Genomic DNA, 57,671 nt, shown 5'->3' with positions numbered 1-57,671 from the left:
GCTCTGCGCGGGGGCGGCAAAATCGGCCATCGGCGCGGCTGGGGCAGCCAACGAGCGCGCAACTGACGACGGTGCTTGCGCTGCCTCTTTTTTGGCAACCGGGGCAGATGCTTTGGGGGCGAAGTCGTAACTCGGTACTTGCTCCGGTGTGCGTTGCACCAGCGCCAGCATCAGCGCGACACCGACAAGGCTGGCAAATGCGACCTGCCAACGGGGTTTCTGGCAAGCCTGAACCCAGCGCTGCCACAGACTCGGTTTCGGCGCGGGGACTTCACGCTGTGCGGCGGCCAGGATGAACGCATCAAGATGGCTCGGCGGTTCGGCGGTCGAATGCTCGCGGAAATGCTGAAGCATTTCATCGTCTGGTGTTTTGCGGGCGTCAGTCATGTCAGTACCTCCTCGGCCAGCAGCCGACGCAGTTTTTGCTGGGCGTAGCGCAAGCGGCTCTTGACGGTTTCCAGCGGTGTTTCGGTGAGGGTGGCGATCTGCGGCAGGTCGAGATCGCCGTGGGCGCGCAGCAGGAACACTTCGCGCTGGTCGGTGGGCAAGGTTTGCAGGGCGGATTCGAGGCGCTGGTTATCGCGGCTCAGGCTCAGCAGTTGTTCGGGATCGGCGGCGTCATCGGCCAGGGCGTGGGTTTGCTCGTCATAGCTGTCGTGCAAGGGGTTGTGGATTCCGTGTTTGCGCCAGTGATCGATCAGGCGATTGCGGGCGATCTGGTAAAGCCAGGTACGAAAATTCGCCCGACCTTGTGGCTGACTGGTGCTGCGGATCAGGCTCAGCCAGGTTTCCTGGTAGACCTCTTCGGCGAGTTCGGATTTGCCGCTGAGGCCTAGCAGGAAACGATAAAGACCTTGCCGGTGACGGGCGTACAGAATCTCGAACGCCGGCCCGTCGCCTTTGCGGTAACGGGCCAGCAGTGATTCGTCGCTCGGTTCAAGAGCAGACATGTCAGTTGTAGCCTCCTTTAACCGGTTCGCTGTTGGATGCGGTGGTGGTTCGCAGGCTCTGCGCCAGTTCCACCAATTGCACGAACTCAGAACGCAGACCGAATGGATCATCACCCCGCGCACCGCGAGCCAACGCCTGCGTGTCCTTCAAGCTGAAATCGCCGGTATAACGCCCGTCCTTGAGCTGTTGGGAAAACGCCGCCACGGCCGCCGCAAATCTAAGGTCGTCACTGGCCTTGCCTTCCGAACCAGCGGCAATCGGCCGCTCAATCAAGCGACTGTTCCCACCTTCCGGCAGCTGATAACGCACACGCAGCATCGCCAATTCTCCAGACTTTGCCGAAGTGGCTGACTCAGCGCTGCCATACCGCAATGGTTCCAACCAGCCCATCTCACCCTTCGGAACAATTTCGTACAACGCCGTGACCGTATGCCCTGCACCGATTTCACCGGCATCGACCTTGTCGTTGCTGAAATCCTCACGCTTCAACGCGCGATTCTCATAGCCCAGCAACCGATACTCGCTGACCTGCGCCGGGTTGAACTCCACTTGCAGTTTCACGTTCTTCGCCACCACCGCGAGGGTCGAACCGAGCTGATCCACCAGCACTTTGCGCGCCTCGCGCAGGTTGTCGATGTACGCATAGTTGCCATCGCCGGCATCGGCCAGTTGTTCCATCAGGTGTTCATTGTAGTTATCCACACCAAAACCCAGGGTGGTCAGGGAAACGCCGGTCTTGCGTTTATCCACAGCCATTTGCTTGAGGCTGTCGAAGTCGCTGATGCCGACGTTGAAGTCGCCGTCGGTGGCCAGCAGGATGCGGTTGATGCCTTTGGGGATGAACGCTTGCTGCGCCATTTGATAGGCCAGCTCGATGCCCGACGCCCCGGCGGTGGAGCCGCCCGCCGTCAATTGATCGATGGCTGTGCGAATTTTCGCTTTTTCCCGTCCGGAAGTTGGCTCCAGCACCACACGCGAATCGCCGGCGTAGACCACCAGCGACACCCGATCCTGCACGCGCAATTGATCGACCAGCAATTTCAGCGTGCTTTTGACCAGCGGCAGCCCCTCGCGACGGTCCATCGAACCGGACACATCCACCAGAAACACCAGATTCGCCGGGGCCAGTTCAGCCACCGCACGGTCCGATGCCTTGATGCCAATGCGCAACAAGCGGGTGTGCGGGTTCCACGGTGACGGCGCCAGTTCCGTGGTCACACCAAACGGCGAGCCATCGGTGGGCAACGCGTAGTCGTAGGGGAAGTAATTGACCATCTCCTCCAGGCGCACCGCACCTTCTGGTGGCAGTCGGCCTTGATTGAGCAGGCGGCGGACATTGGCATAAGCGCCGGTGTCGACGTCGGCGCTGAAGGTCGAGACCGGCGCCTCGGCGACGCTGTGAATCGGGTTATCCGCCAGCGCCTGATACTGCTCGCGCTGCTCATCCTGATAACCCGGCGGCGCAGATTCAGGCGCGAAACTCGCCATCGGTGCCGGACTCACGCTGCGTTTGGCCAAGGTCGCATCGGCCATGATCGCCTCACTGCGCACCAGCTCATGTTGTGCAGGAGACGCAACTGAAGGGGATTCAGGCTTGGACGAAACACCACAACCGGCAACGGCCAGCAGCAACCCGACGCTGAAACCCTGGGCGGCCGGGCGGAGGAAATGCAGAGGGAGGGACATGGGGGCTGACCTCAGGAGGAAATTGATCCATTCATCCTCTGAGACGGGCAGCCTCACCAGTTCGGGTTAAACCCGCTGAAAAAAAACATCAGCGGTGATAACGCCGCACCACGCTGCTGTTTTTCAGCACATGACCTTTGATTTTTTCCAGCAACTGCGCGCGGGTCAGACCGGCCGGTAAGGCGTCCGGAGCAAGGTCCAGGGCGTAGAGCTGGATGATGTAGTGGTGGGAGCTGTCGCCGACCGGCGGGCAAGGACCGATGTAACCGATGGTGCCTTTGCTGTTGCTGCCGCCCACGCCTTCAAACGCAGACTTGGCGCCAACACCGGCCGGAATCTGGCGGGTCGCGGATTTGATGCCGTAATGAATCCAGTGGTCGGAACCCAACCCTTTCTGACCGTCCGGGTCGTGCATGACGATGGCGTAACTCTGGGTGCCCGCAGGGCCTGCGGTCCAGCTCAGGGCCGGGGACTGGTTCTTGCCGCCACAACCGGCCGCATCGCTGGCCGCCGCCGAAGTGAACAGGCGGTTGTCGGTGACACCGGGAATGCTGACGGTGAAGCGTTCTGCGGCCTGCGCCGGAAACTGCACGCAAAGGGCGACGGCAACAGCCGCCAGCCAAGGGTTCAGAGAGGTCAATCGGGTCATACCGGAGCACCTTGTGCGGGTGGGGCCGTGGTCGGCGTGCAAACTATAGCCGGACCGTTCGCGCGGTGGCAGCAGGAATTGGCTGAACCTCGGGATAAGCGCCAAACTCTTAAGTGAAACGCTTGCCTGGAGAACGATCATGGCACTGCACCGCGTCGCCCGTTTTGCCGATGTGTCCGAAAACCGAGGCCTGGAAGTCCGGATTGGCGACACCAAGATCGTCTTGCTGCGGGCCGGCGCCCAATTGCGCGCCTATCAGGGCGAATGCCCGCATGCCGGGGCGCCTCTGGCCGAAGGTGCGCTGTGTCATGGGCGTCTGATTTGCCCGTGGCACAAGGCCGCTTACCGGATCGAGGACGGCGCGCTGTGTGAACCGCCGTCGCTGGACAGCCTCAAGCGCTATCCCCTGGAGGTGCGCGACGACGAAGTCTGGGTCGACGATCAGCCGCTGGACGATGCTCACACCCCGCCGGCCGATGACGAACGTACGTTTGTGATCATCGGTGCCGGCGCCGCTGGCACGGCGGGGGCGGCGGCGCTGCGCGAAAAGGGTTTCGGCGGCCGTGTGCTGCTGATCGACCGCGAGCCTGGCGCCGGTTACGACCGTACGGTGTTGAGCAAATTCGTGATCGCCGGGGAAATGCCGCCGGAAGAAGTCCCGCCACTGCGCGATGAAAACTTCTATCGCGAGCAACGCATCGATCGCATAAACGGTGAAGTGGCGAGCCTGGATGCACAAAACCGGACGGTGCAGCTCAAGGACGGCCAGACATTGACCTATGACGCCGCGCTGATTGCCACGGGCGGCACACCGAACGCTCTCGACATTCCCGGCGCCGACCTGCCGCAGGTGTTCTTGCTGCGCTCGAAAGACCAGGCACAACGGATTCTGAACGCCGCCAAACCCGGCCAGCGGGCAGTGATCATCGGTGACAGCTTTATCGCGATGGAGTCCGCTGCGGCGCTACGCGAATACGGTCTGGACGTCACCGTCCTGGCCCGCCACCCGGTGCCCTTCGCCAAACAGTTCGGCGAAACGGTCGGCAAAGCGATTCTTGCCCACCATGTGGCCCACGGCGTGGTGTTTCATACGGAGGGTGAAGCCGCGCAGATCGAAGGCACGAACAAGGTCGAAGCGGTGCGCCTGGATAACGGTCAGCGCTTTCCGGCAGATTTGGTATTGGTCGGCATTGGCGTCAGCCCGGCCACCGGGCCGTTCAAGGATTTGCCAACGGAAAAGGATCAGTCACTGAAGGTCGACGGCGGGATGCGCGTGACCGAAGGGCTTTGGGCGGCTGGTGATATCGCGACCTTCCCGCTCAATGGCCAACCGCAACGAATCGAGCATTGGCGCCTGGCGCAACAACAGGCGCGGATCGCCGCGACGAACATGCTGGGCGGTGATGAGCATTACCTGGATGTGCCGTACTTCTGGACCTGGCACTTCGGCAAGAACTACGACTACCTCGGTCACGCCGAAGCCTGGGACGAAGTCGAGTTCAAGGGTGATCCGTACCATCCACCCTTTATCGGCCTGTTCGGCAAGAATGGTGTGGTAACCGCCGCCATCGCCTGCGATGAAGAGCGGGCGATGGCAATGCTGGCCGAGCAGATGAAGCAGCCGCTGCCGGTTGACGAGGCATGGCGGCTGATTCGGGACGTCTAGGCGTTACTGAACAACGCCTGCCCCACCGAGTTTGCTCATCACAAAGCCGATAAACTCTTCGAGGGTCATTTTCTGGCCGTTGAACTCCACCTGGTTGTTGGCGTAGTGCAGTTTGCTGACGATGTTAGTGCCGTCCAGCGTGGCGAACTGCGTACCGACCGCCATGGCGCCGAACATGTCGGCGGTGGCCGTGGCTTGATCGGCAACGACCTTGACGTCGGCCTGGCCGTCGATCTGGCTCTGGACGCTGAGCAAATCAACCAGCATCGGTTTGGACACCTGGATATTGACGTCCAGCAGGGCAATCAACTGTTTGATCAGTTGATCCGGCGTCAGGTCCAAAGATTGTGGCTTGGTCAGGTCGAGTACCAGGTTGGCGCGACTTTCACCGTTGGTGGTGGTGAACGACAGGTTTTCCAGAGCCACTTGCGGGCCGGCTGCCAGCAGTTTCTCCAGACCGGTTTTCACCTGGGCCTCTTCTTCCGGGGTCAAGACCAGTTCGGGGGCAGGTTCGCCAGCTGCAACCGCTTCGGCGGCGGCCTTCTCGTACGGTTGCAGTTTGGTCTGGTAGATCTGCATCAACGACATCGTGGATGGAATGTCGAGGTTCTTCAGGCTCATGGCCATCTGTGCGGAGCCGACCGTCTTGCCGTTCAGGGACACTTCACCGATCTTGTAATCGGCACGCCCGGAAGCGCTGGTGCCCGACTCTTCGGTCTGGTTCTTCATTTCAAATTTCTTGATGCCCAACACCGACTGCTGAGCGCCAAAGGTGGTCTTGCTGTCGGTCAGCTCGACGGTGTTCTCGCCGGTGTAAAAGCCGTAGGTACTTTTGACGAGATTGCTGGCCAGGGTCAGGCCGCTCAATTCGACTTTCACCGGTGTCTGGTCTTCAGCCACGGTGGTCAGTGTGAAGTTGTCCATGTAGCCGTTGGCTTTGACTTTCTGCGCCTGGGCGTTGGCGGCGACCTCGAGGTTCAGGCCGGAAAATTTCAGGTGGGACTTGTCGTCCAGCGCAACATCCAGCGGCAGCAGTTCGAGGGTGCCGTTGGTGGCGTTGTCATAGCCGATGTTGACCACGCCGGTGAGCGGCGATTTGTCCTTGGCAGCGGCGAACCACTTCTCGGTGACCGGGGTCTTTTCCAGTTCGTAGTGACTGGTGGCCATGACCGGCAGCAATTTCAGCGACATCAGGCGCGAGAGCGGCAGCGGACCGTGTTCGATGCGGTCGGCGAAAAGCAGTTCGACCGGAGCCTCGCCGAACATCTCGCCCTCGCCCTTGAGGCGGTAGTGCGCGGTGCTGCTGAATACGTGGCGCTCAAGCGATACCAGTTCCAGCGACGCGGTGCCGTTGGAACCGACCAGCGCGGCTTGCAGCTCTTTGTTGGCGTCGGCGATCGAGGTGTTCAGCACCCCTTCGAGTTTGGTGCCGGTGAACCAGGCACCGCCGGCGCTGATTGCACCGATGGCCACGACGATTCCAAGAAGCACGCCTGCTGATTTATTCATGAATGACCCGTTCAATGTCCGTTGTTTGAGGTGTGGTCGTCTTCCCTGAACCCATTTCGGGTTGCGGTCACGACTGCGCGAAAAGTGCGAAGGAGATTAGCATCAGGCGTACCGGGCGGCCCAATGTTTAAAGGTTAAAGAGTGTCTATGGACCGCGCGGAGGGTTTGAGGGTTTCGGTGGAAATGAAAACGCCTTCGCGGGCAAGCCTCGCTCCTACAAGGTTTGCGTCGAACACGATATGTGTGAACGACGCAAAACCTGTAGGAGCGAGGCTTGCCCGCGAAGGCGTCAGAACTGACGAAACTGATTCAGGAATACTGCACTTCCATCTCATCCAGCTGATGATCAAAGCTTTTCAGCCGCGCAGTCCACGTATAAACCAGCACTTCAAAATCCCGATTGATCACCGCCCCGCCCGTCACGTCCGCGCGCGGGTCGCAGAAATCCAGCTGATAGCGTTCGCGGGCCATGGCGGCGGCGACATCGGAGAGTTCACGGGCATTATTCAGCCAGTGCCAGTCGTCCTCGGACACTTGTTTGTCGAGGGCCAGGCATTGCTTCTTCAAGGTTTCGAGGCTTTTTTCCAGCGGTGTGCCGGTGAGTTCGCCCATGACTTCCTGGAACGTGCGCCCCGGTTGCCAGTAACTGCCCCAGAAGTAACGATCGAACACCGTTTCGACCCGGCGCAAAGCGACCTTGGTGTCCCAGATCAGCACCAGGGTCTTGCCTTGTTCGAGTTGTCTTTTTTTGATGCGCTGACCCTGGAACGAAGCCCAGGCCACCACCACGATCGCCATCACCGCGATCAGCGCCGCAGCGCTATCGAGAAACACCAGCGCCTTGTCGATCTGGTGGGCCAGCATGATGCCGTAGAAATAGGTGGCCGACAGCAATACCAACGCCGCAATAGCGCACCAGAAGCCGGGAGCATAAGGGTTTTTCATTGTTGGAATCCCCATGACCAACGCGAGCCTTGATTGATGAGTTCGACGCGCGACCTCATCAAGTCAAAGCATAGCAACGGCCTCAGGGTTTGCCGGTATTCGAGCCTTGCGTTCGTCCGCTTTCCCAGCCGCCACCCAGCGCCAGGAACAGATCGATCTGGCTCAACGCAACCTGAGTGTTGGCGGCGGCCAGTTGTGCCGTGACGTCGGTGTAGGTGCGGGTCGCCTGCAGGTCGGCCAGGAACGACTCGCGGCCGGCCTGGAAGAAACGGTGCGTCTGGTCGGCAGCCAGCTTCGCCGATTGTTCGGCGTCCGCCAGGGCTTCTCGACGCTGCAGCAACGCCGAGTACTGCGCCAGGCTGGTCTGGGTTTCACGTATGGCGTTGAGAACGACACCATCAAAGTGCGCCAGCGTCGCCTGGGTCACGGCTTCAGCTTCGCGGATTCGCGCCCGGGCTCCGTTGGTCGGCACGCTCCAGCGCAGCGATGGGCCGAAGCCCCAGCGATTGGTGGAGGGTTCGCCGAGGTTTTCCAGAATGCCGACGGTGCCGATGGTCGCGCCGATGCGGATGTCCGGGTACAGCTCACCGGTGGCGACACCGATACCGGCCGTCGCAGCGGCCAGCCGACGCTCAGCCTGGCGGATATCGGGGCGACGTTTGAGCAGTGAGGCGCCATCGCCCACCGGCACCAATTGCGCGATTTTCGGCAGCTGCGCGCAACTGGCGGTGCCGGCCGGCAATTGATCGACCGGTTTGGCCAGCAGCATCGACAGGCGGAACAGCCCGGCCTGACGCGCAGCCTCGTAGCGCGGCATCTCGGCGCGCAGGGACTTGAATTGGGTTTGCGAACGGGTGACCTGGGTTTCATCACCTCGACCGGCGTCGCGCAGGCGCTGGATCAATGTGGTGCTCTGCGATTGCAGGTCGAGGGAGTGCTGGGCAATTTCCCGTTCTTCATTAGCCGCACACACCTGGGTGTAGGCGCGCACCACATCGGCCACCAACGTGATACGTGCGGTATCGGCGGCGGCCTGGGTCGCATCGGCATTGGCCTTGGCGGCTTCGATGCCGCGCTTGAGCGTGCCGAACAGATCAAACTGGTATGAAGCGCTGATGCCGATATCACCGATGTTGGCCACCGGCACTTTCTCAGGCAACAGGAACGCTTCGCCGGACTCCTGCAAACGCTCGGCGCCCATTTTTATGCCACCGCTCCAGCCACCGGCGGCCTCGGCTTCCTCGACCTGCGCGCGAGCTCGCAGCAGGCTGGCTGCCGCCACACGCAGATCGGTGTTGGACGCCAACGCTTGCTGGACCAGTTGATTGAGCCGTGGATCCTGATACAGCCGCCACCAATCGGCCGGCACCGGCGCCGAAACCACCGGTTTGCCGTCCACGGCCAGTTCGCCCTGAAAATCTTCGCGGTGAACGGCCGCCTCTTCCGGCAGTTGATAATCCGGCCCGACCGTCTGGCACGCCGACAGCAGCAAACTCAATCCGGCAATCACCAAACCCGAAGCCCTGCTCATTTGGCCGGCTCCTGCTGCTGGTCGCCGATGATCGACACCGTCGCGGTGCGCCCGGCAATCATGCGGAAATCCGCCGGCACGTCATCGAAGGCGATCCGCACCGGAATCCGCTGCGCCAGCCGCACCCAGCTGAACGCCGGGTTGACGTTAGGCAGCAGGTTGCTGCCGCTGCTGCGGTCACGGTCTTCGATGCCCGCGACGATGCTTTCCACATGGCCGCGCAGGCGAGCGCGGTCGCCGATCACGCGAATGTCGACGCTCTGGCCAACGTGAATGCCGTCCAGTTTGGTTTCTTCGAAATAGCCGTCGATGTGAAAGGAATTGCTGTCCACCACCGACAACACCGGACGCCCGGCGGTGACGAATTCCTGCGCACGCGGCGCACGGTCGTTGACGTAGCCATCCACCGGGCTGCGGATGGTCGAGCGGTCGAGGTTGAGCTGGGCGCTATCCACTGCCACTTGCGCTTCCATCAGCGCCACTTCGGCGCGGGCGACTCGTGATTGGCTCTCTTCCAGTTGCTCGCCCGGCACCAGATTGCCGAGGCCACGGTTACGCTTGGCTTCGCGTTGCGCTTGCGCCAGGGTTTCCTGACGGTCGGCGACCGCTGCTTTGGCTTGGCGCAGGGCGAGTTTGAAACGGTCCTGATCGATGCTGAACAGCACCTGGCCGCGTTTCACCAATTGGTTGTCGCGCACGTCCACTTGCTGAATCAGCCCGGACACGTCCGGGGCGATCTGCACGATGTCGGCGCGAATGTGTCCGTCACGGGTCCACGGGGCGAACATGTAATACATCACCATGCGCCAGACCACGACAACGGCGAAGGTCACGATCAGCAGGGTCAGGACCACACGACCGAGGGTCAGAAAAGGTTTTTTCATGTCATCAGGTATCGACTGAGTGAGTCCACGGCGCCGAGCAGCAAAGCGTAGAGAGCCACGTTGAACAATGCCCGGTGCCAGACCAGACGGTAAAAGTGCAGGCGCGTCAGCAACCCGTGCACCAGCAGGTAAATCACATAGGTAATGCCCATCAGCACCAGCAGCGTGGGCAGGAACACCCCGCTGATATCCAGATCACCGATCATAAAGGCGCTCCATCGATGCCATGGGGAAGCGGTTCTTCGAGGTCACCGGTGCCGAGGAATTCCACACCGGGCAGCAAGGCCAGACGCAAGCCGCTCAAGGCGTGTAGCAGGTGCAGGCGGGCGCCGTCATCGCATTCGCGGTTCAGGGCACGGCGCGCGCGGTCCATGGTCATCAACAACGCACTGGGCGCCGGCAAACGTTCGCCAGCCTTGAGGCAGGCTTTGAAATACTCGCCGACCTCAGCCACCACTTGGTGCAGCAATGTTTGCGGTACGCCGAACACTCGCGGCGTGTAGGCCAGCAAGTCGAGCAAGTTGAGCGCCACGCGCACTTCGCGCAATGCGATGCCGGTGTCCTGGCCGGTCATGGCCAGCCGCGGCAAATGCTGCATCAAACGGTCAAGCACCTGCACACCCAAGCGGCGATGCTCGGCCAGGGAGGCCGGCTCGGTGAGGCTGACGATGTCGTGCCAGCTGAAACGGGTCAGGCGCTTGGCCGCCAGTTCTGCGCCGAACGGCCGGGCGATCAGGGTCCAGACAAACGCAAACAGCAAACCGACCGGGCCGGCCAGGTTGGAATTGGCGAAGCTCAGGAAATCCGCGTCGTAAGCGCCCTGAATGCTGATGAAAGACGAGGTGTTGACCAGCGTCAGCAGCATGCCCAGGTAAAACTGCGGCTTGACCGTCAGGGTGCCGATGCAAATGAATGGCACGGCGAACGCCAGCACCAGCATCGGGAAGTCATGCAGGTTAGGCAGCACCAGGAACAGGTAAAGACTGGCGAACAGCACCGACATCGCCGTCCAGAAAAAGAACCGGTAAATCTGCGGCGCCGGGTCGTCCATCGACGCGAAGAAGCTGCACGCCACCGCCGCCAGAATCACCGCGCTGCCGCCGTCGGTCCAGCCGAGCAGAATCCACAACACCGAGGCGACAATGATCGCGGTGACCGTGGACGCCGCCGAATAAAACATCAGCCCACGGTCGAGAAACGGCGACAGGCGACCGAGGCGCCAATGCCGGTACACCGCGCGCCAACTGTCCTGGCTTTCGCACTGTATGGCGTATTGCAGGCTGCGGCAGTCCTGCCACAAATCGACCCATTCGCCGAGACGGTACAGCGCGTTGGAGAACAGCAGTTGCTTGCGATCATCCAGCGCTTCGGCAGTGGGTTGCAGCGCTTCGAGTTGATCTTTCAGCGCTTGCCAGCGACCGAGGTCGGCATCCTTGTGGTTGAGCCATTCGGTGGTAGCAGCCAACAACGGCGCGAACTTATCCACAAGCTCCGGCGTGCGCCGCTCAAGGGCGTAAAGCGCGTCATCGAGCGCGTCGATCACCGGCAGCAGATGAATCATTCGGCCGCGCAGTTCCTTGGTATTGCGCACGGTTTGCGGGCGCGCGCCTTCGTGGGGCAACTGGCCGATCATCAACTCCAGAGTGTTGAAGGTCGCGACCATCGACGAGCGCAGCGCGCTGACTTCGTCCGGCTGCACGTTGCGGCTGAGGAATCGCAGGCTGTAGGTCGAGGCATCGGCAAACCATTTGTTCACCGAATCGTTGAACACCGGCGCCAGCCGCCGCGGCCAGAACATCGCGCCGACCACCGCCGCGACGGCGATGCCGAGGAAGATCTCTTCAGTCCGCGCTTCAGCGACATCCCACACCGCCAACGGGTTATCCACCACCGGCAAGGCGATCAGCGGCAGGGTGTAACCGGCAAGCATCAACGCGTAGCTGTTGGCGGTGCGCAAGTGCAACGACAGGAACAGCAGAATCCCGGTCCACAGCGCGATAACGATTACCAACACATAGGGGCTCTGAACAAACATCGGCACGAAAAAGACTGCCGCCGCCGCACCCAGAAACGTACCGACCGCGCGGTACAACGCCTTGGAACTGGTGGGGCCGACAAACGGACTGGAAACGATGTAAACCGTGGCCATCGCCCAATACGGACGCGGCATTTGCATGAGCATGGCGATGTACAGCGCAATCATCGACGCCGCGAAAGTGCGCACGCCGTAGAACCAGTCCCGCGCCGGGGGAACGCCGGTAAAAAATCCGCTCAAGGGTTCACCACCGACGGAGCGTTGGCCGCTTCAAACGCTTTCAATACCCGCAAAGCTGCCTCCAGATCACTCGGGGCGATGCCTTCCAGCACTTCATTACGCAAGCGCACCAACTCGATTTCGACGGCCTGCACCAACTCCCGACCGGTGTCGGTCAGGCTCAGGCATTTGGCGCGGCGGTCATGGGCATCTTCGGTGCGACGAACGTAGCCGGCATGACACAACTGATCGAGCAGCCGCACCAGCGAAGGGCTCTCCATCCCGGCCGCCTGCGCCACCGTCACCTGCCGCACACCCTCGCCCAACCGCCCGATCATCAACAACGGAACGGCGCAGGCTTCGGAGATTCCATAGTTGACTAGCGTGGTCTGGCAGATCTTGCGCCAATGCCGGGCGGCCACCACCATGGAGCTGCTGATGTTCATCTGGAGAGCGTCGAGGTTTTTTGGCACGAGCGGAAAGACACACTGTTAGTTTGCTAACTATCAATATGTCATTTGAGGGGAAAGTTGGTCAAGTTTTGAAACAATTTAGTGGCCATCCGTCGTGAGAGGCATCACCGAAAGAAGTGTGCGTACTGAAGATGTATATACTTCGTCAGTACTCTCATCGAGGATAGCACTATGTCAAAACAAGCCGTTTTTACGATGAAACTTGAGCCTGAGCTGCGTGAACAGTTCATGGCCGAAGCAGAAGCTTCTCATCGACCTGCTTCGCAAATCGTCAGGGAAATGATGCGTCAGTTCGTTCAAACACAACGAGAGTCACGTGAGTACGAAGCGTTCTTGCAACGCAAAGTCGACAACGCACGTATTTCCATGCGGGCTGGCGATGGCCTGACCAATGAAGAAGTTGAAACACAATTCGCTGCCAGGCGTGCGCAGGTAACCAGCAAAGGATGAAAATAATCTGGACGCCCGCAGCAGCACAGGATCGTGCAGAAATTTGGGATTACCTGCATGCGGTCAACCCAATTGCAGCTCTCGATATGGACAACCGCTTCAATGATGCGATATCTCGCATTTCCCGGTTTCCTGAAAGCGGCCCTGTCGGAATCATTTCAGGTACTCGAGAGTTGATCCCCCATCAAAGCTATCGTTTGGTTTACCAACTCGAATCGGATGCAGCCTGGATACTCGCGCTCGTCCACACATCCCGACAGTGGCCATCAGAAAGTTGATTTGTTACACCCCGCGCCCTTTCCTCAGCAGCACATCCAGTTGATCCACCACCTCCGCCCAATCCGCGTCATCCAGAATGTCGTCGCGCAAAAACTGCGCCTGGCTCGGGCTCCAGAAAAAGGCGTCGGCCAAATGCAGTTCGGGCTTGAGCGGTGAGTGGGTGGCGATGAATTTATCGATGCTTTCGGCGTCATCGGGCAGGCCGAGTTGTTTGAACAGGGAAGGGAGGCTGTGGGTTGGGGATTCCATGTCGGGCTCCTGGGTATTGACTGATGATGGGTGACTGCTGCGCAGTCAATCGCGGGCAAGTCGGATCGCCGCACCGCTCGCTCCTACAATGAACTGCAATTCCCTGTAGGAGCGAGCGGTGCGGCGATCCGACTTGCCCGCGAAAGCGATGTCACTGTCGCCGCAAAACTCAACTACTCAACTCCCGCACCTCGGCATGCGGCACCATTTTCAGGAACTCCGGCACGCTCATGTGCAGCAGGTTGTTGTGGTTGCCGGCCTCCAGATAGATGTCGTTCTGCCGGGTCAGCAAGGGGTCGATGACCATGTCCAGGCCATAGGACTCACCCAACGCCGGCACCGCGCCGCGTTCGCAGTCTTCGAACAGATGCGCCAGGGTGCTTTCCCGGGTGATCTGCCACTCGCCGCTGCTGTGCACTTTGCTCAGGTCCAGGTGACGACTCGCCGGCAGCACGGCCATCAGGAAATGACCGTGGTGGTCGTCGAGGATCACCGACTTGGCCACCCGTTCGGCAGGAATGCCCGCGACCCGCGCCGTTTCAAGGCTGCTGGCCGAGTGTGGGTGGGTAACGATGTCAAATTCGCAGTGCGCCTTTTCCAGGCTGCGCTGCATGGTTCTTGCCATACGCATGATGCACCTCGGTGTCCGCAACAACGTTCACGGACAATGAATAAACCTGTTCTCACCATTGAAAAGTCTAGGCCCGCTGGCGTCTTCGCGTGGGAAATCTGCCCACCGGAACACCGTCGACAACTGTACAAAATTCGTACAATCCACAGCTCGACTAGACTGTATTTAGCGATGGGCGTCAGCGGGAACGCGGACTGAACGGATGGCGAGGCGCTCTCAGGTTCATCGTCGGAACGCCGCCCGGAACAGGCTCGCTCCTATAAGGAGGGTCAAGTGAACATTCGTTGCTGTGCAGTCGCATTACTGCTGGCCCTGAGCGGGTCGGCGTTCGCGACGGACACAATCGTGCTGATTCCCAACCCCATCGGAATCTGGCTGATCACATTCGGCATCGCGTTCCTGATCGCCGAAGCCGCCTTGCCCAACTACGGCGTGATCGGGTTGGGCGGGATTGTGATGTTCGTCATCGGCGCGGTGATCCTGAGCAACACCGAAGTGCCTGTGCCGTTGATGATCGGCCTGGGGCTGATCAGCGCGTTGCTGTTGATATTCCTGGTGATCCACGCCCTGAAAACCCGACCGCGCCAAACCGTCAGTGGCGATGCAGGACTGGTGGGCAGCGTGGCCCCGGTGACGTCGTTGCAGCCCGGCAATGCCTGCAACGGCTGGGTGCACCTGCAAGGCGAAAAGTGGCAAGTACTCAGCGCCACGCCACTGCAACCCGGGCAACAGGTCCGGGTGGTGGCACGCAAGGGATTAGTGCTGAAAGTGGCCGCGGCTGACGCGGCGCCGGATGGAGAATAACCATGGGCCTGCAACTGGGTTTTGCCGCGCTGCTGCTGTTGGTGATTGCACTGGCGGGATCGACTTTTCGCATCCTGCGCGAATACGAGCGCGGGGTGGTGTTCCAGCTCGGTCGTTTCTGGCAAGTCAAAGGCCCCGGCCTGATCCTGCTGATTCCGGTGGTCCAGCAAATGGTCCGCGTCGACTTGCGTACCGTGGTGCTCGACGTGCCACCTCAAGACGTGATCACCCGCGACAACGTTTCGGTCAAGGTCAATGCGGTGTTGTACTTCCGCGTGCTCGACCCGCAGAAGGCAATCATCCAGGTCGAAGATTTCCTGATGGCCACCAGTCAACTGGCCCAGACCACCTTGCGCGCGGTGCTCGGTAAACACGAACTCGATGAACTGCTGGCCGAGCGCGAACGGCTGAACATCGACATCCAGCAAGTGCTCGATGCGCAGACCGACGCTTGGGGCATCAAGGTCGCCAACGTCGAAATCAAGCACGTAGACCTCAACGAATCGATGGTCCGCGCCATCGCCAAGCAGGCCGAAGCCGAGCGGGAACGTCGGGCCAAGGTCATCCACGCCGAAGGCGAATTGCAAGCCTCGGAAAAACTCATGCAGGCCGCCGAAATGCTCGGCCGTCAGCCGGGCGCCATGCAGCTGCGTTACATGCAGACCCTGAGTTCGATAGCCGGGGACAAGAGTTCGACCATCGTTTTTCCACTGCCCATCGAGCTGCTCAAGGGCATGGCGGATTTGTCGAAACCTTGAGCAATCAGCCTTTGGGCAACACGGCGCACTCGCCGAGCCAGGTCAGTAAACGGTCGAGACAAGCCTCGACCGACTGCGCCCCGGTGTCGAGTACCAGCGCAGCGGACGGGGGCGGTTCATAAGGCGCGGAAACCCCGGTAAACCCGGCCAAATCACCGCGACGTGCGCGGGCGTAATGACCTTTGGGGTCACGCCGCTCGCACACCGCCAGTGATGCGCTGCACCAGACTTCGCGGTAATCCTCGCCCAGACGCGTGGCAAACAACTCACGCAACTCCAGCAACGGCGCGATCATCGCCAGAATCACGATGTGCCCGTTCTCCACCAGCAACGCCGCCACTTCGCTGGCACGGCGAATATTTTCCTGGCGATCGCTGTCAGCAAAACCCAGATCACGATTGAGCCCGACCCGCAGCCCATCGCCGTCGAGCACGACGCTCTGCACGCCGCGTTCGAACAATTCGGCGTGCAGCGCCTGGGCCAGGGTCGACTTGCCCGCTGCCGGCAAACCGGTCAGCAAAATCACCGTGCCGCGATGGCCGTTGCGGGCTTCACGTTGTGCCCGGCTGATGCTCGCCGTCGGCGCCTGCAGGTTATTGAGTCTGGACATGCGTCACCGGCACCGTGATGTCGCCCGCCGCCCACGCCGATTCGCGATTGGCCAACGCGGTGGCGATGGACTGGACTTCGGTGGACTGCACCTGGTCCGGCAGCGGATCGAGCCCCGCGCTGGCAAAAATCTGCCCGTACGCGTTGCGCAGATCGGCGTACGACAGGTCGCGGCGCAGATCGGCTTGCAAGGTGTTCAACTCGCCCTGAATCAAGTCCAGTTCGCCCAGCCCCGCCGCCTGATAGCGATTGCGCAGTTGGCCGACAATCTGCCCGTCAATGTCCGACAGTTGCTGATTGGTCTTGAATTGCCGCAGCGCCTCGCGGTAGTTGGCGTTGGCCACATAGAGCTGCGCCAGCACCGCAATCGACATGGCCTGGCGGCGCGCCGTGGCCACTTCTTCACCGGCCTTGGCGACGTTGATCGCCGCCGGAGCCGAAATCACGTTGAACAGGTTCCAGGTCACCTTCACGCCGTAGTCGGCCCAACCCTGCTCCACCAGGAAGGAGTTGCTGTCGTAATGCCCGCCAGCGGAGAACTCCAGCCCCGGTAGCAGACGCAGCATGGCTTTGCGGGTTTCGGCGGCGCTGATGCGGCTCTGGTAATCCTGCTCACGCAGTTCCGGGCGGCTGGTCAGGGCTTCCTGCTCCAGGCTGGCGAGGTCGACCTTGAGTTCCGGGATGACGTAGTCGTCCTGGGTCGCCAGGGTCAGTTCGGTGCCCAGCGGCAGATTGATCAGGGTCGCCAGTTCGGTTTTCGCCAGCGACAGGGCGCGGCGCTGTTCTTCGAGTTGGCGCGTGGCTTCGATCAGCGAGCGTTGATATCCCAACGCCTGGATCGGATCGCCGATGCGCTGCTGGCTCATGCTCTGGCTGTTGCCGCGCGCGGTCTCGACCCGGGACATGAGGCTGTCGATCTGCTTGAGCAAGCGCTCGGCGGCCATGGCTCGCCAATAGGCCGAGCGCACGTCCTGAACGATGGTGTTGATCACTTTGCGCCGGCGTTCCTGAACGATGAGCCGCTGGTCGCCCTGTTGCTTGGCACTGATGTAGCTGACGCCGAAATCGAGCACGTTCCAGACCATGGTCAGGTCTGCCACTTCACGATCGCGGTCCTGTGAAGTCGATGGCTCCAACGACTGGGTGCCGGTCCGCACGCTCTGGCTGCTGGAGGCGCTGACGTTGTTGCGGCCGACATAACCAGCGTCCAGCGCCATGCGCGGCAGCATGTCGAAACTGGCGAGGTCGAGTTGGCGCTTGGCCAAGGCCTCTTCCATGATCTTGAGCCGGCCTTCGAGGTTGTACTTCACCGCGCGGGCCATGGCCTGATGCAGGGTCAGCGGACCGCTGAGCGGTTCCTGACCCTTGTACATGCTTTGCAGATCGCTTCGGGCGCGCTGTTCGCTGACGCTGCGTTCGATCGGTTCACTTTTGACGGCACATCCACTGATCGCCAACGCGAGCAGACTGGCGACAAACAACTGCTGACTTCTCTTCATCCTTGACTGCCCCTGGGTGACGCACTGCTTTAAGTATTTCAGGCCTGCATTTCGCTGATGCCGGCCTGTTTCAAAGCAGCGGCCAGGTCGTTGACCTGCCGTTGCTCGGTGTCTTTGAGCTGTTGCAATTGCTGGACGAGGCTCGGCGCGCCAAACACGCCGCGCAGCCCCTGTGAAACATCGCCGGCCTTGATCGAATGGTTGCCAAAGGAATTCAGCGAGTCTCGCTCGTTACCGGACTCCTGATTAAACAGACTCGACAACGTGCTGGTGCTGAAAACCCCGCCATCACCACCACCGAAACCAAGGAAGCCGTGGCCTGCACCTTCGCCGCCGCTGTCGCTGCTGCTGAACACCTGCGCGATGAAACTCTGCGCCAGCGCGCCGTTGTTCATGAAGATGTCGCCCAACGGCCGGATGCCGTTGCCGATCACCCGGTCCTCGAACAACGGGGCAAACGTCAGCGGCGAGCCGAGATCACCGGAGGGCGGGGCGAAGATGATCGGTTGCAGTGGCACGTTCGGTTGATCGGTCACGGTCACCGGGTCGCTGCTGAGGAACTCCGGATCCGGGGTCACCTGCACCGTAGCCGGCGCCACGACGTCTATCGCATAGTTGTTGGAGACCGACACCGTGGCCCCCGCGTTACCCGCCAGGTCGGTGACATTGCTTGTGTCGAGGGCGATGAAGTTGCTCGGGTCACTGACATTGGCAGTTGGCGTGAAGGTCGCGGTCCAGGTCTTGCCGCCGTCGCTGCTGCTCAGGTTGGACAAGTCGCCGTTGGTCACGCTCAGGTCCGACAGGTCGAAATCACTCACGGCCTCGCTGAAGGTAAACGTCACCACCGTGCTCTGGCCGGCAGCCATGCTCGGGTTGGCGACCACGATGCTCACCGTTGGCCGGGTTACGTCCAGGGCGTAGTTGTTGGAAATAGCGATGCTCGCGCCGGCATTCCCCGCGAGGTCCTGCAAGGTGCCGGTGTCGAGCACGATCAGGTTGGTCGCATCGTTGATGCCGGAGGTCGGCGTCAGGGTCGCGGTCCAGGTGATACCGCCGTCGCTGCTGGTCAGGTTCGACAGCACAGCGTTGGCCACGCTGATGTCCGACAGATCGAATCCACTCACCGCTTCACTGAAGGTGATGGTCACCGTGGTGGTTTCGCCGATGCCCAGGCGGTTGTCGGCAACCACGATGGTGGCGGTCGGCAGCGCGGTGTCGATGGCGAAATTGTTGGAGTCGGTGGTGCCCACGCCGCTGTTGCCCGAGGCGTTGGCCACGCCGGTGTTGTCGAGGGTGATCAGGTTACTCGTGTCGGTGATGCTCGACGTCGGGGTGAACGTTGCCGTCCAGGTGACGCCGCCATCGCCCGAAGACACGTTGCTGAGCGTGCCATTCGCAATCGTCAGGTCGGCGTTGGAGAAACCGCTCACCGCTTCGCTGAAGGTGATGGTCACCGTAGCGGTTTCACCCGCCTTCAGCGCCGTGTCGGAGACCACAATAGTGGCTGTCGGCAGCACAGTGTCGATCGTGAAGTTCGCCGAGTTGGTGGTTCCGCTGCCCGTGTTACCGGCGATGTCGGTCACCCCGGTGTTGTTCAGGGTGATGAGGTTGCTGGTGTCCTTGATGCCAACCGTCGGTGTGAACGTGGCGGTCCAGGTGATGCCGCCATCGCTGCTGCTCACCGCGCTCAACGTACCGTTGGGGATGCTCAGGTCACTGTTGTCGAAACCGTTCACGGCTTCGCTGAACGTGATAGTCACCAGCGTGGTTTCGCCCGCGCTGAGGGTGCTGTCGGCGACCACGATGGTCGCGGTGGGCCGGGCTGTGTCGATGGTGTAGTTGTTGGAATCGGTGGTGCCTGAGCCCGAGTTACCGGCCAGGTCCGCGATCCCCGTGTTGTTCAGCGTGATGAGGTTGGTCGCATCGTTGATGCTCGCGCTCGGCGTGAAAGTGGCCGTCCAGGTGATGCCGCCGTCGCTGCTGCTGACCGCGCTCAAGGTGCCGTTGGCAATCGTCAGGTCGGCGTTGGTGAAGCCAGTGACTGCCTCGCTGAAGGTGATCGTCACCAGCGAGGTTTGACCCACCGCCAGCGTGGGGTCCGTCACAATGATCGTCGCCGTCGGGCGCACGGTGTCGATGGCGTAGTTGTTGGAGTCGGTGCTGCCGATGCCGGTGTTGCCCGAGCCGTTTTGTACACCGCTGTTGTCCAGCGTGATCAGGTTGGTGCTGTCGGTGATGGCGCTGGTCGGGGTGAAGGTCGCCGTCCAGGTGATGCCGCCATCGCTGCTGCTCACCGCCGTCAAGGTGCCGTTGGCGATGGTCAGGTCGGCGTTGCTGAAACCGGTCACGGCCTCGGAGAACGTGATGGTCACCAGGGACGTTTCGCCGATTTTCAGCGCGTTGTCGGCAATGACAATGGTGGCCGTCGGAATCACGGTGTCGATCGTGTAGTTACCAGAGTTGGTGGTGCCGCTGCCCGCGTTGCCGGAAAGATCGGCCACACCGGTATTGTTCAGGGTGATGACGTTGGTCGCATCGTTCACACCCACTGTTGGCGTGAAGGTCGCGGTCCAGGTGATGCCGCCGTCGCTGCTGCTCACCGCGCTCAAGGTGCCGTTGGCGATGCTCAGGTCCGCATTGGTGAAACCGCTGACCGCTTCGCTGAAGGTGATGGTCACCAGCGAGGTTTCGCCGGCGGTCAGGGTCGGGTCGGCCACGACGATGGTCGCGGTAGGCCGGACGGTGTCGATGGCGTAATTATTGGAATCGGTGGTGCCGCTGCCGGCGTTGCCCGACAGGTCGCTGATGCCGGTGTTGTCCAGGGTGATCAGGTTGGTCGTGTCGTTGATGCTGGCGCTCGGCGTGAAGGTCGCGGTCCAGGTGATGCCGCCATCGCTGCTGCTGACCGCGCTCAAGGTGCCGTTGGCAATCGTCAGGTCGGCGTTGGTGAAACCAGTGACCGCCTCGCTGAAGGTGATGGTCACCAGTGAGGTTTCACCGATCCTCAACGCAGTATCCGCCACGACGACGGTTGCTGTCGGACGCACGGTGTCGATGGCGTAGTTGTTCGAATTGCTGGTGCCGATGCCCACGTTGCCGCTGCTGCCCCCCTGCACGCCGCTATTATCCAGGATGATCAGGTTGGTCGCATCGGTGATGCTGACGGTTGGCGTGAAGGTGGCGGTCCAGGTAATGCCGCCGTCGCTGCTGCTCACCGCGCTCAAGGTGCCGTTGGCAATCGTCAGGTCGGCGTTGCTGAAACCGGTCACGGCCTCGGAGAACGTGATGGTCACCAGCGAGGTTTCGCCGATTCTCAGCGCGGTGTCGGCGACGACAATGGTGGCTGTCGGTGCCACGGTATCAATCGTGTAGTTACCGGAGTTGGTAGTCCCGCTGCCTGTGTTGCCGGAGAGGTCGGCCACACCGGTATTGTTCAGGGTAATGACGTTGGTCGCATCGTTCACACCTGCCGTTGGCGTGAAGGTCGCGGTCCAGGTGATGCCGCCGTCGCTGCTGCTCACCGCGCTCAAGGTGCCGTTGGCGATGCTCAGGTCCGCATTGGTGAAACCGCTGACCGCTTCGCTGAAGGTGATGGTCACCAGCGACGTTTCGCCGGCGGTCAGTGAAGTATCGGCCAGCACAATCGTGGCGGTCGGACGCACGGTGTCGATGGCGTAATTATTGGAATCGGTCGTGCCGCTGCCGGCGTTGCCCGCCAGGTCGCTGATGCCGGTGTTGTCCAGGGTGATCAGGTTGGTCGTGTCGTTGATGCTGGCGCTCGGCGTGAAGGTCGCAGTCCAGGTGATGCCGCCATCGCTGCTGCTGACGGCGCTCAAGGTGCCGTTGGCAATCGTCAGGTCCGCGTTGGTCAAACCACTGACCGCTTCACTGAAGGTGATGGTCACCAGCGAGGTTTCACCGATCCTCAGCGAAGTGTCCGCCACGACGATGGTTGCCGTTGGCCGCACGGTATCGATGGCGTAGTTGTTGGAGTCGGTGGTGCCGCTGCCCGCGTTGCCCGACAGGTCGCTGACACCCGTGTTGTCCAGGGTGATCAGGTTGGTGCTGTCGGTGATGGCGCTGGTCGGGGTGAAGGTCGCCGTCCAGGTGATGCCGCCGTCGCTGCTGCTCACTGCCGTCAGCGTACCGTTGGCGATGGTCAGGTCGGCGTTGCTGAAACCGCTCACCGCCTCGGCGAAGGTGATGGTCACCAGCGAGGTTTCGCCGATTTTCAGTGCATTGTCGGCCACCACGATGGTCGCGGTAGGACGCACGGTATCAATGGCGTAATTGTTGGAATCGGTGGTGCCGCTGCCGGCGTTGCCCGACAGGTCGCTGATGCCGGTGTTGTTCAGGACGATCAGGTTGGTCGTGTCATTGATGCTGGCGGTCGGTGTGAAGGTCGCGGTCCAGGTGATGCCGCCATCGCTGCTGCTCACCGCCGTCAATGTGCCGTTGGCGATGGTCAGGTCGGCGTTGGTGAAACCACTGACCGCTTCGCTGAAGGTGAACGTCACCAGCGAGGTTTCGCCGATGCTCAGCGCGGTGTCGGCCACGACGATGGTCACGGTCGGCCGCACGGTATCAATGGCGTAGTTGCTCGAGTCGGTGGTGCCGCTGCCGGCGTTGCCCGCCAGGTCGCTGACACCGGTGTTGTCCAGGGTGATCAGGTTGGTCGAGTCAGTAATGCTGGCCGTCGGTGTGAACGTGGCCGTCCAGGTGATGCCGCCATCGCTGCTGCTCACCGCCGTCAAGGTGCCGTTGGCAATCGTCAGGTCCGCGTTGGTTAAACCAGTCACGGCCTCGTTGAAGGTGATGGTCACCAGCGAGGTTTCGCCGGCTTTGAGCGCCGTGTCGGTAAATACGACGGTGGCGGTCGGGCGAGCGGTATCGACGACGTAGTTATTGGAATTGGTGGTGCCGACGCCAGCAGTGCCCAGGCCGTTGATCACCCCGGTATTGTCGAGGGTGATGACGTTGGTCGTGTCGGAAATACTGGCGGTTGGCGTGAACGTTGCCGTCCAGGTGATACCGCCGTCGCTGCTGCTCACTGCGCTCAAGGTGCCGTTGGCGATGGTCAGGTCCGCGTTGGTGAAACCGGTCACCGCTTCGGAGAAGGTGATGGTCACCAGGCTCGTTTCGCCGATGCTCAACGTGCTATCGGCGACCACAATGGTTGCGGTCGGCGGCGGTGCATAGGCGGTATTGAGTATCCCGCCGTCGTTGTAGATTGCCGCCACGGCGGTCGGCGAGGTGCCAATTGTCCCCCCGCCCTGCGCAGAACCACCGGCACCGCTGCCCGCGGCATTACCGGACAGGGCCGCGAAGTTGGCGGCGGTGATCAGCAACGTGCCCTTGTTCCAGATCGCACCGACGCCCCGGCCGCCGATGCCGCCGTTGGAGGCGTTGCTGCCTTGACCACCGCCACCGCCGCCGCCGCCACCGGCGCCGATGTTGTTGGTAATGTTCGACGTGCCGATGATGGTGATAACGCCGGAGCTTGCGTTGTAGATCCCGCCCGCCGCGTTGCCGCCGGCGCCACCGACCTTGTCCCAACCGGCGCCGCCGCCACCGCCGCCAATGGAAATCGTGCCATTGGTGGCCGTGGCACCGTTACCGCCGTTGCTGTAGTAGGAAACGCCCACGCCGCCAGCCCCGCCAGTGCTGGTGCCGCCGCGACCGCCCATGTGGGTCGCGTCGTAACCGCCGCCGTAACCACCAACGCCAGCGCTGCCTGCCTGGCCGCCCAACGTGCCGGTGCCCGGCCCGGCCGAACCGCCGTGCCCGCCACCCTGGCCGCCCAAACCGCCACCGCCGCCACCACCACCGCCGTAAAACGCCCCCGTGACACCGCCGCCGCCACCGCCGCCAGAAGCGGCGTTTGAGGTCACGGTCACGTTGTTCAGCGTCAGGACCCCTGCGTTGAAAATCCCCCCGGCCATCGCGCCCGTGGCGCCGTAGCCACCGTTGCCGCCCGTGCCCGACACCAGCCCACGGGTGATCACCAGACCATCGAGCGTCACGGTTTTGCCCGCCGCAATTTCAATCACCCGGGTCCTGTACTGACCGTCGAGAGTCACATCCGCCACACCGTCGTTGTTCAAGTCGCCATCAACGATGATGTTCTTGTTGATCAGCAGTTCGGAGGTCAACTGCACCGTCATGCCGGTGCTGAAAGTGACGGTATCGCCGTTCTGCGCCGAAGCGATGGCGGCACGCAACGAGCCGACGCCGGTGTTGGCGTTGTTGGTGGCCGTCCAGCTCGCCAGGCCCCACTGATAGTCGCTCATGGCCATTTTCGACAGCACGTTGGCGCTTTCGATATTGCCGGTGGCGATCTCCAGATCCCAGTCGCCACCCACGCCGGTACGGTTGATGGACGCTGCCACATCACGGCCGGTCAGTTGCGCCAGGGAATCGACGAAGTTCAAACCTCGCTCACCCTCGGCGGTGTAGCAGCCGTAGATCAGGATGTCGCCGCCGACGTTCATGTCTTTGCCGATTTCCGCCAACACCGCGCTGCGGGCCGCGACGTTGTCGGCAGACAGGTAACTGTTCCCCAGCCACAGATCGCCCGCATTGCCGTGGGCGATGATCTGTACCGAGCTGATGCCCTGATGGGTGTCCAGGTAATCGGCAATCTGCTGCAAGCCGTCCTTGGTGGCATCGAGTTGAACCACCTGAGTACCGGGCGCCACACCTTTGAGCAGGCTGTCGGCATCCTTGACCCGGGAATCGACGAACACCACGCTCTGTCCCGGCACGGCAACGGGCGCCACGGCGGGCGTGGCATCGGCCTGGCCGTGGGTGTCCTGGCTGGCGACCGGTTTCTCCGCAACGGGCGGCTTGGCCGCGTCGGCCGTGGTGTGGCTGTCAGCCTGGGCGCTATCGGCCACCGTGGCCGCAACCGCGCCGTCGAACAGCATTCGCGGTTCCAGGGACATGATCATTGGAGAGGCCAGCGCTCGTGCGCCTTTGGTAATCCGTGACTTGCCGTTGCTCCACCACATGTTACTCACCCGGACTCGAACGTTTTTTCTGCGTAAACGAAAACGCCGCGATCAACTGATCGCGGCATCGGCTTTCATACGAATGACATTGGCGGCGCTGGCAGAGCCATCGAGCCAGAAGGACAATTCTGCGTACTGCTTGAACAAATCCGGCGGCAGAATCGTGCGCCGCGATTGCAACTCGACTTTGGGTTTGACCTTGTGCAGGCCGGACACGCCGAGGGCTTGATCGAACTCCGGCGCGTCGTAGGCCAGGTGGTCGAAATCGTGCTCGAACCAGGGCTCGCCAATGAAGTCGTAGACCAGCCGCATCACCCGGTCAGGCGCTTGAGTCAGCAGGTCGTAATCGACGATCAGCAGCGAGTCGGCGTGTTCACCGTAATAGGCTTCCTTGAGCGCCGCCCAGGCAAAACCGACCAGGCGATTGCGTTGGGCGAGGGTTTCGCAGCGGCTGTAGACCGTGTTGCGTTCGACCGCATCGCCAAACAGCTTGGTGTTTTCAAAAGGGTTGGCGCGATAAAGACGCTCGATGCTGTCCATGACCCAGGCAACGTTGCGCACACAGGCAATGACCTTGGCTTGCGGGAACAGATCGCTGATGGCCGGCAGGCGCGAACTCCACAAGCGGTTGGTGTCGAACACCACCGGTTTGTCGGCCTTGTCGGCGTAGAAGGAGTCAAACAGGCCGCGAAGCAAACGGCGGCGCAGGTCGGTATCGATTACCGCGCCGAACTCGCTGCCGGCGCTGCATTGTTCGAGGACACCGGAAAAGAGTGAGCCGACGGGGCTGGTCATGCCGGCATGGAAACGCGGGTTCTGCAAAAGGATTGCAGAAAGCAGGGTCGAGCCCGAGCGCGGCAAGCCGGAAATAAAATGGAACTGCTGCAATCCCTTCACCCTAGTCATAAGTCCTTTATGTATGACGGAGCGTAGACCATGAATGGCCTTAGAAGTAGTGGTGTTTTGATATCAAATCGAAGTTACGGCGCAGACTAAAACGCGTTTTTTATTACTGCTTGCGAGGTGAATCGTTTAAGCATTCCACCGGCTCAATGCAGTACGAACAATCGCGCAGTGGCGCCTCCCGCCTGTGTTTCGCCCGAGCGCTGCCAGCCTGAGGGTAACGGCGCGAATTCGTCCGGAACATCGACGGTGCCAATCAGCCAGACTCGGCCACTGCCCTTGGGCAAGCGGTCGAGACTGTCGAGGTACGTGTCCTGAGTCACCAATGTGCCAAAGCCATAGGCGTTCGGCCGGCTCGAAGCGCCATTGGCCAGCGGCGGAGTGAACAGCAGGGGCTTGGCCTCGGTGCGGTTGTAATAGACGTAACTGAGGTACCAGAGCATGTCGCTGGTGACGATCCGGTCACCGGTCACGAAGTGCTGGTTCACATAGTCGACCATGACGTTGATTTGATCATTGGTGTCCACCGTGGCGTTGTTCTTCAAACCCACCAGTTCAACACCGACAAACAGCACCAGCACCGTCACGGCCAGTACCCGAAAGCCTGAATACAGACGATCAACCGCCAGCGCGACAATCATCGGCAGCCCCAGGGCATACGCCGTCAGGTAGCGCTCGATAAACACCGGCGTGATAAACGAAACCCCGAACACCAGCAGCAACGGCAACGCCGTGTAGATCACCAGCAGCGCGCTGCCACGAAAGACACTGCGGTCCCGCGTCAGCGCCACCCCCACAATGGCCAGCAAGGCCAGCGGCATCGCGATGAACATCAGCGTCGGCAGGTTCTCGCCATCGTCCTGGATCAGGAACGACCAGAACATCGAAGGCAACGAGCCGAACGTGACAGGCGTTTCCCAGCCCACATCGCCGTTGGCCTTGAGTTGATCCAGATGCTGGAGCAGATCGATCAGGCTCGGCGCCCACGGCAGGTACAACAACACGATCGCGACATTCGCCAGCCACCAGCCGGGGCGTTGGACATGGCGCAATCGATGCCCCGGCTGGACGCGGATCAGCCCCAGATACAGCCAGTGGCAGAGCACGCACAGGGCCGTGAAGTAGTGGGTGTAGAACGCAGCAGTCATCAACAGCGCATACGCCACCAGATACCGTCTGCGATGCGGGCGCCTGATCCAGTAGGCCAAGGCAATCGTCGCGCCGATCAGCCACAACCCCAACAGCGAATACATGCGCACTTCCTGGCTGTAGCGCACCGCCGTGGGCAACAGTGCCAAGAGGAAACCAGCCAGCAGCGCTGCACGGCGAGTGGCGAGCAAATCCATCAGCCAGACGCCGAGCCACACCGTGACGATGCCGGGCAAGGCGCTGAGGCAGCGGATCGAAAAAATGCCGTCGCCGAACAACCCGACCCAGCCATGCAGCAGCAGGAAATACAGCGGAGGGTGCACGTCATGGGCCGCATGGACCCAGATGTCGGCCACTGAATACTGACTCAGTAGCAGGCTGGAACCTTCATCGCCCCAAATGGCGGCCGCCGTCAGGTCGTAGAAACGCACCAGCGCCGCCAACGCCAGGATCGGCAACAGCCAGTGCTCCTGCGCCCAGCGCAACCAGCGCTGAACAATCGCCCAGATGCCGGGTGCGGCGTGCGGCTCATGGGTGCCGCCAAACGGTGTTTCTCTGCGCGCCTCCATTACCCCCCTGAAACAGCCCTCGACCACCCTGCCTGTTGATCACTTTAGGACGGCGCCGGTTCGTCGTCGATGCCGGTTTTGCGACCAGCGACATTCGGCCGTGAGGCGCATCAACTACGCTCTGGTTTGGCGTGACTCAGCCAGGGAAATGAATGGAGTCGGCTGATCGCAACGATGGTTCCGGATGTCCGGGCCACGCTTGTGGCGCGCCAGACAACTAACCTGAGGGATGAGGAACTATGGAAGTATTCATCGGCACTATCCAGCCTTTCGCCTTTAACTACGCGCCCAGCGGTTGGGCCTTGTGTAATGGCCAGACGCTCGCAATCCAGCAATACAACGCACTGTTCGCGCTGCTGGGCGTCAACTTCGGAGGCAATGGCGTCTCCAACTTCATGCTGCCCAACCTGCAAGGCCGAATGCCGGTGTGCATGGGTAACGGGCTGAACCTGACCCCACGCGTCATCGGCGAGTTCTCCGGGACCGAGAACGTCACCGCGACCATCACCAACCTGCCCAATCACACCCACGCCCTGTCCGGGCTGACGGCCACCACCACCCTGCAACTGGCCAGCCCGGCGAGCAACCCGGTCACCACCCCCACCGCGACCAACTCGTACATCGGCGCTTCCGGCGGCGGACCGGGCTCGGCGAGCATCTACTCCGATCAGCAAGGTGCGGCAGCCGTGCCGCTCAAGGGTGTGGCCACGACAGTCACCGGGGAAATCTCGTCCGCCGGCAACGGCCTGCCCATGGAAACGATGAACCCGTTCCTGGTGCTGAACTTCAGCATTGCCCTGGAAGGGCTGTTCCCTTCGCGCGGTTGAAATCCGGCCGGGGGATTCAACGCCCCCGGTCACTTTCATTTTGGGAGTGACGCCATGCTGCAACAGGTTCAACACCAACACTTTCAGGCGCTTCTGGGAAAGACGGGGACGCTGCGGTTGCCGGATGGCAGTGAGCTGCCGATCCATATCGACAGCCTTGAAGAATCACCCCGGGCGCGGATGCCGAAAAGCGAACGCATGCCGTTCCGGGTCGAGTTCAACAGCCTGCAACCCACAGAGTTCGTAGATGGGTTGTGTGCGCTGGAGTTACCGGAACTTGGCTACGTGGAGGATATTTTTGTCTCGCGGGTGCCCGCCATGGGGCGTGATCCGGGCGTGGGATATTTCTACATCGCATTCAACTGATTCACAGGGATCAAAATGTAGGAGCGAGACCGGCTTGCCGGCGAAGGGGCCTTCACACTCAACATCACTGCTGAATGATCCGCCGCTATCGCGAGCAGGCTCGCTCCCACAGGGTCATGGTTGTATTCAGCCATTGGGATACCACACCAACCGCTCCGCCGCCGGATTACGCTCTTCAACCTGAAACCCCAGCGCCAGGTAATGCTGGCGCGCGTGGGCATTGTTGGCCCAGACCACCGTGGCCACCGGGCAGCGAATCTGCTGCGCAGCTTTCTGCACCCCTTGCAGCACCGCCCGACCGTAACCCTGGCCACGAGCCTGCGGGATGAACGCCAGGTAAAGCACGCGGATTTCATTGGGGCCAAAATCGGTGGTCAACGCACCGATGGCCGTGTCGAGCTTTTCGATCACGTAGTGCATCGCGTTGGGGAAGTGCTCTCCCAGCCCTTGTTCCTGTACCTGGAATTGCTGGGCGACGACCTGCTCAACCACCTCTCGCTCGCCGTCGATCCATTGCAGATCCGGTCGTGCCGATTGATAAAGCCTGTGCAGAAAAGGACCATCGTTAACGCGCGACGGCCGCACCACCAAACCGTCGGCCACCACAGCATCCGTGTTCGCCATCGCTGCTCTCCTTAGAAACCGCTTTCCCTGACACCCAACGCGGCCATCCGCCGCCAGGCAACGCCCAGCAAAGACTCGCCGCTCCCCTGCAACACCACCACGCCACGCAAAGGTTGAAGCGGCGTCGGGGTGGCCTCGAGGGTGTTCAGCCGCGCGCCGTATTGTCCCTGTACCGGCTCGGCCCGCTGCGAGGCATCCCGGCGCACGGCAATCGGCCCGTGGTGATCGGAGGTCAATGCCTCCTGATCGACATAGGTCGCACCGTTGGTGTCGATTTCGGTCAATTGCACGGCGATCGCCGGGTGCATCGGATCATCGGCGATAAACCGTCCACTGGCGCCCGGTGCAACACGCCACAACTCAGCCTCGGCCAGATAACCACGCAGCCGTGCGCCGTCCTCCACTACCCGCGCCAACGGATCTTTGGGCGACAACCAGCGACCGGCGGACAACTGCGGCAACAGATCTCGCACCTTGCCCGCCTGCGGCGCCCGAATCAGCAGCCGCTCCCGTTGCGCAGCCAACCCACGGTACTCGGCCACGGCCTCCGCCAGGCGCTGCTCGACAATGCCCGCATCGGCGGCGGTTTCGCTGCGACTTGCCTGGCGGCGCATCTGCAATTGCTGGATCTGGATTTCGCGACGGACGATGGCCTGGCGCGAATCCAGATCCGGCGACACCAATTCGATCAGCACATCGCCCTGAGCCACCACCTGACCGTCACTGACGTTTACCTGCTTGACCCGCGCCGCCACCGGCGCATGCAAGGTACTGACGCGCCCGGCCTCGAGCATCGACGGCAGTTCCACGGCACTGCGCCAGGGCAGCGCCAGAAACAGTACAAGCGCGGCCAGCCCCAACGCACTCAACAACACCCGCGACACATGGGCGTGCTCACGCTGGCTCCACCACTCGCGCCACTCGCGCACGATAGGCAGAAAGATGAACCACACCAGCTCCACCAGCATCAGGAAAATCCCCAAGAGCTTGAAGAACAAGTGGTACACCGCCAGCGCAATCCCGAAAAACAGCACCGCGCGCCACAACCACGTTCCATAACCCCAGACCAGCAAACGCCGCCGCATCGTCGGCGACCAGGGTTCCGGAGCCGGGGCGCCGTAGCCGAACAAGGTCTCACGCAGATGCCAGCGGCACAGGGCAAAGGCTCGCCCTTGCAGGTTCTCCACGTCCCAGAAATCACTGAGCAGAAAGTAGCCGTCGAACCGCATGAACGGATTGAGGTTGATCACCAGCGTAGTAATCCAGGTGGCACTGGCGAGCATGAACGCCGCCGTGCGCGCCGGTCCGTCGGGCAACAGCGACCAGGCGAGCAGCGCGATGCTCGCCAGCAGCAGTTCGGCCAACACGCCACCGGCCCCGATCAGCAATCGGGCACGTCGATCATTGACCCGCCAGGCATCGCTGACATCGGTGTAGAACATCGGCAGCAGCACCATGAACGCCACACCCATGCTTTGCACCCGACAGCCCGCGCGCTTGGCCATGAACGCGTGGCCGAATTCGTGGCACAGCTTGGCAAAGAACAACGCCACGCCGAAGGCCAGCGCGCCACCCAGGCTGAACAAATGGGGGAAAGTCGCGATGAATCGCTGCCAATCCCGGGACACCAGAAAGACCCCCAGGATCAGTGTTGCCGGCAATCCGAAGCGCAGCGTTTGCGGACCGAATCGCGACAGCCAGGGCCAGGCGCGATTGAGAAAAGCATCCGGCCGCCAAAGAGGAATCCGGAAAAACAGGTACTGATGCAACAAGACCTGCCACCACGACTGATGCTGGGCGGCGGCTTTCAAGTTGTAACTTTCACGCTGCTGCGGGTCGAGGGCGCTGATCAGATCGTGGCTGCGCAGAAAGCTCAGCAGTTGCTCCAGATCGCTGCCGGCCAACGGCAAACCCGGCTCGCGATTGGCGGCGTGCAGTATTTTTTCGGGATCGCCCAGGGACCAATGTCGCAGCAAGCGCATCGCCGCCACCCCGAGCTTGAAATAGCGACCGCGCACCGGGTCGGCCAACGTCCAGCGCGGCGAGCCATCCAGCGCCGGTGAAGCGGGCGTCAATTGCAAATCCGCGCGCAGGCTCGGCAGGCTCATCTACAGGCCCACACTCTGGCGCAAACCGGCCAGTGGTTTACGTAACAGGTACAGCGCCAGAGGCGCGCGATCGCCGAAGATTTTCGCCGTCCCTCGCAAGCCGATGCGCGGCGGCGCCTGATCGAAACTGGCATCGAGCCGATAGGCCAACTGCCCGCCGGCGGTGGGTTGTGCTTCGTATGCGGCGCGCTCGAGCCGGGCCGAATGCCGTTGCAACGGATCACTGTCGAGGAACAGCGCGACTTGCGCACCCGGCTCCAGGGAGATCGCATCGCTCACCGCCAGCTCGATACGCAGTTCGGCCTGGCTCGGGTCGGCGATTTCCATCAGCCGTTCGCCGGTCTGCACCGGTTTGCCGGTCCAGCGTTCGGCGTCGGCGAACACCGCGATACCGTCGCGCTCGGCCCGCACTTCGCTGCGTTTGAGCAATTCACGGGCGTAGTCCCGTTCGGCGCGTTTTTGTTCGACGCGCGCCGCCAGCAAGTCAATCTTCGAACTGGACTCGGCATCGGCAAACGAGCGCTGGGAATTGGCTTTCAATTCAGCTTCGGCAACGCCCAACGCGCGTTCGGCCACATCAGCCTGAGCCTTGAGGGTGGTGCCTTCGAAGCGCAGCAACGGATCGCCGGTTTTCACCGTCTGGTTGGGTTTGACCAGGAATTCGGCGATCACGCCGTCCAGCGGCGCAGCCACGACGCGCCCGCCCAATGGCACCACTTCGGCCGGCGCCAGCACCGATTGGCGCACCGGGATCAACATCCCGAGCACCAGCAGCGCAATCAACGCGACCTGACGTTTTCGGGTCCAGCGCAATCGCCAGGGCTTGTGCGGTTGCAGCGCCAGCCAGGCGTGACTGTAAGTGTCGCCGAGTTGCGACAGCAGCACTTGTTCGGCCGGGTTCCACGGTAAATCCCGGGCCAGCCACAGACCGCCGAACACTTCGCTTTGGTGATCGATCAGCGGCAGCCAGAACACCTGGGCGGCGGACAGACTTTGCCAGTCCGCCTGAATCGATTCGCTGAGCAGATCGGGCGCAATCACCCGCGCCTGCTTCAGCACATCACGCTTGAACAACTGCGCCACAGCCTGCTCGACGAACGCCACGAACGGCGCGTTCGGGTCGACGGTGCTCACGCCCGTCACCGCGTGCACCTTGCCGGCAATCAACAACGCGGCATGACGAAAACCGAACAAGCCCTGAGCGTCATTGACCAGGCTGTAGGCCAGTTGCGACGGAGTGCGTGCGGCGCGGGTCTGGCGCTCAAGATCGAGAAAGCGGGCGAAGACCTGTTCCGCGCCGCCGCTGACCGGAGCGTTCACTTGAGCTCCGCGAAACGCGCCGTGCCGCTCATGCCGGCCAACAAACCAGAGGCATTGGGCAACGTCGCGACCAACAGCAAGGTCTGGCTGCCCTCGTCAATTCGCGCCCCCAGTCGTTTGACCGTGGCATCCAGTGGCTGGCCGGTTTCATCGGGGACAAAACTGAACGTCTGGCCGGGCTTGAGTTTGCCCATCCAGCGCGACGGCACCAGCAAATGGATTTCCAGGGTGCGGTTGTCGACCACATCGAGCAACGGCGCGCCGGCAGCAACGCTTTCAAAACGCTGAACCTTGCGCTCCACCACCTGGCCATCAAACGGCGCAACCACGCTGCAGCGTTTGACCTGAACCTGATACACCTGAGATTGCGCCTGCGTCTCGCTGAGCCGGGCCTCGGCCCGCGCCACTTCGAAACGCCCGACCGAATTCAACGCCGCCAGTTGTTTGTTGTGAGCCAACTCCTCACCGGCCCCACGGCTCGCAGCCTGCGCCGCATTGAGCTGCGCCTGATAGGCCGAACAATCGAAACGCGCCAGCGTATCGCCCTTCTTGAACGACTCGCCCTCACTGAACGGCAACTCGACAATCCGCCCGGACAACTCACTGGCAAGCATCGCCTGATCCCTGGCCCGCAACACACCACGGGCTTCGGTGCTGGCTGCCGAACCGCTGCTGCCGACGGTGCTGCTGTCCAACAGCGGATCGTCTGGCACGGGCGTTTGCGCCTGAGCAGTACACGTTAAAATGGTCAATCCGATAACCCACACACGAACTCGTCGCATAACCGTAACTCCCTGACGGATGAGCGGAGTCTATGGCAGCGTGGGTGAGCGTCAAGTGGGTGGAGTTTATTGGTAGGAAATGTCTGGTTTCAAATTGATAACTATTTCCCGTGGAGTGGGCTGATCACCCATGCGATGAGTACATGGAATTAAATCCCACACGAAATGGGGAACTTCCACTCGGCCAAAAATGAAAGTAGTCATAGACATTCACATCCCTACACACTCGCTGTCACCGGAACCTTAAAGTCGCAACAATTGTTAATAGTTGAAGCCCGAAGCACCTTGACCATTTGCCAGGCAAATACACAAAACTGAGTTGCCGGCGGTGGAGAAACATCCAGCGAAGTAGAGTTCGGTCAGACAATGGTTGACGCATATCGCGGACCCCATTTAGGATCAGCCCACTACTCAACCCCGTACGCAGAGATTCAGTTCTCTGGCCGTTGGGGTGAAAAAACCGGCTTCGGCCGGTTTTTTCGTTTCTGAGGATTGGATTTGTGCGCACTGCGTTCTTTGTTGACGGCTACAACGTGTTCTACGGATTGCTGGCCGGCACGCCTTACAAATGGCTAAACCTGCCGCGGTTACTGACGCATATTGCCAATATCGAGAATCCTCAAAGCGTCCTCGCCTCAATCGATTACTTCACGTCTTCCGTCAAACCTGAGCTGGCTACCCGTGGCAGGATTTCAAAAGAGGCTCAAGACACCTACATTCGCGCCCTGAGAGCCAGCAATGTGACTGTTCACTATGGCCGCCACCAACTTGAGAGGGCCGCAGCGCCGCGTTTTATCGACAAAAAAGTCGCTGCCTCGCGCCTGGATAAAGTCGCGATATGGAAACTCGAAGAGAAAGAAACCGACGTCCATATCGCAATTAGCATGTATCGCACGGCCGCCAGGCAGGCCAACATTCACATTGCTGAACGCATACAGCAATTCGTTCTGGTATCCGGAGATACCGACATGACTCCCGCGCTGCGCGCTATCCGAGAGGACTTCCCGCAAATGACCGTGGGCGTCGTTCTTCCATGCCGGACCGGATTCAAACGCTCTCCACCCGGCTCGCTGATAGAACATTCCCACTGGATGCGCCGAGTCGTCTCGTCAGAAGAGTTGCACTCACACCAGTTCCCACCCCGAGTTCCCACGCACAAAGCACCCGCGATCAAACCGGATTATTGGTAGCGCCCTCTATCACCGGATACACCGACTCCCATCCCCCACCCAACGCCTTGTACAACCCGACCATCGCCAGCGACACCCCGGTCGAACTTTCGACCCATTGCTGCTGAGTCGCCAGTAATTCACCTTGCACAGTGAGGACGTTGACGAAATCCACCACGCCTTCCATGTACTGCTGTTGCGCGGTGCGCAGGGCGATCTGGTTTTGGCGTACGGCTTCGGCGAGGCTGTCGCGACGCAGTTGGCTGGCGTTGTAGGTGGTCAGTTGATCGTCGATTTCGTGCCAGGTGCGCAGCACGGTTTGCTGGTACGCGATGGCGGCTTCCTGTTGTTGCGCTTCACGCAAATTCAGCACACCGCGCAGGCGACCGCCGTCGAACAGCGGCAAGCTGAATTGCGGGCCGATGCCGAAAGTACGCGAACCCCATGAGCCGAAGTCACTCAGTTGCATGGCCTGCGAACCGAGGTTGCCCGACAGGGTGATGCGCGGATAAAAATCGCCCTTGGCCACGCCAATGTTTGCGGTGGCGGCATGCAAGCGGGCTTCGGCCTGGCGGATGTCCGGGCGGCGCTCGGCCAGTTGCGACGGCAGGCCGATGGCGACCTGACGCGGGGTTTGTGGCACCGGCGCGTCTGTGGATAACTCGGCGTGCAGCGCTTGCGGCGGCTCGCCCATCAACAGACTCAGCGCGTTGATCAGTTGCGACTGGCGCTGCTCCAGTGCCGGCAAGCGCGATTCGATGGCCGCGACTTGCGCGGCGGCTTCGGCGACATCCAGGTCGGTGGCGACACCGTCGGCCAGGCGCAGTTGCGACAGCTTCAGGCTGTGGCGGGCGACGTCGAGGTTCTGCTCGGTGACGGCTCGTGTGCTTTGCACGCCGCGCAGTTGAATGTAGTCCTGGGCGGTTTCGGCGAGCACCGACAGCAGCACACCGCGCTGGTCGTTCTCCGCGACTTCGAGGGTGGCATCAGCCGCTTCGGTTTCGCGTCGCACACGCCCCCAGAAATCCAGTTCCCAGGAGGCCGAGAAACCTGCGTCCCACAGGTTGAACGCCGAGTCACCGTGGTGCCCCGACGGATCGCTCAGGCCTTCACCGCTGTTGCGTTTGCGCCCGTAGCTGCCGGTGGCGGCGGTGTTGGGATAGCGTTCGGCGGTGATCACCTGCCGCGCAGCGCGGCTTTGCTGCAAACGGCTGCTGGCGAGTTTCAGGTCGAGGTTGTCGGTCAGAGCGCGTTGGGTCAGGGTCGAGAGTTTCGGGTCCTGGAAAACTTCCCACCAGCGTTCGTCCATATGAGCGGTTATCACTTCACTGGCGGCGGCTTTCGACGGTTTCGACCATTCGGCAATTTGTGGTGATAGAGGTTTCTGAAAGTCAGGGCCGACTGTGCAAGCGGTGAGGCTCATGACCAACAAGGCACAAAAGGCTAGTTGAGGCTGACGGCCTCTTCGCGAGCAGGCTCGCTCCCACAAGGGGTCTTCTTTTGTGCTGAGAATGTGAACGTTGCGCAGATCCATTGTGGGAGCGAGCCTGCTCGCGATGAGGCCAGCCCGGTTAACAAACATCTTCATCGTTGAGCAACCTCATGCTTGCCAGTTTCAGCCGTATCAATACTAGCCTCCACCGACATCCCCACCCGCAATCGCTCAGCCAAAGGCTGCCCCGGATCGAGGACGATTTTCACCGGTATCCGCTGCACAACCTTGGTGAAATTGCCGGTCGCGTTGTCCGGTTTGATCGACGCGAAAGTCACCCCGGTGGCCGGCGCAATGCTCTCGACACGACCGCGCAACGCTTCGCCGCCAAGGCTGTCGACGTGCACCTGCACACCCTGCCCCGGCTGCACCTCAGTCAGTTGGGTTTCCTGGAAATTGGCGACCACATACGCTTGCGCCAGCGGCACCACGGCCAGCAGCTTGCTGCCCGGCGTGACATACGCACCGACACGCACCGCACGCTCGCCCACCATGCCATCCTGCGGCGCGACGATGCGCGTATAGGACAGCTCGTAGCTGGCCATTTCCAGGGCCGCTAGCGCCCGTTTCAATCCACCGTCGGCGGCGTCACGCTGGGCGGTGAGGATCTCCACTTGCTTGCGCTCCGCCGACAGCACCGCCGTGGCATTGGCTAACCGGGCGCGGGCTTGATCAATACGCGTACGTGCTTGCTGAGCATTCTGAACCGTACCCGCGCCAACGCCGGCAAGGTGGTTGTAGCGGTTCAATTCATGCTCGGCGAACGCCATTTCAGCCTTCGCCGACACCACCGTGGCTTGCGCCTGCGCAATCACTGATGTCTGGCGCTCAAGGGTCGCCCGAGCGTTTTGCAGTTGCGCCCGCGCCACCAGCGTTTCGGCGTCGGCGGCTTGAGCGGCAGCGCGCAGGTCGCGGTCATCGATCAGCGCCAGCAACTGCCCGGCCTTGACCTGCTGGTTGTCTTCCACCAGCACTTCCTTGATGAACCCGGCGACGCGGGGCACGACCAACGTGAAGTCGGCAGAGACAAAGGCGTCATTGGTGTTCTGTTGCGTGCGCTTGCCAAAAACTCCCGGCGCCAGCAGATACACCAGCACGCCGACCGCCACCACGGAGGCAATTGCGACGGCGATTTTTTGCTTGGATTGAGTCGTCATAAAAACCTTCTGTTTCAATGAAGCATTCATGTCGGCGCACGCGGCGGATAGATCCGCGTCGGCAGCCAGAAAATCAACAGGATCAGCGCCAAGGCGACGCCGCTCATGCACAGATAAAGGTCCGAGGCGGTCAGCACCACGGCTTGCTCATGCAGCCGGTGGGCAAGGCCCGCGCTGTCGCTGTCGGCCAACGGCGAGTTGCCGAGACGGTCCACCAGCATGGTCGAATGAAAATGCAGCCGCGATGTGGTCAGCGCGTCGATTACGCCAGTCGCGATCACCGCCGACAGGCCTTTGACGGTGTTGAACCAGGCGGAAGCGAACGGCCCTTCCATCGGGCTGATGCTGCCGGTCGAGAGCATCAACAGCGGCAACACCGCCATCGGCTGACCGAAGATTTGCAGCAGTTGCAGCACGTAGAAATCGTCGCGAATCCACGCCGATGTCAGTTGCGAGCCACCGACGCACGACAGCGCCAGCATGCTCAGGCCGATCCCCAACACCCAGCGGCAATCCACCCGGCGCAGGTTGCACAGCGCCGCCACCAACGGCAGCGCAAGCAACTGTGGCAGCGCCGCCAGCAACATGACCGGTGCGGTCTGCACCGGGCGATAACCCTGGACCTGCGCGAGGTAACTGGACGGAATGATGATCACCGCCAGCAAAATCACCAGCACACCGGCCAGGGTCAGCAAGGCGAACGACAGGTTGCGGATGCCGAGCATCTGCATCTTGAAAAAAGGCGTCGGCTGCGACCATTCGTTGATCAGGAACAGCACCAGCAACACCAGCCCGCCGCCGAGCAGTCCGCAGATCAGGGTCGATTCGAACCAGTCCAGCCGATTGCCCTGCAGGATGCCGATCACCAGCATGCAGATCGCCGGAAAACCCAGCAGCAATCCGCGCCAGTTGAACTGCTTGAAACGCTCAAGACGCAGCGGGTCCTGGGGCAAGCCGTAGGCCACCGCCGCCATGGCGAGCAGGCACGGCGCGATGATTTGCCAGAACGTCCATTGCCAGCCGACATGCTCGGTCCACAACCCGGCCAGCGGCGTGCCGAGCCCCGGACCGAAGGTGGCCGTGAGGGCATACCCGGCAAGACCGTAGAGCTTCACGTTGGCCGGTAAAAAACGCAGGGCGACGGTCATCAACATCGGCGGCAAGGCACCGCCCGCCAGACCTTGCAAGGTGCGCATGAGCAGCAGGCTTTCGTAGTTCGGGGCGAACGGACACAGCACGCCCAACAACGTGAACACGCAGATCGCGCAGAGCGTGAAGCGCCGCAACGAGAACGTCACCGAGCACCACGGCGCGAACGCCATCGCGGCCACCGAGGTCGCGGTGTAACTGGCGACCAGCCAGGTACCTTCGTCATAGCCGATGGCCAATGCACCGCGAATGTCGGCGAGGGCGACCTTGGTCACCATCTCGTTGAGGCCCGACACCAGCACCGCCAGCAAAACACCCACCAGGCCGATGATGATTCGCGGACCGAAGACCGGTGGCGTCACGGCGACCGTTGGGCTGGCCACGGCGAGAGGTGCCGGGGCCGTGAGGGAAGTCATTACTGCAAGCTCCGGGATGTGAATGTCGGAGCATTTTAAGAAGCGCGGGACCTGACGAAAATCAACTTATCGGCAGGTTATAAGTGCGTTCTATGCAGCAATACAAACCCCTGCTCAGTCTGATGTGGGTTGCGCGGCCAGCCATGTCGCATCGCAACACGCCTTGAGGGTTTCACGCATCCAGCGATGCGCCGGGTCTTTGTCAAAACGCGGGTGCCAGGCCTGGGTCAGCATGAGGGTCGGCAACGGGATCGGCAGGGTGAACGAGCGCAATTTCAAGCCCAGCCGCCGCACGCTCAGCAGCGCTTCCTTGGGCACCGGCAGAATCAGATCGGAATCAGGCAAGGCAAACATCGCCGCATGGAAACTCGGCGCGATCACCGCCACTCGCCGCTCCAGGCCCAAAGCATTGAGCGCGGTATCGATCGGGCCGCGAGCAATCCCGCGCCGGGACATACTGATGTGAGAAAACCCGGCAAAACGCTCGGCGGTGATTTCTTCGTCGAACAGCGGATGGTCTTCGCGCACCAGGCCGACAAAATGGGTGGAGAACAGGTTCTGGACCTTCACTTCCGGCATGAGCGGCCGATTGTTGCTGACGCTCAGATCGATGCGCCCTTCACGCAACGCTTCGTCATCCCCATCGCCCTCCGGAACGAAGCGCAGCTCGCAGTGCGGTGCCTGGCGCTCCATGGTGTCGAACAGCTTGCCGCCGTAAACACCGACAAAGAAATCGTTGGCGCGAATGCTGAAGCGTCGGCGCAAACTGCCCAGCTCCACGTCATCGGCGGAACGGAACAGCAACGCGGCCTGTTCCACCACCTCCCGCACCTGCTCGCGCAACGCCAATGCCTTGGGCGTCGGCACCAGGCCGCGACCGGCGCGCACCAGAATCGGATCGCCGATGGCTTCGCGGATTCGTGTGAGCGTGCGGCTCATGGCCGCCGGGCTGAGGTTCATGCGGCGCGCGGCGCCCACCACACTGCCTTCGTCGAGCAAGGCGTCGAGGGCGACCAGAAGATTCATGTCCGGGAGTTGCATGCTGAGCACTCTTGGCCTGGCTGGATTGACCTGGACGCAATGCTAGCAAACATCTTCCATTTTTTGTTTTGGCAGGTCTGGCCCCATCGCCGGCAAGCCGGTCTCGCTCCTACATGGGGTTTCCGTAGTACACAAAATCTACTCCCACTGGAGATCCCCTGTGGGAGCGAGCCTGCTCGCGATGGGGCCCGATCAGGCAACAAAAATCTAGCGCTGCATCCCCCAACGCTTCACCGTCACCCGCTCCAGCGAATCAAACACCAGGTTCTCCACCAGCAACCCGATCAAAATCACCACCGCCAACCCGGCAAACACCTTATCCGTGTACAGCTCATTCCGATTCTGAAAGATGTACCAGCCCAAACCGCCCTTGCCGCTGGTGGCACCAAACACCAACTCAGCGGCGATCAGCGTGCGCCAGGCGAAGGCCCAGCCGATTTTCAGCCCGGCGAGAATCGACGGCAGCGCCGCCGGAATCAGGATGAACAACACGAAACGCATGCCCTTCAAACCGTAATTTCGCCCGGCCATGCGCAAGGTTTCCGAGACACCCAGGAACCCCGCGTAGGTGTTCAACGCCAACGCCCAGAGCACCGAATGCACCAGCACGAAAATCAGGCTGTTCTGCCCCAACCCAAACCACAGCAGCGCCAACGGCAGCAGCGCAATGGCCGGTAGCGGGTTGAACATCGAGGTCAGCGTACTCAGCAGATCGCGACCGAACTGTGTCGACACCGCCAAGGTGGTCAGGGCAAACGCCAGGACGATGCCGATCAAATACCCCTTCAGCAACACCACCAGCGAAATCCACACCTTGCCTAGCAATTCGCCGCTGAGCAGGCCGTCATACAGCGCAACGGCGGTTTGCAGAAAACTCGGCAGCAGCAAGTCGTTGTTCTGAATGCGGGCAACCACTTCCCACAGCACCGCGAGCAAAATCAGGATCAGGCTTTTGCGAATCCAGCCCTGCTGCCACAGGCGTTGACCCAGGGGCAACTCACGCTCCAGCGGGACGCTGGTCAGCGGCTGCAAAACGGTTTCGAACTCTTCACGCGCAGATGATAACTGGCTCATCGGGCACTCCTCTCAATGGCTCAGTAAGCGATGCGAATGTCGGAAAAATCCAGCTCGCGCTCGGTTTCCGGTGACTGGCCTTCATCGAACAACAACCGATGAATCCGCCGCGCCGACTCCTGAAACGCCACGCCGCCGAGACTGTGCAAATCATATTGATGGCTGTGGACTTCCGCCCGTACCCGACCGGGATGCGGCGACAGCAGCAGGATGCGATTACCCACCACCAGCGCTTCTTCGATGGAGTGCGTGACGAACAGCAACGTGAACCGCACCTCTTCCCACAGCAGCAACAATTCTTCCTGCATCTTGCGGCGTGTAAGGGCGTCGAGGGCGGCGAAGGGTTCGTCCATCAGGAGGATTTTCGGCTGCATCGCCAATGCCCGCGCGATGGCAACGCGTGCCTTCATGCCGCCAGACAAAGTGTGCGGATAGGCATCGGCAAATGCCGCCAGCCCGACCTTGTCCAGATAGTGCAGCGCCCGTTCCTCGGCCTCTTGGCGCTTGAGGGTTTTCGACGCCAGCAGCGGAAACATCACGTTCTGTTTGACGGTTTTCCATGGCGGCAGCTGATCGAATTCCTGGAACACCACGATCCGGTCGGGCCCCGGTGCATGGACGGTTTGCCCTTGCAGGCGAATTTCGCCTTCAACGGGCTGGATGAACCCGGCAACCGCCTTGAGCAATGTGGATTTGCCGCAACCGGAAGGACCGAGCAGAACAAAGCGGTCCGCCGGGTCGATTTCAAAACTGACTTGGTGGGTCGCTCGAACCACACGCTGCGGCGTGCGGTATTCGAGGCTGACGTTGTCGACCGACAGCAGCGCCTGGGCTGCGACGTTCGGTTTGCTGACCGTGTGGCCTTGCAAAGGGGCGTTCATGTCGGTCAGCTCCCTTGCAGCGGTTTGGTGTCCTGGAAGAAGTAATCCTTCCATGAATCCGGTTTGTTTTTGATCGCGCCGACGCGGTAGAGGAACTCGGCCAGTGGGTACGTATTTTTCGGCGTGACGCTGAATTCGAACTGCGGGTTATCGATGATTTTCAGCAGCGCGGCGCGATCGATTTTCGCCTTGGTCACGCGTATGTAGGTATCGGCGGCAGCGCCTTTATCGTTCTGGGCAAATTGCGCCGCTTCGGTCAGCGCCTCGACGAAGGCCTTGTAGGTTTTCGGGTTCTCGTTGCGGAATTTCTCGGTGGCGAACAGCACCGTCGGCGAGTTCGGGCCGAGCAGGTCATAGGTGTTCAACACCACATGGACGTTGGGGTTGGCCAGCGCCTGATCCTGGAATGGCGGGTTGGAGAAATGCCCGGTCAACTCGGTGCCGCCGGCAATCAGCGCGGCCGTGGCGTCCGGGTGCGGAACGGCGATGGTGTACTTGTCGAGGCGATTGAATTCCTTGTCGCCCCATTGCTTGGCGGCGGCGTATTGCAGGAAGCGCGACTGCACCGACACGCCCACGGCCGGCACCGCGATGCGGTCCTTCTCGGTGAAGTCGGCGATGGTTTTGACCTTCGGATTGTTGCTCACCAGGTAGTACGGGAAGTTGCCGAGAGAAGCCACGGCTTTGACGTTCTGCTTGCCGTGGGTGCGGTCCCAGATGGTCAGCAGCGGACCGACGCCGGCACCGGCGATATCAATCGAACCGGAAAGCAACGCATCGTTGACCGCCGCGCCACCGGACAGTTGAGTCCAGTCGACCTTGATGTCGATGCCTTCCTGCTTGCCGTACTTTTCGATCAGGTTCTGATCGCGCACCACGTTGAGCAACAGGTAAACGATGCCGAACTGTTCGGCGATGCGGATTTCACCTTCGGCGTGAGCCACAGTCGGCGCCACCAGGCTGCCGGCGATCAGGCTGAAACCCAGGCCGATGGCCGCAGCCAGCGGTGCAAAGGGAAGACGTTTGGACATGATTCAATCTCCGACAAATCAGAAAGGCGCGTCGCCCTGAATGGTGGTGCGATACAACTTGCGGCGCAGATGGCTGGGGCATCCGGCGGCGAGGTGGATCAGCGAACGGTTGTCCCAGAACACCAGGTCATGGGGCTGCCACCGATGGCGGTAAATGTTGTGCGGCAGCACGCTGTGGGCGTAGAGCTCGTCGAGCAGTTGCTTGCTCTCGTCGTCCGGCAAACCAACGATGCGAGTGGTGAAACCCTCGCTGACGAACAACGCCTTGCGACCGTTTTCCGGGTGCGTGCGCACGATGGGGTGGACGACTTCGGCAACCTGGGCCAGTTGCTCCGGCGTCAGGGTCGGACGCCAGTTGCCTTCGAATTTGGTCTCGCTGTAGCGCGCCGTGTACGAGTGCGCCGCCGAGCGACCTTCGACCGCTTTGCGCAGCGCCTCGGGCAGGTTGTCCCAGGCTTTGTGCATGTCGGCGAACAAGGTGTCGCCGCCCTCGGACGGCAATTCCTGGGCGTGCAGCATCGAGCCCAGGCTCGGCAATTCTTTATAGGACAGGTCGGAGTGCCAGAACTTGCCGGCGTCACCGAGGCCGATGGATTGGCCGTTTTCGATGATGTTGGAAACGATGAGGATTTCCGGGTGCCCGGTCAGCAGGAACTGCTTGAGCACGTGGATCTGCAACACGCCAAAACGGCGGCTGAAGTCGATGTGCTGTTCGGGAGTAATGCGTTGGTCGCGGAACACCACGACGTGATGATCCAGGTGCGCGCGATGGATGCGGGCGAAGTCCTGATCATTGATCGGGCGGGACAGGTCCAGGCCGATGATTTCGGCTCCGACGGCACCGCTGAACGGGCGAATCTCGAAGGTTTGCGGTGCGATGCTTTGAGTTGCAGAGACGACAGACATAAATCACTCCCACGCACGGCACGCTCAAGGGCGCGCGCGTCGATCAGAAACTCACGGAGGTCCCGTGTTGGTTCGTTTCGTGCGGCGCGCCGATTGGTCGGCAGGTACGCAGGAGATTGACTTTATAGATATAAGAATTGAAATTTAAATGCCGTTAGCGAATAACGATATGGCTTTTGAATTGTGTTGTCTGTCAGGCAGCCTTCGCGAGCAAGCCCGCTCCCACCTTGACCGTGTCCGTCAGGACTACTCGGTTAACTGTGGGAGCGGGCTTGCTCGCGAAGAGGCCATCAGCCCCACCTCACTTCGCCCAATCGATCACTTCACTGTAGGGCGTCTGCAAATCCCGCTCGGGGATTTCCCAGATGATCAGCTTGGGCGGCGTCTGTTTGAACGCCGGGTTGTTGAAGTAGCCGTTGGCGCCACCGGAAAACTCGCCCCCGTCCTTGGCGAAATTGCCGATCGATGCACCCAGCGCCTGCTGCAGGAATCCCACGAAGTTGGAGTTGCGCGAGAACGAGGTTCCGATCAGCGCCACGTTCGGCAGGTTGTCATCGCCAAACAGGTCATCGAGGTTATCGCCGCCGCTTTGCGCTGCGGCCGCTTTCTCGCTGATCCGGGTGGCCGCCACGGTTTCCGGGGCCGGTTGCAGTGCCACCGGCAGCCATTCCAGACCGGCAAGCCTGACCAGGTCGCCCGGACGGCGTGCCGGTTCTTGCACCTGCGCCTCGAAATCTTTGTGCGGCGTGGCGCTGATGCCCATGCGCTGCACTTGCGTGGCCACGGCTTTGGCCGCGGCGGCAGCGCCTGTTTCGCTCCAGTGGGTGTCCGTGCGCAGGTACGCGTCAGCGCCCAACGGTTGCAGGCTCGGCGCCAGGTCCACAGCAGCGACACCGGCCTTGTTCAGCCCCTCGACCCACGCCGCAGCGCGGTCCTGCAACATCGCCGGGCGACGCAGGTCGCACAATTGCGCCTGGGCGATGCGGCTCTTGTCCGGCACCACCGCCACCAGCAACGTGACGCCGCGTTTGGCCAGGCGTTGCTGAAGTTCACGCACCACGCCGGCCTTGGTATCGGCATTGGCGCCGACGTGACGGTTGATGCGCATCTCATCGGTCAGGAACAACCAGCCGGCACACCCCGAGCGCACCCGTGGGCCGGTGTCGTGCAGCGCCAGCCAGCTTGCGCCGCGCTCCAGATTCGCCGCCTGCTCAGGCACTGACGCCTGCGACAACTGCTTGGCAATCTTGTGGGTGATGTCGCCTTCCAGCGCGGCCTGACGCGTGAGTTTTGGCGGCACGAACTCGACTTTGCCGCTCGCCAGCAGCCAGGCGCAAGAGGCGAAACCCAGCGCCAGAAAAGCCACGAACACGACGCCCGACAGCTTGCTGATGCGGGCGGTACGTTCGCAGGGTTGAGCCGGTGCGGGAGACGAAGAAGTCATGGGCGCGGTCATCAGAACTGAAAGTACAGAAAGGGTACGGCTTCACGGCTCGCGATCAACGCAAACGAAAGCAGGAACCCCGCCACCGGCCACAGAGCCGTGACCGGAACGAACAAGGCGTGACGGGCGAACCGCTGCTCGACACGGCTTTGCAGGAGCGGCGCGAGGATGCACACCACGCCGAGCAGCGCTGCCAGCCCATGCACCGGGCGCAGGGTCACCGCCAGCGCATCACCCAACGCAAAGCCATGCAGGCCAAACTGCCCGGCATACATTGTCAGCGCCGAATGGAAATCCGGCGCGCGGAACAGCGTCCAGGCGAGGAACACGAACAACAGCGTCAGGCTGTGCGAGAGCAACGGCGGAATGCCTGGCAAACGGGAACGGGACCAGAGGCGATCAACGCACAATGCGACCCCGTGCGCCGAACCCCACAACAGGTAATTCCAGCTGTCGCCGCCGTGCCACAGACCGGCGATGGCCATGGTCAGGAACAGGTTGCGATAAGTCTTCCACGCACCGTTGCGGTTGCCGCCAAGGGCGATGTACAGGTAGTCGCGCAGCCAACTCGACAGCGACAGATGCCAGCGCCGCCAGAAGTCCTGGATGCTGCTGGCCAGGTACGGCCGGTTGAAGTTTTCCGGAAAGTGAAAGCCCAGCATCAGGCCCAGGCCGATGGCCATGGCACTGTAGCCGGCGAAGTCGAAAAACAGTTGCAGCGAGTAGGCCAGGCAGCCAATCCAGGCGTCGACAAAGGAAGGGTTTTCCAGGTGGAACGCGACATCCACCAGCGGCGACAGCGTATCGGCCACCAGCACCTTCATGCACATGCCGATCATGAATCGACGTGCACCGAGGGAGAAATTCTGCCAACTGAAATACCGTTGCGTCAGCTCCCGGCGCACCCAGTCATAACGAATGATCGGGCCGGCAATCGAGTGGCCGAACATGGAAATGTACGTGGCGTAATTGATGAAACTGCGCTCCACCGGCACGGTATGCCGATGCACATCCACCAGATAGGAAATCGCCTGCAGCACGATGAACGACAGGCCCGCCGGTAGCGCCACCCGCTGCCATTCCAGCGGCATCGCCCCGTAATACGTGATCAGCTCACTCCAGGTCCCGGCGAGGATGTTGGCGTATTTGTACCAGCACAACACCGCCGTGTTGAACACGATCAACGCGATCAACAGCCGCACTCGCCCGCGGGAGCCGTCCGGTGCGCGGGCCACCAGCAGGCCGCCCACCCACGCCACAATCGTCAGCACGATATGCAGCGTCAGGAACAACGGGCTCAGCCAGCCGTAGAACAGCCAACTGCCGAGCAACAGGATGACATTGCGCCAGGCCGGTCGGCCCAATGCGTAGACCAGCAGAAACGCTGGCAAAAACAATGTCAGGAACTCTAATGAGGCGAAGACCATGGCGGCGCAGAGATCCGATCAGTGGGACAACGAGTCCGTGGCGTTCAACAGACGCGGTCCTGCGGCCGACGGCACCAGCAGCACGCTGTAGCGCTCACCCGCTTTGAGTTCCCCCAGATCCAGCGGCCCGCCGACGTTGGCGTTGGCGCACACCAGTTGCACCGACAGGCTCACCGGGTTGATCGAGCGACGTTGCAAGCTGTCGACCGGCACCGCTTTGAACAGGTCGGCGGTACGCCCGGCAGGACGCAGACTAGCATCGGCGCACGAAGCGTCGACGTTGAAGAACGCCAGCGACGCTTTCAGGCCGTTGAAGTCGTCCGGCTGCTCGCGCACCGCCACTTGCTTGATGCCTGCACCGTCCGGCAACACCAGCACGGTCGCGAATTCACCGGGCTCGACTTTCAAATCCATGGCCAGTTTTTGCGCACCGCTGACCAGGCTGCCCTTGATCGGACTGCTGGCCTGCACCGGGAAAAACAACGATACCGGTGCGGCCACTTCAAGACGCAGCGGCGGTTGGCCGGCCTGAGCGATCACGTCCAGCGACGCGGTGCCGGTGTTGACGAAGCGGATGAACGCCGAATCTTCGGCCGGGCCGGTGGGGTACAACGCCACTTCAGCGTGGGCCAGCGTACTGATCGACAACACCGGGACGGCCGCGAGCGCCGCGAACAGCTTGATCATTTCTTGGCTTCCTTGACGGCTGGGGCTTCCAGCAGAGCCTTGCTGATGTCAGCACTCCAGGTTTTGTAGCCCGGCGCGGTCAAATGCTGACCGTCCACCGTGGCCCATTGGCCCGGCTTGGAAAACTGCAGCGAGTCGATATAGCTGCACGGCGCCACGTTGGCGGCGAGGAACTTGGAGGTCATCTCGACCCGGGCAAACGTCTTGCCGTACTTGCCGCCTTCGGTGCCCCAGTTCGGGCCGACCCACGCGCAACGGGTGCCGTTGGCCGCGATTTCCTTGGTCAGCGCAGTGGTCTGCTGCCACAACCAGGCTTTCGGGAACGCCGGTTTGGTGTAGCTGGCCATGGTATCGCCCATGACAATCAGCACCAGGTCCGGTTTGTCGGTGGCCAGCAATTGGCTGATCGGCAAGGTCGCGGCTTTGCCGCCCAGCACCACGGTTTTTTCCGTGCCACGGCGCTCGGCGCCACCGCAGGTGCCCGGCGTGGCTTTGAGCCAGTCACCGGCGTTGGCGCCGCAAATACCCAAGGTATGCACGGTCGCACCCTGGGCAACCAGGCTGTCGTGCAGGGAGGAAATCAGATAGTCAGGCGTTGCCAGGTGGCTGTCGCCGATCATCAAAATGGTCATGCCTGCCAGAATCGATACTGCCACGGTGCAAACTCCTGCTGCTTAATTCGAATAAGGGGAACGGTAAGGGCTGACCGGCATCGCCATGCGACCGGTGAAGTCTTCAAACATGTACCGCAGGTACAAACCACCGGTGAATTGCTTGTAGTCCTGGGCGTTGTCCAGGCCGAAGCTGCCGCCCAGGAAGACGTTGTCGCCAAAACGGTACTCGGCGGCCGCATTCAGGTTGTAACCGACGCCTGTCTTGTTCTGTCCCGAGTACTGGGTCGGCACAATGATCCCGGCCGTGGCGTACTGCTGCGAAACCTGACTCAGCACGCTTTGCATGTCGTTGTCGTTCGGGAAGTACGGCGTCGCATCCTGCTCGATGTGCTGTACGCCGACCGAGCCCTTGATCGAGTAACTCAAGCGATCGGTGCGTTGCGACCAGCCAATCGGCACGCCGATGGAAAAGAAGTTTTGCGGGCTGAAGTAACCGCCGTTGCCGTAGGTGAAGTTGCCCTGGTTCTTGTCGTAGCTGATGCCGGTGAGGCTCAGGCCGGCGGTCAGCTGACGGCTATCGTCATTGAGCAAGTACCAGTAGACACCGGTGCCGGCCTCGGCACGGCTGTTGGATTCGACGTGGTTGCCCACCAGTTTGTGCAGGCCACCGTAGCCATAGACGCCGTAATCGCCATTGTCATAGCTGAGCTGCAAACGCCCGCCATTGGCGGTGACGCCGCCCCATTCCAGACCACTGCGGGCGTCTCGCGCACCGGCGAAAGACACCAGGCTGTCGGTCACCGGGCGCCGCGACAGGCTCAGGCCGTAGCGGAAATCGCTGCCTTCGGTGAACGAGCGATCAATGCTGATACCACCGACCACGGTGCTGTAGAGGAAGCCCATAGGGCTTGCGCCCAGATCGGTTTTCAGCCCCAGCGACGGGTTCTCGTAAGCCACGGCCAGGCCGACACCCGTGTCCTTTTGGCGCCCGATCGGGCCGCTGATCTGATTACGCAGAAAATCGGTCTGGACCGGGTCCGTGTTGTTCGCCAACTGGGCTTGCAACGCGGCCATCTGCTGCTCATTGAAACCACCGAAGCGCGACTTGGCGGGATCACTGATGCCACCGGCGTTCAGCGACACCGGCGTAACGCGCAGCGCCAGACGGTCATCGCCCAGCGGCACACTGATTTCCAGCGGCGTTTCGACGTCGGTGATTTTGCTCAGGCCCGACTCGCTGTCATTGCTGCGGATGGTCACGCCTTGAGTGACACGCGGGCTGCGCTCCTGATCAATCTGGTCCAGCGCACTTTGCATCGCTTGGCGGGCTTCAGCCTGCGGGTCCGTCGGCTTGGCCGGGGCCCGCGCGGGTTGCACAGCGTAAGCGCCAGCGCTGCCATTGCTCGCCAGGGCATTGGATAGGGCAGGCTCGGCCTCATCCGCCGCCTGCGCAACTTGCACCTGTGCGGGCGCCGGAATTTGCGACAGCGTAGCCTCGGCCAGCCGCGATTGACTGCGTTGGCCGGCCTTGCCCACGAACGGGTTGGCAGCCACGGTCCCGGCAAACGGATTGGCGTCTTCCTTGCTCGGCGCTTGCAGTGCCAGGGCGCGCGCATACAGCTGTGCGGCCTTGGCGTTCTTGCCTTGGGCGCGATACAGACTGGCGGCGGTGGCGAGAATCGGCGCATCGTTCGGCGCCAGTTCCAGCGCCTTGTCCATGGCTTTCTCGGCGCCGCGATAATCGCCGGACTGATTCAAGGCCTGGGCCATGCCGATCTGCAACTGCGGATCATTCGGTGCCTGGTCGAGCAACGGTTGATACAGCTCGATGGCTTTTTTGGCGTTGTTGTTGGCCAGGTACATGCGTGCCAGCGCTCCAACCGCCAAGGGGTCGTTCGGGCGCTGAGCCAGGGCCGGCGCGAGCGTGTCGTAGGCAGCCACGAGGTCGCCCTTTTCCCGCAACAGATCGGCCTGACGCACGGTGTAGAGGTACAACAGTTGGTCGTAGCTGCGCTGATCCGCCGCCGCCAATGGCTGGCTCTGCAGCTCGTGCAGGATCTGATTGACCTGCACGTCGTCACCGGTCTTCAGCAGCACGCCGGCGTACGCCAGGCGCAGCGACGCCGACGGTGTGCTGCTTTGTGCCATGGCGTTGCGCAGCATCGACAACGCGTGTTCGGTATCACCGGCATCGACGTACGCCGAGGCCAGCATGCCCAATGATTCGGGTTTGCCGTTGGCCGCCAGTTCGGCACGACGCAGCAACGTGATGGCTTGGCTGCGGTCACCTTGTTTGGCCAGGGTCGAGGCCTGGCTGGCCAGGGATTGCACTTGAACCTCGTTGGCCAGTTGTTGCATCGCCGTGCTGCGCTGGCTCACCGGGATGCGCTCCAGCGTGCTTTGCGCGTTCGACCACTCACCCAACTGGCTCAGTAGCAGCGCGCTGACGTACAGCGCATCGACGCGCTGCGGATCGGCCTTAAGAAGCTCCGCCATGGTCTGCCGGGCTTTGTCCGGGGCCTTCGCTTGCACGTACAGACGCGCCAGGTCATAGCGCGTCCAGACATTCTGCGGGTCGTTGCGCACGGCTTCCTGTTGCGCGGCAATCGCGCCGTTGAGGTCGCCGCTACGCTCGGCATTTTTCGCCTGGCCGACCGCGACGGCGGCACGCAATGGCCGCAAATCGCCAAGGCGTTTTTGCTGGGCCGGGTTCAGCCCTTCGATCATTCGCAACCCTTGGCTGGCCTGACCGTTTTGCGCCAGCACGGTGATCAGCCCCAGCAGGGCCGCTGGGTTTTCATTGTCCAGGGTCAGTGCCTGACGATAGCTCGCCTCGGCATTGTCCAACTGGTTCTGCTCCGCTTGCACACCACCCAAAGCGACATAGCCTTCGACTTGTCGCGGCTTACTGGCGATGGCCTGTTGCAACAGGCTGCGCGCCCGCACCAGGTCATGGTCGGATTTGGCCTTGTCAGCCTGGCCCAGCAGATCCCAGTAACGATTGCTCTCCAGCGCCGCTTGCCAGCGCGGGTTGCCGCCACGGCCTGCGGCACGCTTGAGCAGTTCATTGGCATCGCTCAAGCGGCCCTGACGCTGACGAACGATCCCCAGGCCGCCCAACGCGTCGGCGTCCTGCGCTTGTTCTTTGATTCGTGCCAGAAAGGCTTGCTCGGCGACATTCAACTGGTTGTCCTGAAGCGCCTTGAAACCGCGTGCCAGGTTCGGATTCTGCTGGGCAGCCACGGCAGCCGTGCCACGGCTGTTCATTTGCGTGCGAATCTCGGCGTCATCCGGATTGGCCTTGAGGTACTCCTCAAACAACGGGATCTCCGCCGCTCGTGGCGAACCCAGCCACACCAGACCCTCGCGCCAACTCTCGGTAGCCTCACCGCCCAGTTCGGGCAGGGTCGACAGCTGACCCAAGCGACGAATACCGTCGGTACGAGTAGCCTCGTTGCGCAGCAGCAGCTTGGCCAAAACCAGTTTGACCTTGGCGTTGTCCGGGCTTTGTTGCAGCAAACGCTCCAGGCCCTGGCGCGACTCAGTCCAGCCGCCGGTCGAGTAACCGAGGTAGTTGTAGAACTCCAGGCCCAGCTCCCCTTGAGGTGCCTTGCCCGCGAAGATCTGCCGATAAATCGGCATGGCCTTGTCCAGCTCGCCCGCCGTTGCCAGCAGGCGCGCCTGCTCCAACTGATCGAGATTGTTGCCGCTCTGCAAGGCGATGGCCTGTTCCAGCAACAACGTTTGCGATTCACCGGGATGGGATTGCTTGAGCTGATCCAGGTAGCGATTGGCACCCGCAGGACGGTTGGCCTTGAGCTCCAGCAAGCCCAGACCGTAAATCGCATCGGCTTGCTGCGGATCGATCAGCAACAGTTTTTTCCAGGCTTCGGTGGCCCGGACCTGGTCACCTTGTGCCTGCCAGTATTGCCCCTGTTGCAGCAGCGCCTTGCCGGCGCCATTGAGCTCGGCAAAGCTGCTGCTGTGGATCAGGGCGGCGAAAACCCCGAAGGCTATGGCGTGACGGCGCGCTGGCATTGCTTCTCCCACATCGGTTGCAACTTCCCGTGATCGAGGAAGTGGTAGCGGTTGTCCATGTAGCCCAGCGAAAACAGGCTCAGTACAAAAAAGTAATAGGGTGGCTGCTTTGCCTGGACCGCTTCGGCGGTCAGGGTCTGGGCCATCAGTTGCTGCACGCGCAAGGCCTGTTGCTGTTGCAGCGACGCATTGCCCAGCGCTTTGAAATACGGCAGCAGCGCGGCGGAAAAACCGAACGGGCCGGCACCGCTGCGCTGACCACTGAGCACCTGGACTTTCTCCGGCGGCACACCGTCGGCGAGCGTGGCGGCGAGCATGCCGCCCAGGCTGCCGAGCAGCGGTTTGCGCAGCGGGTCCTTGACCGGCATTACGCCCGCCCACAGGTACGTGCGGATCGCATCGTAACTGCCCAATTCACCCTTGACCGGGTCGACGATGAACTCGCCCTTGCCCGGCCCGGTGCGGCGATAACTGACCCAATCGGCAACGAAGCCTTTGTAGCTGACGGCCTTGATCAGGGTCGCGGTGTTCGTGGCGATTTCCGCCCACGGTCCGTTGCGATCGATGTCGGCGAATCGGCGCAGCACCGGAATCGGCAGGTAACTGGGGTTGAGCTGCCACAGCTCAGGCTTGTTGAGGTCGGGTTTGATAAATCCGAATTTTCCCGGCATCAGCATTTTGCCCAGCCCCGGCAGGTCCTCGACCTCCTGGGTGACAACGTTGTGCAGGATCTGGCGCGCCGCCTGGGTGTAGGCGTCGCTCTGCCAAAGCCTCCCGGCTTCGAGCAACGCGTAGGCGAACCAGAGATCGGCGTCTGACGCCGAATTGCTGTCCAGCAGGCGCCATTGGCCCTGCTCGTCCAGGCCCCAGAACCAACCCGGCAGATTGTTCTTGATATCGCCCTGGGCGAGGTTGTCCTGACTCCAGCGCCACAGCTTGTCAAAGGTGACCCGGTCATTCGCCACCAGGGCGAAGAACATGGCGTACGACTGACCTTCAGACGAGCTGTGACGTTGCGGCGTGCTGGCGTCCAGCACACGCCCGTCGGGTTGCACAAAGTGCTCGACGAACGTCTGCCACAACGGCCAGGTCGATGCCTCGCAACGTTGCGCCTGAGCGGTGGCGGGCAGCAGCCATGCCAGCAGCAGCGTCGACAGCGCGATCACGGCGGCACGGCACGGGCGTTTACGGGCGAAGGCGGGCACGCTCATCACACCTCAAGACGTCGTTTGGCGCGGGCACGCAGCGACACGTACGCCAGACCACTGAGCAGCACGATGGCCAGCCCGGTCAGCGCAAACATCCAGCCCACATGCCGCGACAACATCCATTGCACGTACTTGAACGGCCCGAGTTCGCCGACGTAGTACTGCTCGTCCGCCACCAGCGCTTCGATGGATTTGCCGCGAACCACCACCAGGCTGCCCTGGATCGACTGGGTGTATTCCTCGCCACCGACCAAGGCTTTGGTCGCTTCGGTGAGGCCTTCCGGCCGGTCGCTGGCAATCACCACGACGCTGCGACCGCTCTTCAGCGGCGACTCGAAACCGGTCAGGTACGTGCTGCGCTGCCCGCCGGAAAACGCCATGGCCAGCCGTGCCTTGCGCTGGTTGGCATCCGGGTCGGGGCTGAACCAATCCCGTACGCGCATGGGCAAGTCGGACAGTTCGAAACGTTGCTTACCGTCATTCCCGGCCGCCGGCAGACGGTCGGCCCACTGGGTCAGCAACGGCTGGTTGGCACCGGACGCCAACACCAGCAGATCCTTGTCGGCAGCCGTCGCGACCTGCGCCGCTTGCGTCACCTGTACACCGGTGGCCGGGTAACCGGTGGACTGACCAAACCGTCCGAGCACCGTGAGGTAGGCATCCAGGTCAGTAGCCCCGGCGCTGTCCGGCAGCACCACGGCGGTTTGCGACAGGTCGGCCAGGCGGGTGAACGGGAAGCCTGCATCCTTGAACACGCCGAGGTTGGGCATGGCCATGAAGTGGTCGTAGCCGCGCAGGTCCAGGGTCGATTCCGGGTCCACGCTGCCGCGCATGTTGTCGATGATGATGTCGCCGCACTCGCCCTGTTTGATGTAATCGAACATGTAGCGCAGTTGCAGGCGCGATTGCAGGGCGACCGAGTTCAACGGCAGGCGCACACGAACTTCGCGGGCCAGGCTGTCGTTGGTCTTCAGCGCGCTGAGCACACCGCTGTCGAGTTTGTCCTGGGACGGCAGGTTGCGAGACTGAATCAGCCCGTCGTTGAAGCTGACAATGAACGACGAGTTGGAGGATTTCTCTTGCGGGGTGTAGCGGTATTTGAGGTCCAGCGGTGCGCCTTCGTCGCGCCAGGTGAACAGGTCTGGCGGGAAATTCAGCGGCACGGTGATCTCGCCGGGGTTGTAGCCGGCGACATTCAATTGCTTGGCCGCAATCAACTCACCCAGCTTGACCGGACGATCGGTGGGCAACCAGTTCGGTGCATCGTACGGCTTGCGTGGCTGCACGTTGTCGAGATGGTCGATCACCACGCGGCTGCCCGACAACGCCTGACTGCCCAGCACCAACGCCGTCGCGGCGCGCTTGAGTTCCGCCCCGTCGCGACCGGTGATCACCAGCAATTTGCCGTTCGCATCGTTGGGATTGCTCATCAGCGTCAGGGTCGGCCCTGTCGCCGCCGGCAGCGTCAAACCACCGAGTTGCAGCGCATCAGGACCACTGAGCAGCACCACGGCATTGCCGCTGGCCGGCAGTTGGTTGAAGCGCGAGGAAAACACCGCGCCGCGATAGCTGGCCTGGGCGCCGAACCACGACGACAGTGCGCCGGCGGCTTCCAGGGTGCTGTTGTCTGGCGCAGCGGCAAACACAAACGGCAAGCTCAGCTGACGCGCATCCCGACGGTCGAAAAACGGCAACGGCAGGATCGCCAGATCGTCCGGCAAGGTCAGTGGCGACACTTGAATGTCGAGCTGACTGTTGTTGCTGATCCTGGCCCACAGGCTGGAGTGCTGCGGGTCTTCGCAACTCATCGAATAGTGGCCGACGAACTGCAGGCTCAAACGGTTGAACTCGGTGATCAGGTGAGCGGGAATCTCCACCACCTGTTTTTGCATCGCCCCGGCGTTTTCCTTGGGCAACGGCAGGCTGGCGGCCACCTCATCGTTGACCATCACGTTGATCTGCGAAAGGTCGGCCAGCAGCGCAGGGGAATAGGTGTATTGCAACGTCAGGTGCGCGCCGGTCACGATCGCATCGGCGCGCACGTCGAAGTTGACGCTGTCGGCGGACTCGACGCCGCGCAGGGTCATCGGATAGTTCCGGCCCAGCTGCTTGAGCGTCAGACTGTAGTTGCCGGCACCTGCCGTGGCACTGGTCGCCGGCGCCGTTTCGGCGAACGCCGCGACACCACTCCCCAACGCCAGCATGGTGCAGGTCGCACGAGCCAGAGCGCGGCGAACACCGCGCAGGTTACCGACAGCGAAAGACTTCGAGTTCATCACTTGTCCAGAACGTTTTCTAAGAGGGGTGGGGGTGGACGACGGTTGCGCAGCCATGCCCGCGCTTCCAGGACCGTGGCCTTGAAGAGTTCGTAGATACCGCGCAGGCCAATGGCACTGACGTCACGCAACGCCACCAACGGCGTGTCGACCTGACCGCTGCCCCAGGTCGACGCCCAGGTGTCGGCGCGCGAGAAGGTCAGGCGCACCAGTTCGCTTTGCTGGCGCAGCGTCAACTGATCGAACTGCGCGCCCAAAACGGTGCCGCGACTGAACACAATCACCGCCGGGAACACGCTCAGGTGTTGATTGCGAAACAGCGAGATCTGCACCCGCTCGCCCTGGGGAACCGTCACCCCGTCAGGCAAACGGAAGCCCAGGCCTTTTTGCGAGAAATCGAGAGTGGTGCCTTCGATGACACTGCCGTCGGCACGGGTCAGGCGCATCGGCAACGCCGCCGCAACCCGCGGCTCGGAACGCATCTGCCGGGTTTCACTGGCCACCGCCACCGAGGCGCTGGTGATGATGATGTTGTAAACGGTCCAGGCCAGGTTGATCAGGATCGTGGTCGCCGCATCGTCCGCGCCCTCCATCAGCTTCACCACACCGATGATCATGCCGACGACGTTCAAACTCAGCAGGATGATGTAGGGGCGCGCCAGCTTCCATTCGAAGTACTTCTTGTCGATGATCCCGCCCTTGTCGGTCACGTTGAAGCCGCCGAACTTGGGATTGACCAGCGCCATCAGCACCGGGCCCATGATGTACCAGGCCAGTACCGTCTCGTAGACCTCGTTCCAGAACGAATGGCGGAACCGCCCCTGAATACTGGAGTTGGTCAGGCTGGCGTGAAGGATGTGCGGCAGCACATAAGCGGTAATCATCAAGGCCGAAGCGTGGTAGATCCGCGCGTCGAAAATCAGAAAGGCCAGCGGCGCGGTAAGGAACGCCAGACGCGGCAAACCATAGAAAAAGTGCAGCATCGCGTTCACGTAGCACAGACGCTGGCCCAGGCTGAGGCCTTTGCCGAACAGCGGGTTATCGGTGCGAAAAATCTGCGCCATGCCCCGTGCCCAGCGAATCCGCTGGCTGATGTGGCGCGACAGGCTTTCCGTCGCCAGGCCCGCCGCCTGAGGAATGGCCAGGTACGCGGTGTTGTAGCCGGCACGGTTGAGTTTGAGCGCCGTGTGGGCGTCTTCGGTCACGGTCTCGACGGCCACGCCACCAACTTCCAGCAACGGTTCACGGCGGATGACGGCACAGGAACCGCAGAAGAACGTCGCGTTCCACAGGTCGTTGCCGTCCTGCACGAGGCCGTAGAAAAGCTCACCTTCGTTCGGCACGGAACGGAAGGTGTCGAGGTTTTTTTCGAACGGGTCAGGGGAGAAAAAGAAGTGCGGCGTTTGCAGCATCGCCAGCTTCGGGTCCTTGAGGAACCAGCCGATACTCACCTGCAGGAAAGAGCGCGTGGGCACGTGGTCGGCGTCGAAAATCGCCACGAACTCGCCACTGGTGACCTTCAACGCTTCATTGAGGTTGCCTGCCTTGGCGTGGCGGTTGTTGTCGCGAACGATGTAGTTGACGCCGATCTGCCCGCAGAACTCGCGAAAGTCCTCGCGGCGCCCGTCATCGAGAACATGCACGCGCAATTTGTCGCGAGGCCAGTCGATGGCCTGAGCGGCGAAGATCGTGACTTTGACGATATCCAGTGTTTCGTTGTACGACGGGATGAACACATCGACCGTCGGCCATTCACTGGGCGGGCCGCTCATCAATATCGGTTTGCGGCGCAGCGGCCAGGCGGTCTGGATGTAACCGAACACCAGCACGATCATCGCGTACAGCTCGGCCATGACCAGGCCGTAGCCAAACAGCATGTCCAGCCAGCCTTCGAAACCGAGGGTGGACGTCAGCCGCCAGTACAGGTAGCGCAGGGATGCCGTCAGTGACAAACCGATCAGCACCATCACCGTCAGGCGCCCCGGAATCTTGCGCAGTACCAACGCGGTGGCGAAGCAACCCGCCGCAAAGAGGCACTGCGAATACAGATCGAACGGCACTGTGATGATAAAAACAGCCATCAGCGCGCACATCAGCGTGACGCCGAGGATCAACGCTCGACGCAATGCCTTGGGCAAACTGTCTACGCGTTCGGACAGCGCCTGCGCCCAACGCT

Annotated in this window: 46 protein-coding genes (2 of these 46 cut by a window edge); 8 read left to right on the top strand and 38 right to left on the bottom strand. The window is 61.7% G+C overall.

All coding sequences use genetic code 11. From position 1 onward, the window contains the following. From K5R88_RS22000 to K5R88_RS21985, 4 genes are all read right to left on the bottom strand, one after another. Window positions 1-387, bottom strand: the 5' portion of a protein-coding gene (locus tag K5R88_RS22000; protein WP_226298345.1) for a hypothetical protein. Its footprint begins 210 nt before the window's first position; the window shows 387 of its 597 coding nt (coding positions 1-387); its start codon is at window positions 385-387; its stop codon lies beyond the left edge, outside the window. Further along, window positions 384-950 carry an RNA polymerase sigma factor gene (locus tag K5R88_RS21995; RefSeq protein ID WP_008034657.1) on the bottom strand — a complete coding sequence of 189 codons (567 nt, stop codon included), beginning with the start codon at window positions 948-950 and terminating at the stop codon, window positions 384-386. Before K5R88_RS21995 ends, K5R88_RS22000 begins: the two co-directional genes overlap by 4 nt. A gap of 1 nt (window position 951) precedes the next feature. Beyond that, entirely contained in the window at window positions 952-2,637 is a 1,686-nt protein-coding gene (locus K5R88_RS21990; RefSeq protein ID WP_226298344.1) for a vWA domain-containing protein, read from the bottom strand. A gap of 88 nt (window positions 2,638-2,725) precedes the next feature. Next, the gene (locus tag K5R88_RS21985; protein ID WP_008034659.1) at window positions 2,726-3,286 is read right to left on the bottom strand and encodes a YbhB/YbcL family Raf kinase inhibitor-like protein; all 561 of its coding nucleotides are present in this window, start codon (window positions 3,284-3,286) and stop codon (window positions 2,726-2,728) included. A 139-nt stretch (window positions 3,287-3,425) separates the two neighbouring features. On the opposite strand from K5R88_RS21985, the gene K5R88_RS21980 reads away from it, so the two are divergent. Beyond that, entirely contained in the window at window positions 3,426-4,952 is a 1,527-nt protein-coding gene (locus K5R88_RS21980) for an apoptosis inducing factor family protein (protein ID WP_226298343.1), read from the top strand. Window positions 4,953-4,955: 3 nt separating this feature from the next. On the opposite strand, the gene K5R88_RS21975 is transcribed toward K5R88_RS21980, so the two are convergent. The 7 genes from K5R88_RS21975 to K5R88_RS21945 form a co-directional block, all read right to left on the bottom strand. Then, window positions 4,956-6,461, bottom strand: coding sequence for a YdgA family protein (locus K5R88_RS21975; protein ID WP_226298342.1), 1,506 nt, complete (start codon window positions 6,459-6,461; stop codon window positions 4,956-4,958). A gap of 309 nt (window positions 6,462-6,770) precedes the next feature. Next, the gene (locus tag K5R88_RS21970) at window positions 6,771-7,406 is read right to left on the bottom strand and encodes a hypothetical protein (RefSeq protein ID WP_008034678.1); all 636 of its coding nucleotides are present in this window, start codon (window positions 7,404-7,406) and stop codon (window positions 6,771-6,773) included. Between the two features lie 82 nt (window positions 7,407-7,488). Further along, window positions 7,489-8,937, bottom strand: a complete 1,449-nt coding sequence (locus K5R88_RS21965) for an efflux transporter outer membrane subunit (RefSeq protein WP_226298341.1) — start codon at window positions 8,935-8,937, stop codon at window positions 7,489-7,491. Further along, window positions 8,934-9,821, bottom strand: a complete 888-nt coding sequence (locus K5R88_RS21960) for an efflux RND transporter periplasmic adaptor subunit (protein ID WP_192226661.1) — start codon at window positions 9,819-9,821, stop codon at window positions 8,934-8,936. Before K5R88_RS21960 ends, K5R88_RS21965 begins: the two co-directional genes overlap by 4 nt. Next, window positions 9,818-10,027, bottom strand: a complete 210-nt coding sequence (locus K5R88_RS21955; protein ID WP_008034684.1) for a DUF1656 domain-containing protein — start codon at window positions 10,025-10,027, stop codon at window positions 9,818-9,820. The genes K5R88_RS21960 and K5R88_RS21955 overlap by 4 nt, the downstream gene beginning before the upstream one ends. Beyond that, window positions 10,024-12,096 carry an FUSC family protein gene (locus tag K5R88_RS21950; protein ID WP_226298340.1) on the bottom strand — a complete coding sequence of 691 codons (2,073 nt, stop codon included), beginning with the start codon at window positions 12,094-12,096 and terminating at the stop codon, window positions 10,024-10,026. Before K5R88_RS21950 ends, K5R88_RS21955 begins: the two co-directional genes overlap by 4 nt. Next, on the bottom strand, window positions 12,093-12,521 hold the full coding sequence (locus K5R88_RS21945) for a MarR family winged helix-turn-helix transcriptional regulator (RefSeq protein WP_008034693.1): 429 nt from the start codon (window positions 12,519-12,521) through the stop codon (window positions 12,093-12,095). The genes K5R88_RS21950 and K5R88_RS21945 overlap by 4 nt, the downstream gene beginning before the upstream one ends. Before the next feature lie 198 nt (window positions 12,522-12,719). Between K5R88_RS21945 and K5R88_RS21940 the strand changes: the two genes are divergently transcribed. Beyond that, on the top strand, window positions 12,720-12,998 hold the full coding sequence (locus K5R88_RS21940; protein WP_226298339.1) for an antitoxin of toxin-antitoxin stability system: 279 nt from the start codon (window positions 12,720-12,722) through the stop codon (window positions 12,996-12,998). Continuing rightward, complete coding sequence (locus K5R88_RS21935; protein WP_226298338.1) at window positions 12,995-13,276, top strand: type II toxin-antitoxin system RelE/ParE family toxin; 282 nt, start codon at window positions 12,995-12,997, stop codon at window positions 13,274-13,276. The genes K5R88_RS21940 and K5R88_RS21935 overlap by 4 nt, the downstream gene beginning before the upstream one ends. 4 nt (window positions 13,277-13,280) lie before the next feature. Here the strand turns inward: K5R88_RS21935 and K5R88_RS21930 are convergent, their stop codons facing one another. Together K5R88_RS21930 and K5R88_RS21925 are read right to left on the bottom strand one after the other, a co-directional pair. Further along, the gene (locus tag K5R88_RS21930; RefSeq protein WP_008034698.1) at window positions 13,281-13,526 is read right to left on the bottom strand and encodes a DUF2789 domain-containing protein; all 246 of its coding nucleotides are present in this window, start codon (window positions 13,524-13,526) and stop codon (window positions 13,281-13,283) included. Between the two features lie 169 nt (window positions 13,527-13,695). Further along, window positions 13,696-14,157 carry an aminoacyl-tRNA deacylase gene (locus K5R88_RS21925; RefSeq protein ID WP_226298337.1) on the bottom strand — a complete coding sequence of 154 codons (462 nt, stop codon included), beginning with the start codon at window positions 14,155-14,157 and terminating at the stop codon, window positions 13,696-13,698. A gap of 273 nt (window positions 14,158-14,430) precedes the next feature. Between K5R88_RS21925 and K5R88_RS21920 the strand changes: the two genes are divergently transcribed. Together K5R88_RS21920 and K5R88_RS21915 are read left to right on the top strand one after the other, a co-directional pair. Further along, complete coding sequence (locus tag K5R88_RS21920; protein WP_223434944.1) at window positions 14,431-14,961, top strand: NfeD family protein; 531 nt, start codon at window positions 14,431-14,433, stop codon at window positions 14,959-14,961. Window positions 14,962-14,963: 2 nt separating this feature from the next. Next, window positions 14,964-15,719: a slipin family protein gene (locus K5R88_RS21915; protein ID WP_008034707.1), complete on the top strand. Its 756-nt coding sequence runs from the start codon at window positions 14,964-14,966 to the stop codon at window positions 15,717-15,719. Between the two features lie 4 nt (window positions 15,720-15,723). On the opposite strand, the gene cysC is transcribed toward K5R88_RS21915, so the two are convergent. The 5 genes from cysC to K5R88_RS21890 all read right to left on the bottom strand — a co-directional run bounded on the left by cysC (window position 15,724) and on the right by K5R88_RS21890 (window position 27,458). Then, window positions 15,724-16,329 (bottom strand): adenylyl-sulfate kinase, encoded by a 606-nt coding sequence (gene cysC / locus K5R88_RS21910; RefSeq protein ID WP_008039663.1) that lies wholly within the window; start codon window positions 16,327-16,329, stop codon window positions 15,724-15,726. Further along, window positions 16,313-17,827: a TolC family protein gene (locus K5R88_RS21905; protein ID WP_008034717.1), complete on the bottom strand. Its 1,515-nt coding sequence runs from the start codon at window positions 17,825-17,827 to the stop codon at window positions 16,313-16,315. Before K5R88_RS21905 ends, cysC begins: the two co-directional genes overlap by 17 nt. Window positions 17,828-17,865: 38 nt before the next feature. After that, window positions 17,866-24,837 (bottom strand): Ig-like domain-containing protein, encoded by a 6,972-nt coding sequence (locus tag K5R88_RS21900; protein ID WP_226298336.1) that lies wholly within the window; start codon window positions 24,835-24,837, stop codon window positions 17,866-17,868. A 51-nt stretch (window positions 24,838-24,888) separates the two neighbouring features. Next, window positions 24,889-25,734 carry a sulfotransferase family protein gene (locus tag K5R88_RS21895; protein ID WP_404943250.1) on the bottom strand — a complete coding sequence of 282 codons (846 nt, stop codon included), beginning with the start codon at window positions 25,732-25,734 and terminating at the stop codon, window positions 24,889-24,891. 152 nt (window positions 25,735-25,886) lie between these two features. Beyond that, window positions 25,887-27,458 carry a glycosyltransferase family 39 protein gene (locus tag K5R88_RS21890; RefSeq protein ID WP_226298335.1) on the bottom strand — a complete coding sequence of 524 codons (1,572 nt, stop codon included), beginning with the start codon at window positions 27,456-27,458 and terminating at the stop codon, window positions 25,887-25,889. 239 nt (window positions 27,459-27,697) lie between these two features. On the opposite strand from K5R88_RS21890, the gene K5R88_RS21885 reads away from it, so the two are divergent. Further along, on the top strand, window positions 27,698-28,285 hold the full coding sequence (locus tag K5R88_RS21885; protein ID WP_226298334.1) for a phage tail protein: 588 nt from the start codon (window positions 27,698-27,700) through the stop codon (window positions 28,283-28,285). A 54-nt stretch (window positions 28,286-28,339) separates the two neighbouring features. Then, complete coding sequence (locus tag K5R88_RS21880) at window positions 28,340-28,651, top strand: DUF6916 family protein (protein WP_226298333.1); 312 nt, start codon at window positions 28,340-28,342, stop codon at window positions 28,649-28,651. Between the two features lie 126 nt (window positions 28,652-28,777). Here K5R88_RS21880 and K5R88_RS21875 read toward each other — a convergent pair whose 3' ends face one another. Genes K5R88_RS21875 through K5R88_RS21860 form a run of 4 tightly spaced genes read right to left on the bottom strand, consistent with a single transcriptional unit; the run spans window position 28,778 to window position 33,485 of the window. After that, window positions 28,778-29,275 carry a GNAT family N-acetyltransferase gene (locus K5R88_RS21875; protein WP_192226644.1) on the bottom strand — a complete coding sequence of 166 codons (498 nt, stop codon included), beginning with the start codon at window positions 29,273-29,275 and terminating at the stop codon, window positions 28,778-28,780. A gap of 11 nt (window positions 29,276-29,286) precedes the next feature. Then, window positions 29,287-31,383: an efflux RND transporter periplasmic adaptor subunit gene (locus K5R88_RS21870; RefSeq protein ID WP_223451050.1), complete on the bottom strand. Its 2,097-nt coding sequence runs from the start codon at window positions 31,381-31,383 to the stop codon at window positions 29,287-29,289. Further along, a complete protein-coding gene (locus tag K5R88_RS21865; RefSeq protein WP_207285551.1) occupies window positions 31,384-32,703 on the bottom strand; it encodes an efflux RND transporter periplasmic adaptor subunit in 1,320 nt (439 codons plus the stop codon). Further along, window positions 32,700-33,485 (bottom strand): efflux RND transporter periplasmic adaptor subunit, encoded by a 786-nt coding sequence (locus tag K5R88_RS21860; protein WP_226298332.1) that lies wholly within the window; start codon window positions 33,483-33,485, stop codon window positions 32,700-32,702. The genes K5R88_RS21865 and K5R88_RS21860 overlap by 4 nt, the downstream gene beginning before the upstream one ends. A gap of 500 nt (window positions 33,486-33,985) precedes the next feature. On the opposite strand from K5R88_RS21860, the gene K5R88_RS21855 reads away from it, so the two are divergent. Continuing rightward, a complete protein-coding gene (locus tag K5R88_RS21855) occupies window positions 33,986-34,675 on the top strand; it encodes an NYN domain-containing protein (RefSeq protein WP_226298331.1) in 690 nt (229 codons plus the stop codon). Here K5R88_RS21855 and K5R88_RS21850 read toward each other — a convergent pair. The 16 genes from K5R88_RS21850 to bcsA form a co-directional block, all read right to left on the bottom strand. Continuing rightward, window positions 34,656-36,242: an efflux transporter outer membrane subunit gene (locus K5R88_RS21850; protein WP_226298330.1), complete on the bottom strand. Its 1,587-nt coding sequence runs from the start codon at window positions 36,240-36,242 to the stop codon at window positions 34,656-34,658. The two genes, K5R88_RS21855 and K5R88_RS21850, sit on opposite strands and share 20 nt — an antisense overlap. Continuing rightward, window positions 36,239-37,303 carry an HlyD family secretion protein gene (locus K5R88_RS21845; protein ID WP_226298329.1) on the bottom strand — a complete coding sequence of 355 codons (1,065 nt, stop codon included), beginning with the start codon at window positions 37,301-37,303 and terminating at the stop codon, window positions 36,239-36,241. The genes K5R88_RS21850 and K5R88_RS21845 overlap by 4 nt, the downstream gene beginning before the upstream one ends. Before the next feature lie 26 nt (window positions 37,304-37,329). Then, entirely contained in the window at window positions 37,330-38,868 is a 1,539-nt protein-coding gene (locus K5R88_RS21840) for an MFS transporter (protein ID WP_226298328.1), read from the bottom strand. A 114-nt stretch (window positions 38,869-38,982) separates the two neighbouring features. Continuing rightward, window positions 38,983-39,909: a LysR family transcriptional regulator gene (locus K5R88_RS21835; protein ID WP_192226630.1), complete on the bottom strand. Its 927-nt coding sequence runs from the start codon at window positions 39,907-39,909 to the stop codon at window positions 38,983-38,985. A gap of 207 nt (window positions 39,910-40,116) precedes the next feature. Continuing rightward, entirely contained in the window at window positions 40,117-40,983 is an 867-nt protein-coding gene (locus tag K5R88_RS21830) for an ABC transporter permease (protein WP_207285547.1), read from the bottom strand. A gap of 20 nt (window positions 40,984-41,003) precedes the next feature. Then, window positions 41,004-41,864 (bottom strand): ABC transporter ATP-binding protein, encoded by an 861-nt coding sequence (locus K5R88_RS21825; protein WP_008024500.1) that lies wholly within the window; start codon window positions 41,862-41,864, stop codon window positions 41,004-41,006. Window positions 41,865-41,869: 5 nt separating this feature from the next. Beyond that, window positions 41,870-42,895, bottom strand: coding sequence for an ABC transporter substrate-binding protein (locus tag K5R88_RS21820; RefSeq protein ID WP_008024498.1), 1,026 nt, complete (start codon window positions 42,893-42,895; stop codon window positions 41,870-41,872). 18 nt (window positions 42,896-42,913) lie between these two features. After that, window positions 42,914-43,801, bottom strand: coding sequence for a TauD/TfdA dioxygenase family protein (locus tag K5R88_RS21815; RefSeq protein WP_226298327.1), 888 nt, complete (start codon window positions 43,799-43,801; stop codon window positions 42,914-42,916). A 301-nt stretch (window positions 43,802-44,102) separates the two neighbouring features. After that, window positions 44,103-45,245, bottom strand: a complete 1,143-nt coding sequence (locus K5R88_RS21810; RefSeq protein WP_226298326.1) for an alginate O-acetyltransferase AlgX-related protein — start codon at window positions 45,243-45,245, stop codon at window positions 44,103-44,105. Window positions 45,246-45,256: 11 nt separating this feature from the next. Beyond that, window positions 45,257-46,672 carry an MBOAT family O-acyltransferase gene (locus K5R88_RS21805; protein ID WP_226298325.1) on the bottom strand — a complete coding sequence of 472 codons (1,416 nt, stop codon included), beginning with the start codon at window positions 46,670-46,672 and terminating at the stop codon, window positions 45,257-45,259. A gap of 18 nt (window positions 46,673-46,690) precedes the next feature. Continuing rightward, a complete protein-coding gene (locus K5R88_RS21800) occupies window positions 46,691-47,359 on the bottom strand; it encodes an alginate O-acetyltransferase AlgF (protein WP_226298324.1) in 669 nt (222 codons plus the stop codon). After that, window positions 47,356-47,979 (bottom strand): SGNH/GDSL hydrolase family protein, encoded by a 624-nt coding sequence (locus tag K5R88_RS21795; protein WP_207285608.1) that lies wholly within the window; start codon window positions 47,977-47,979, stop codon window positions 47,356-47,358. The genes K5R88_RS21800 and K5R88_RS21795 overlap by 4 nt, the downstream gene beginning before the upstream one ends. 54 nt (window positions 47,980-48,033) lie before the next feature. Beyond that, the gene (locus tag K5R88_RS21790; protein ID WP_226298323.1) at window positions 48,034-52,011 is read right to left on the bottom strand and encodes a cellulose biosynthesis protein BcsC; all 3,978 of its coding nucleotides are present in this window, start codon (window positions 52,009-52,011) and stop codon (window positions 48,034-48,036) included. Further along, window positions 51,987-53,222 carry a cellulose synthase complex periplasmic endoglucanase BcsZ gene (bcsZ, locus tag K5R88_RS21785; RefSeq protein ID WP_226298322.1) on the bottom strand — a complete coding sequence of 412 codons (1,236 nt, stop codon included), beginning with the start codon at window positions 53,220-53,222 and terminating at the stop codon, window positions 51,987-51,989. Before bcsZ ends, K5R88_RS21790 begins: the two co-directional genes overlap by 25 nt. Continuing rightward, window positions 53,222-55,495 (bottom strand): cellulose biosynthesis cyclic di-GMP-binding regulatory protein BcsB, encoded by a 2,274-nt coding sequence (gene bcsB / locus K5R88_RS21780; RefSeq protein WP_226298321.1) that lies wholly within the window; start codon window positions 55,493-55,495, stop codon window positions 53,222-53,224. Before bcsB ends, bcsZ begins: the two co-directional genes overlap by 1 nt. Next, on the bottom strand, window positions 55,495-57,671 hold the 3' portion of the coding sequence (gene bcsA, locus K5R88_RS21775; protein WP_008039607.1) for a UDP-forming cellulose synthase catalytic subunit. It continues 46 nt past the right edge of the window; only the last 2,177 of its 2,223 coding nucleotides appear in the window; its start codon lies beyond the right edge, outside the window; its stop codon occupies window positions 55,495-55,497. Before bcsA ends, bcsB begins: the two co-directional genes overlap by 1 nt.

Source organism: Pseudomonas sp. MM213 (genome assembly GCF_020423045.1).
Classification (GTDB): Bacteria; Pseudomonadota; Gammaproteobacteria; order Pseudomonadales; family Pseudomonadaceae; genus Aquipseudomonas; species Aquipseudomonas migulae.
This window is presented reverse-complemented; position numbering and strand designations above follow the sequence as displayed.

Excerpts from the sequence above, each read along its gene's own strand:
- K5R88_RS21995 (WP_008034657.1), bottom strand. The coding sequence starts at position 950 with ATGTCTGCTCTTGAACCGAGCGACGAATCACTGCTGGCCCGTTACCGC.
- K5R88_RS21990 (WP_226298344.1), bottom strand. The coding sequence starts at position 2,637 with ATGTCCCTCCCTCTGCATTTCCTCCGCCCGGCCGCCCAGGGTTTCAGC.
- K5R88_RS21985 (WP_008034659.1), bottom strand. The coding sequence starts at position 3,286 with ATGACCCGATTGACCTCTCTGAACCCTTGGCTGGCGGCTGTTGCCGTC.
- K5R88_RS21980 (WP_226298343.1), top strand. The coding sequence starts at position 3,426 with ATGGCACTGCACCGCGTCGCCCGTTTTGCCGATGTGTCCGAAAACCGA.
- K5R88_RS21975 (WP_226298342.1), bottom strand. The coding sequence starts at position 6,461 with ATGAATAAATCAGCAGGCGTGCTTCTTGGAATCGTCGTGGCCATCGGT.
- K5R88_RS21970 (WP_008034678.1), bottom strand. The coding sequence starts at position 7,406 with ATGAAAAACCCTTATGCTCCCGGCTTCTGGTGCGCTATTGCGGCGTTG.
- K5R88_RS21965 (WP_226298341.1), bottom strand. The coding sequence starts at position 8,937 with ATGAGCAGGGCTTCGGGTTTGGTGATTGCCGGATTGAGTTTGCTGCTG.
- K5R88_RS21960 (WP_192226661.1), bottom strand. The coding sequence starts at position 9,821 with ATGAAAAAACCTTTTCTGACCCTCGGTCGTGTGGTCCTGACCCTGCTG.
- K5R88_RS21955 (WP_008034684.1), bottom strand. The coding sequence starts at position 10,027 with ATGATCGGTGATCTGGATATCAGCGGGGTGTTCCTGCCCACGCTGCTG.
- K5R88_RS21945 (WP_008034693.1), bottom strand. The coding sequence starts at position 12,521 with ATGAACATCAGCAGCTCCATGGTGGTGGCCGCCCGGCATTGGCGCAAG.
- K5R88_RS21940 (WP_226298339.1), top strand. The coding sequence starts at position 12,720 with ATGTCAAAACAAGCCGTTTTTACGATGAAACTTGAGCCTGAGCTGCGT.
- K5R88_RS21935 (WP_226298338.1), top strand. The coding sequence starts at position 12,995 with ATGAAAATAATCTGGACGCCCGCAGCAGCACAGGATCGTGCAGAAATT.
- K5R88_RS21930 (WP_008034698.1), bottom strand. The coding sequence starts at position 13,526 with ATGGAATCCCCAACCCACAGCCTCCCTTCCCTGTTCAAACAACTCGGC.
- K5R88_RS21925 (WP_226298337.1), bottom strand. The coding sequence starts at position 14,157 with ATGCGTATGGCAAGAACCATGCAGCGCAGCCTGGAAAAGGCGCACTGC.
- K5R88_RS21915 (WP_008034707.1), top strand. The coding sequence starts at position 14,964 with ATGGGCCTGCAACTGGGTTTTGCCGCGCTGCTGCTGTTGGTGATTGCA.
- cysC (WP_008039663.1), bottom strand. The coding sequence starts at position 16,329 with ATGTCCAGACTCAATAACCTGCAGGCGCCGACGGCGAGCATCAGCCGG.
- K5R88_RS21905 (WP_008034717.1), bottom strand. The coding sequence starts at position 17,827 with ATGAAGAGAAGTCAGCAGTTGTTTGTCGCCAGTCTGCTCGCGTTGGCG.
- K5R88_RS21900 (WP_226298336.1), bottom strand. The coding sequence starts at position 24,837 with ATGTGGTGGAGCAACGGCAAGTCACGGATTACCAAAGGCGCACGAGCG.
- K5R88_RS21890 (WP_226298335.1), bottom strand. The coding sequence starts at position 27,458 with ATGGAGGCGCGCAGAGAAACACCGTTTGGCGGCACCCATGAGCCGCAC.
- K5R88_RS21885 (WP_226298334.1), top strand. The coding sequence starts at position 27,698 with ATGGAAGTATTCATCGGCACTATCCAGCCTTTCGCCTTTAACTACGCG.
- K5R88_RS21880 (WP_226298333.1), top strand. The coding sequence starts at position 28,340 with ATGCTGCAACAGGTTCAACACCAACACTTTCAGGCGCTTCTGGGAAAG.
- K5R88_RS21875 (WP_192226644.1), bottom strand. The coding sequence starts at position 29,275 with ATGGCGAACACGGATGCTGTGGTGGCCGACGGTTTGGTGGTGCGGCCG.
- K5R88_RS21870 (WP_223451050.1), bottom strand. The coding sequence starts at position 31,383 with ATGAGCCTGCCGAGCCTGCGCGCGGATTTGCAATTGACGCCCGCTTCA.
- K5R88_RS21860 (WP_226298332.1), bottom strand. The coding sequence starts at position 33,485 with ATGCGACGAGTTCGTGTGTGGGTTATCGGATTGACCATTTTAACGTGT.
- K5R88_RS21850 (WP_226298330.1), bottom strand. The coding sequence starts at position 36,242 with ATGAAGATGTTTGTTAACCGGGCTGGCCTCATCGCGAGCAGGCTCGCT.
- K5R88_RS21845 (WP_226298329.1), bottom strand. The coding sequence starts at position 37,303 with ATGACGACTCAATCCAAGCAAAAAATCGCCGTCGCAATTGCCTCCGTG.
- K5R88_RS21840 (WP_226298328.1), bottom strand. The coding sequence starts at position 38,868 with ATGACTTCCCTCACGGCCCCGGCACCTCTCGCCGTGGCCAGCCCAACG.
- K5R88_RS21835 (WP_192226630.1), bottom strand. The coding sequence starts at position 39,909 with ATGCAACTCCCGGACATGAATCTTCTGGTCGCCCTCGACGCCTTGCTC.
- K5R88_RS21830 (WP_207285547.1), bottom strand. The coding sequence starts at position 40,983 with ATGAGCCAGTTATCATCTGCGCGTGAAGAGTTCGAAACCGTTTTGCAG.
- K5R88_RS21825 (WP_008024500.1), bottom strand. The coding sequence starts at position 41,864 with ATGAACGCCCCTTTGCAAGGCCACACGGTCAGCAAACCGAACGTCGCA.
- K5R88_RS21820 (WP_008024498.1), bottom strand. The coding sequence starts at position 42,895 with ATGTCCAAACGTCTTCCCTTTGCACCGCTGGCTGCGGCCATCGGCCTG.
- K5R88_RS21815 (WP_226298327.1), bottom strand. The coding sequence starts at position 43,801 with ATGTCTGTCGTCTCTGCAACTCAAAGCATCGCACCGCAAACCTTCGAG.
- K5R88_RS21810 (WP_226298326.1), bottom strand. The coding sequence starts at position 45,245 with ATGACTTCTTCGTCTCCCGCACCGGCTCAACCCTGCGAACGTACCGCC.
- K5R88_RS21805 (WP_226298325.1), bottom strand. The coding sequence starts at position 46,672 with ATGGTCTTCGCCTCATTAGAGTTCCTGACATTGTTTTTGCCAGCGTTT.
- K5R88_RS21800 (WP_226298324.1), bottom strand. The coding sequence starts at position 47,359 with ATGATCAAGCTGTTCGCGGCGCTCGCGGCCGTCCCGGTGTTGTCGATC.
- K5R88_RS21795 (WP_207285608.1), bottom strand. The coding sequence starts at position 47,979 with ATGATCGGCGACAGCCACCTGGCAACGCCTGACTATCTGATTTCCTCC.
- K5R88_RS21790 (WP_226298323.1), bottom strand. The coding sequence starts at position 52,011 with ATGCCAGCGCGCCGTCACGCCATAGCCTTCGGGGTTTTCGCCGCCCTG.
- bcsZ (WP_226298322.1), bottom strand. The coding sequence starts at position 53,222 with ATGAGCGTGCCCGCCTTCGCCCGTAAACGCCCGTGCCGTGCCGCCGTG.
- bcsB (WP_226298321.1), bottom strand. The coding sequence starts at position 55,495 with ATGAACTCGAAGTCTTTCGCTGTCGGTAACCTGCGCGGTGTTCGCCGC.